Here is a 56164-nt window from a genome sequence, read left to right as displayed (position 1 = left end):
TTCCGGGGCGGATCTGGCCAATTTGATCAACGAAGCGGCGCTGGCTGCCACCCGTCGTAAGGCCGATGCGGTGGGCATGGCCGACTTGACGGCGGCGTTCGAGCGCATCGTCGCTGGACTGGAGCGGCGCAACCGCGTGCTCAACGAAACGGAGCGCCGCACCGTGGCGTACCACGAAATGGGGCACGCGCTGGTGGCCTTGGCGCTACCGGGGTCGGATCCGGTGCACAAGATTTCCATCGTGCCGCGCGGCGTGGGCGCGTTGGGCTACACCTTACAACGCCCCACCGAGGACCGCTTTTTGATGCGCCGCCGCGAGTTGGAGCACAAGATCGCGGTCCTGTTGGGTGGCCGCGCGGCCGAAAAGCTCGTCTTCGGTGAGCTCTCCACCGGCGCGGCGGACGACTTGGCGCGCGCCACCGACATCGCCCGCGACATGGTGACGCGCTACGGCATGGACGAGGACTTGGGCTATATTGCATTCGAGCCCCAGCGGCCGCGTTTTTTGGATGTACCGGAGCCGGTGGCCGGCGGCTGCCGAGTGGCCGAATCCACCCAGGCGCGCATCGACGCCGCCATCCGCGCCATCGTCATGGGAGCGTTCGAGCGCGCGCTGGGCATTTTGCAAGACAACCGCGATATCCTGGAGCGCAGCGCTCGGGCGTTGCTGGAGCGTGAGACACTGGAGGAGGCCGACATTCGTACCCTGACCCAAGGCTTGCGTGTGCCCGGCACCGCGTCCGCGGCGGCTTGATGCGATTCCCGAGCCAGAGCGAGAAAATTGAATATGCCGTCGTACCCGCCGTTGCAACCTGCCCCGCCGCACCCCGCGCCCGATCGATTTCTGCGCCGCTGGTTGACCATCGTCGCCTCGGTTTTGCTGTTGATGCTGGCGTGGCGTCTGACGCCGGTTCTGCAAGCTTGGTTGATGCCGGCAGCGCCACAGACGGTGCCGCGCACCGTCACGCCACGCGGCGATCTGGCCGCCGATGAGCGAGCCACCATCGAGCTGTTCGAGAAGGCGCGCGACTCGGTGGTCTACATCAGCACCGTGCAGCGGGTGCGCGACTTCTGGACGCGCAACGTGTTCGAAGTGCCGCGGGGCACCGGTTCCGGTTTCATCTGGGACGAGGCCGGCCACGTCGTCACCAACTACCACGTCGTGGAGGGCGCCTCCGGTGCCACGGTTCGTCTGGCCGACGGGCGCGACTACCAAGCCGCCTTGGTGGGCGCATCGCCCGCGCACGACATCGCGGTGTTGCGTATTGGCGTCGGCTTCAAGCGGCCGCCGCCCGTGCCCATCGGCACCAGCCATGACCTACGCGTCGGGCAAAAGGTCTTTGCCATCGGCAATCCATTCGGCCTGGACTGGACGCTGACCACCGGGATCGTTTCGGCGCTGGATCGCACCCTGCCCAATGAGCGCAGTGGGCCGCCCATCGAACACTTGATTCAGACCGACGCCGCCATCAATCCCGGCAACTCTGGCGGGCCGCTGCTCGATTCGGCGGGGCGGTTGATCGGTATCAACACCGCCATCTACAGTCCCTCCGGCGCCAGTGCAGGCATTGGGTTTGCCGTGCCGGTGGACACGGTGATGCGCGTGGTGCCGCAGATCATCCAGCATGGGCGCTACATTCGGCCGGCGCTGGGGATCGAAGCGGACGAAGGCTTGAATCAACGTCTGGCAGCGCTCACGGGGGTCGCGGGCGTCTATGTGCTGCGGGTGTCGCCCGGCTCGGCAGCCGAGAAGGCGGGTTTACAGGGCGTGCGTGTCGCGCCGGCGGGCATCGAGCCGGGCGATGTGATCACCGCCGTCAATGGACGCGCCGTCGAGGAAGTCGGGCAGCTGCTGGCCCGGCTGGACGAATACCGCGTCGGCGACACCGTGCGTCTGACCGTGCGGCGGGGCCAAGCACAGCGAGAGGTCACGGTGACGTTGCAGCCCGGTGTGTGACGGGGCGCACGTGCCGCGCTGCAGCGTGGTGCCGTGTGTCCCCGGGGCGGTCATGTTTGCGCACCCTGACCCGGTCGCGCCCGTGATGATCTCCGGCGGCAACGGCAAGCGCGCAACGGGCCACGGAACGACCCCGTCGCCGGGGTGTCACACGTGCGTCCCGAAGCGGGACTTTACAAACGACGGCTGCGGTCAGAGAATTTGGGCATCGTTTTATACTGATAGACAGGTATTGGCTCGGGCTTGAGGAGACACTGTCATGCACGACGACAGGATGGATCGGCGCCGGTGGTTGCGCTGGGGTGTGGGGGCGGGAGTTGCCGGCTTGGCCCTGGCCAGCGCCCCAGAGGTGCGATTGCTGGCCCAGCAGGTGCACGATTTCATCGAAGGACCACCGGTGCCTGATATCCGGCCCGAGCAGATCAGCCCGCACGTGTGGTTGATTTATGCCAAGGACGGCTTTCCCACGCCGGAAAACCGGGGCGTGATGGCCAACATCGTTTTCGTCGTCACCTCAGCGGGGGTGGTGATCCTGGATTCGGGTTGTTCGCTGCAGCATGGCGAGATGGCCATCCGCATGATTCGCACCGTCACCGACAAACCGGTGGTGGCGATCTTCAACAGTCACTACCATGGTGATCATTGGTTGGGCAACCACGCTTTCGTCAACGCGTACGGCGCGGCGCTGCCCATTTATGCGCTGCCGCATACCATCGAGCAGATCAAGGGGGCCGAGGGTAATTTGTGGCGCAGCCTGATGGAGCGCTGGACCAACCAGGCCACCATGGGTACCAAGGTGGTGCCACCTAACCGTCCGGTGCAGCACGGACAGAGTTTCACGTTTGGCGATGTCACCCTGCGCATGCACCACTACGGCAAGGCGCACACGCCGTCCGATCTGTGCGTGGAGGTGGTGCAGGATCGCTTCACCTATGTCGGCGACATTGCGATGGAAAACCGCATCGCCAACATCGACGATGGCTCCTACCCGGGGACGTTCAAGTACTACGAAGCGCTGCAACAGGCCGCCGGCGACCAAGTGTGGTGGCCGGGGCATGGGCGCGGCAGCAAGACGCTGCTGCGCGACTACGGCACTTTCCTCAAGGGCATTTGGGAGCCGTGCGTGCAGGCCGTCAAGGACGGCGTGCCGCTGGAAAAGGCCAAGGAACTCGTGCTCAAGGACCCCCGCGTGGCCGCACGGGCGCGGGGGATGGCGGGGTTCGACTCCAATATTGGCAAGTACACCAGTTTGGCGTACTTGGAAGCCGAGCGGGAGCTATTCTGACCCCACGGCCTTCCTGAGCCGGCGCTTTGGCGGCAGCCGCCACCACGGCAGCGTCGCGGTCAGAGAGAGCACGGCGCCGCAGTCCTGCGGCGCATAGCCTGGAATGCCGGCCAGTCGCGCCTGCCAGGCGGGCGTGGTCAACACGTCGCGCAGGGCGCGCAGCCCGGGTTGCTCCAGGGCAGTTTCGAGGCAGGCGAGGGCATAGCGTTCGCGCACCAAGGGGACGAAGCCCAGCCCCAGCCGCTGCGCGGCCGCCTGTGTACCCAAGCCCGCATCGGCGCTGCCGCTGGCCACCGTCTGCGCAACGGCGGCGTGCGAGGGCTCGCAGCGGTCGTAGCCCGGCAGCTCCTGCGGTTGCAGGCCCGCTTCGCGCAGCAGCTCATCCAACAGCAGCCGGGTCCCGGTGCCTTCGGGCCGATTGACGTAACGCAGCCGCCAGCGCACGACGTCCGCCAGACCGCGCAGCCGGCGGGGATTGCCTGGGGGGACGATCAGGCCCTGCCAGCGCTGCGCAAAGCCCAGCAGCTTGTGCCGCCCCGGGGCGAGCAGCGGCCGGTAGGCGCGCGCAGCGGGGCTGTCGATGCCTGGCTGCTCACGCGTGTGAAAGCCAGCGACCACGCAGCGCCCGTCGTCGAGTGCGCGCAGCGCTTCCACGCTGCCGCAAAAGCGGATGTCCAGGTGCAGGCGCGCGTGTTCGGCCGCGTGTGTCTGCAGCAGCGGCAGGGCGTCGTCGTGGCTGGCGTACAGCGGCAGCACATGGCTGTCCGGGTCGAAGGCCAGCGCGAAGGTGCGCTCCAACTCGGCCCGCAGGGCCTCGATCTGTGGCATCAGGCGGGCCTGCGCCAGCCGCTCGGTCCAGATGAGTTTTTCGGCAAACGGGGTGAGGGTGGCGGCCTGGCCCCGCTCCCAGTGCACGAGCGGTTGACCGAGCCGGTCTTCCCACGATTTGAGCTGTCCCCACGCATGTCGGTACGACCACCCCAGCGCACGCGCCGCCGCTGCGATCGAGCCGCCAGTGCGCACGGCGTACAGCAGATCCATCAAGGGGTTGCGCAGCGGGGCGGCATGGTCGCTGCCCGTGTCGTCCAGAAGGTAGTGAAGCCCAATCCTGCGCATGCCCACAGTGTGCCCGATGTGACGGGGGCACCGCCTGCGCTGCCGGTGTCCCCAGGCCTATGCACGCCGCTGCATACCGGGAAAGCCACGGGCGCTTGCCGTTTGCTCGGCCGCTACGATGCACGGTCATGGAGTCTTTTGCGCAGGGGTTGGCGGTTGCCTGGGGGTTGGTCCTGTCGGGGGACGCGACGTTGCGGCAGATCGTCGCGCGGTCGTTGGCGGTCAGTGCGACCGCTTGCGGGTTGGCGTGCGTGCTGGGGTTGTCGATTGGAACATGGCTGGCCGTGGCGCGTTTTCCGGGGCGCGCTGCCGTCGTGACGCTGGTCAATACGCTGCTGGCGGTTCCATCGGTGGTGGTCGGGCTGGTGGTGTACCTGCTGCTGTCCCGCTCGGGGCCGCTGGGCTTTCTGGGGTGGTTGTTTACGTTTCAGGCCATGGTGCTGGCGCAGACGGTGCTGGTGTTGCCGTTGGTCATCGGGCTCACGCGCCAGGTGGTGGAGGATGCGGAATCGCAGTACGGCGAGCAGTTGCGCGCGCTGGGCGCCGGGACGGTGTGGCGCGGCTGGCTGCTCGCTTGGGATGAGCGGTACGCGCTGCTGACGGTCGTGATCACGGCGTTTGCGCGCGCGGTCTCGGAGGTGGGGGCGGTGATGGTCGTGGGCGGCAATATCGATGGCTTTACCCGCGTCATGACGACGGCGATTGCGCTGGAGACCAGCAAGGGCGATCTGCCGCTGGCGCTGGGGCTGGGCATCGTCCTGCTGGGGGTGGTGCTGATCCTGAATGCCCTGGTGGCGCTGCTGCGACGCTGGCGCGAACGGGTGGATGGGCCTACACTGCTGGAGGTGCGCGCATGACGCCGCTATATGACTTTCGCGGGGTGCACGTCCGTCTGGGCCCTGCGGGGCAGGTACACGCCTTGCGCGGGATCGACCTGCGCGTGCAGCCTGGCGAGCGCGTGGCGCTGGTGGGCAGCAACGGCAGTGGCAAGAGTACGCTGTTGCGTACGCTCATGGGTCTGTTGCCGGTGGGGGGCGTATTGCACCGCGCCCCGGGGGTGCGTGCGGCCCTGGTGTTCCAGCGGCCGTACCTGATGCGCTCGAGCGCGTTGCACAACGTGGCGATTGCGCTGTGGTTGCAGGGGCAGCGCTGGGCACAGGCGCGGGTGCTGGCCCTGCAAGCGCTGGAGCGGGTGGGCCTGGCGGCCTACGCGGGGCGCAACGGGCGGACCTTGTCGGGGGGGCAGCAGCAGCGGTTGGCCCTGGCCCGGGCCTGGGCGCAGCACCCCAATGTCTGGCTGCTCGATGAGCCGACCGCCAGCCTCGATCCGCAGGCCCGGCTCGAGGTCGAGGCCTTGATCCGCACTTTCGCCGCTCCTGGCGCCTCACCAGCGCAGGAGGGGGGAGGGACTCTGATTTTCAGCAGTCACCAACTGGGGCAGGTGCGGCGCCTGGCCAGCCGCGTCGTCTATCTGGAAGCAGGGCGCATTCTGGCCGATCTTCCTGTGGATGATTTTTTCGACCCCGATGTCCTGGCGCGGCATTCGCCTCAGGCTCGTGCTTTTGTCCTTGGAGAAACCCCATGAAGTTGCTATCCTGGTTACTGACGGCTGTCGGCTGTCTCGTGGCGTGGACGGTTCACGCGCAGCCCCTCGTCGTGGCTTCCACCACCTCGACGGAGCAGTCGGGTCTTTTCGGCCGCCTATTGCCACGGTTTCGACAGGCGACAGGGATCGAGGTCAAGGTGGTGGCGCTGGGGACCGGGCAAGCGATCGACATGGCGCGCCGCGGCGATGCCGATGTGTTGTTCGTGCACGATCAGGCGGCCGAGGAGCGCTTCGTTGCGGAAGGCTGGGGGGTGCAGCGGCTGGAGGTCATGTACAACGATTTCATGCTGGTGGGGCCCAAGACGGATCCCGCCGGTGTTCGGGGGCGCGACATCGTGGAGGCGCTGCGTAAGGTGGCGGCAGCCGACGCGCCGTTCGTCTCACGCGGCGACAGGAGCGGAACCCACGCCGCCGAATTGCGGTTTTGGGCGCAGGCGGGGCGACCCGAGCCTGGATGGAGCGGCTATCGGCCATGCGGCTGCGGCATGGGGGCCGCGCTCAACATGGCCGCCGCCACCGCTGCCTATGTGTTGACGGATCGCGGCACTTGGCTGAACTTCAAAAACCGCGCCGATTTGGCCGTGCTGGTCGAGGGGGACCCGCGCCTGTTCAATCCCTACGGGGTGATTCGAGTGAACCCCGAACGACACCCACACGTCAAGACGGCAGCGGCACAAGCGTTTGTGGATTGGATCACCGGGCCTATGGGGCAAGCAGCGATTGCCAGTTATCGGATCGGGGGGGAGGCGGCCTTCTTCCCGAGCGCGCGGCGCTGATCGGCGCGGCAGGTGTTGCCGGTCTCAGCGCTGGGCCAGCTTGCGATAGACCGTGGCCCGGCTGATTCCGAGTTGCCGCGCCGCTTCGGCCACATTGCCGCCAGCTTGCGCCACGGCGTGGCGGATGAGGGCCGCCTCCCGGCTTTTGAGAGGTAAGCTGGGGCCGTGTTGGGTGTCGTCGCCCCCCGACTGCGCCAACACCAGCAGCCGCAGCCCCAGCCAACTGGGTACTTCGAGCGGCCCGCGCCCCCGTCGCGCGGCGCTGAACAGGTCGCCATACGGCACGGCAAACACCTCGTCGGCGTGGGGCCAGCCGCCCGCGCTCGCCCCGATGTTCGCCCGCAGGTCCAGCATCTCGGTGGCCGTGCGGTTGGCGCCCACGATGCGCCCGTCGGCGTCGAGGATCAGGAGGCCATCGTCGTCATCGCCCGGCAGCTGTCCGGGCCACCCCAGACGCAGCGTCAACGCGTGGGGCTGGCGCAGCACCAAAGCGGCTTCGATACGACGCACGGTGACGCTGACCAAATGTCGCAGCGCGCGCCGCTCCGGACTGAGCACGCCGGTGAGGTCCAGCATCCCCAGGCACTGCCCGTCGGGTCCGAATACCGGCGCGCCCGCGCAGCTGTACACCGCGGTGTCATCAAAGAAGTGCTCGCCCCGGTGTAGCCACACGGGTACCCTTTCGGCCAGAGCAGCGCCGATGGCGGTGGTGCCCACCGCGGTCTCCGATAAATCCACGCCCAAGCGGGCGATGGCGTGTGCGTGCCGGTTGGCGTGATCGACCGGGCCGTGCACATCGATGACGATGCCTTGTGCGTCGGTCAGCAGGGCGAAATAGCCGGTGTCGGCCATGGCGCGACCCAAGGTGCGGGCGATGACCGGGGCGGCGGCAGCGCGCAGGGTGTGATTGGCCTCCAGCGCCCGGCGCATGGCGGCGGCGCTGACGGTGTCGAACACCACCCGTTCATGCGGCTGGCGCCCGCGTGCCAGACAGCGTTGCCAGGAGGCCACGATCCAGGGCTCGATGGGCACGCAGGCGTGGCCGCAGGACGACGCATCGCCGAGCAGCCATTGCCGGCGGGCCGAGTCGATGGCCGTCAGGCGTTGGGCCACCGGTAGGGCCGGGGCAGCACCGGTGTCACCAGCGAAAGAGGGCGGCACGGGGTGGGTCTCCTGCAACGGTGGGTTGAGGTCGGCCGGTGACCGCGCAGGCGCGCCTTGCAGCGCGGCTGGCCTCGTGCTGGCAATCCTAGCGGGGGCGCGGCCGCTGCGCAATGGGGTGGGCCAGGGTAGCGGCTCGGGGGCTGGCGTCGGGCCGAGGCAGACGGCGTACCAGGGGCGCGGGTGTCTCAGCGGGTGTCTCAATTTGAGAATTTCGTGTGTGCCGGTCCGTGGTGTGCGGGTTATCCCTAGTGGCGGTGTGGGTGGGCTGCACAACAATGAAGTCGCATAGGCAGTGGCGCGTGCGGCATCGGCGCGGCGCTGCGCAGGGTGACCACCAGGAGACACAACGCATGCAAAAAGTGCTGCACATCGACCCGGCCAAGTGCACGGGCTGTCTGTCGTGCGAGATGGCGTGCTCGTACGAAAACTACGGTGTTTTTGCGACCGCCAAATCGCGCATCAAGGTGTTCGACTTTCACCACACCGGACGCAAGGTACCCTACACCTGCACCCAGTGTGACGAGGCGTGGTGCTTGCATGCCTGCCCGGTGGAGGCGATCACGGTGGACAAGACCACTGGGGCCAAGGTGGTCAATGAGACCACGTGCGTGGGCTGCAAGGTGTGCACCATCGCCTGCCCGTTTGGCACCATCAACTATGTGCAGGAAACCGGCAAGGTGCAGAAATGCGACCTGTGCGGCGGCGAGCCGGCCTGCGCCGAGGCGTGTCCCACCGGTGCCATCACCTTCATCGATGCCAACTGGACGGGTCTGTCCAGGATGCAGCAATGGGCCGACAAGCTGGGCAACCAGCCGGTGGCCGCCTGAACCGATACGGGGAGTACGACCATGGCTTGGGCTGGAAAACTGCTGCGTGTGAATCTGACGGCTGGCACCTGCACGGCCGAACCGTTGAACATGACCTGGGCGCGCCAGTACCTGGGCTCGCGCGGGCTGGGCAGCAAATATTTGGTGGAGGAGGTGGACCCGAAAGTCGACCCGCTGTCGCCGGACAACAAGATCATTTGGGCCACGGGGCCGCTGACCGGCACACTGGCCTCCACCGGCGGGCGCTACACTGTCATCACCAAGGGGCCGCTGACGGGTGCGATTGCCTGCTCCAATTCCGGTGGCTACTGGGGTGCCGAGCTCAAGGCCGCCGGCTGGGACATGATCATTTTCGAGGGGCGTGCGCCCTCGCCGGTGTATCTGTACATCAACGACGACGTGGCCGAGCTGCGCGATGCCTCGCACCTGTGGGGCAAGTCGGTGTGGCAGACCGAAGAAATCCTCAAAACCAGCCTGCAAGACCCGCTGCTGCGCATCTCCAGCATCGGGCGCGCCGGCGAAAACCAAGTGCTGTACGCGGCGGTGGTCAACGATTTGCACCGCGCCGCCGGCCGCTCCGGCGTCGGGGCGGTGGCCGGCAGCAAGCACCTGAAGGCGATTGCGGTGCGTGGCACCAAAGGGGTGGGCAATGTGCGCGACCCCAAAGCCTTCATGGCTGCCACCCGGGCCGCCAAAAAAGTGCTGGCCGACAACGCCGTCACTGGTCAGGGATTGCCCAAGTACGGCACCCAGGTGCTGATGAACGTCATCAACGAAATCGGCGCGTTGCCCACGCGCAACCACCGCGACGTGCAGTTCGAGGGGGCCAAAGACATTTCGGCCGAGGCGATGCTGACACCGCGCCCCACCGATGGCAAGACCCATCTGGTCACGAATCAAGCCTGCTTTGGCTGCACCATCGCGTGCGGGCGGATCAGCAGAATCGACGAGACGCACTTCAGCGTGCAGAACAAGCCCCAGTACTGGGGGGCCAGCGGCGGGCTGGAGTACGAGGCCGCGTGGGCGCTTGGGGCGGCCAATGGCGTCAACGACCTGGAGGCGCTGCAATACGCCAATCTGATCTGCAACGAGCACGGCATGGATCCGATCAGCTTCGGGGCCACCGTGGGCGCGGTGATGGAGCTCTACGAGCTGGGCGTCTTGAGCAAGGAGCAAATCGGCATCGAGGCGCCGTTTGGCTCGGCGCGCGCCCTGTGCGAGTTGGCCGAGATGACCGCCAACGGCGTGGGCTTCGGTAAAGAAATCGGGCTGGGCTCCAAGCGCCTGTGCGAGAATTACGGCCACCCCGAGCTGTCGATGAGCGTCAAAGGGCAGGAATTCCCGGCTTACGACAGCCGCGGCATCCAGGGCATGGGGCTGGCTTACGCCACCAGCAATCGCGGCGCCTGCCACCTGCGCGGCTACACCGTGGCCTCCGAAGTGTTGGGCATCCCGGTCAAGACCGATCCCCACGTCACCGAAGGCAAGCCCGAGCTGGTCAAGGCGTTTCAGGACGCCACCGCTGCGTTCGACTCTGCCGGCATCTGCATCTTCACCAGTTTTGCGTGGACGCTGGCCGACGTGGCACCGCAGGTCGCAGCCGCCTGTGGTGAGGAATTCACGGTCGAGGAGCTGCAAAAGATTGGCGAGCGCATCTGGAACATGGAGCGTGCGTTCAACAATGCGGCCGGCTTCACTGCCAAGGACGACACGCTGCCGCCACGCTTGCTGACCGAGCCCGCCAAGACCGGGCCGGCCAAGGGTCTGGTCAATAAGCTGCCCGAGATGTTGCCCAAGTACTATGAGGCGCGGGGCTGGGACAGCGAGGGCCGCCCAACGGCCGAGACGTTGGCCCGTCTGGGTTTGGGTTGAGCGCGCTGACCGAGTCGGCTGGCTGCCGGATCCGTCGGCGCGCTTCCAATCGCGCTGCCGCCGTGCCCATCGGCGTGGGCGGCAGCCCCGGCGGCGACCATTTTTCTGCGCATTTCCCTGTTCTTATACGCAAACCATGACCCATCACGTCATTCTGGGCGCGGGGCCCGCCGGTGTGATCGCTGCTGAGACGATCCGCAAGCACGCACCGCGTGACCACATCACCCTGGTGGGTGACGAGCCGCATCTACCGTACTCGCGCATGGCCATCCCATACCTGCTGATCGGCCAGATCGGCGAGCAGGGCACATATCTGCGCAAAGGGGCCGACCACTACGAGCGGCTGGGCATCGAGCGCGTCGCGGGGCGCGCGCGCGGCGTGGACACCGCAGCACGCACCGTTTTCCTGGATGACGGACGGGTGCTGCCGTTTGATCGATTGTTGATTGCTACCGGATCGCACCCGGTCAAGCCGCCGATTCCGGGCATCGATTTGCCGGGAGTCCACCACTGCTGGACTCTCGACGACGCGCGCGCCATCATGCAGCGCGCGCAGCCTGGAGCGCGCGTGCTGCAGCTGGGCGCGGGTTTTATCGGTTGCATCATCATGGAAGCGCTGCAATTGCGTGGGGTGCAGCTGACGGTGGTGGAAATGGGTGACCGCATGGTGCCGCGCATGATGGGGCCGGCCGCGGGCGGCATGATTCGCCGCTGGTGCGAGGCCAAGGGCGTGGCGGTGCACACCGGCACCCGGCTGGAGCGCATCGAGCCCGGTGCTGGTGGGGCCTTGGTGGTGCAGCTGTCGGGCGGCCAGCGCGTCGAAGCCGAGCTGGTCATCATCGCCGCAGGCGTCCGTCCGGCCATTGGCTTCCTGCAGGACAGCGGCATTCAGTGCCTGCTGGGCGTGCTGACTGACGAGCACATGCAAACCAACGTGCCGGGCATCTATGCCGCGGGCGACTGCGCCGAAGCGTTCGACAAGGTCAGTGGCACCACCATCGTCAGCGCCATCCAGCCCAACGCGGCCGAGCAGGCGCGCGTGGCCGCGCTCAATATGGTGGGCCAGCCGGCCGAGCTGCGCGGCGTCACACAGATCAACGTGCTCGACACCCTGGGGCTGATCTCGGCCAGCTTCGGCCAGTGGCAAGGGGTGCCGGGAGGGCAGCGCATCGAAACCATCGACGAAGCGCACCACCGCGTCATCAGTCTGGCCTTCGATGACGACGTGATGGTGGGCTGCAACAGCGTGGGCTGGACCCAGCACATCGGTGCGCTGCGCGGGCTGGTCGAAGGCCGGGTGCGTCTGGGGCCGTGGAAGCAGCGCCTGCTGCAAGACCCGACCCAGTTCATGGCAGCGTATCTGGATCGTGCCCAGGCGCAGTCGGGGTGGAGTGGTCCGGGCGACGTGCACCGTCGCTGAGTCGGCTGGCCACCTCGCATCCACGTCGATGCGTGGCCGCGCGATAGAGGTTGTGCCCATGCCCGTTACCCTGAAATTGTTTGCCACGCTCAGCGATCACTTGCCGCCGCAGGCCCGGCAGAATCAGGTGGAGTTGGATTGGGCCGTTGGACAGTCGGTGCAGGCCGTCATCGACCACCTTGGCCTGCCGCCGAAGCTGGTGCATTTGGTGCTGGTCGATGGGGTCTTCATCCCGCCGCCGCAGCGGGCAACGCGCCTGTTGAAGGACGGCGAAGCCTTGGCCATTTGGCCGCCGATTGCCGGGGGCTGACGGTGTGGGGGGGGCATGAGAGGAGCGCAGCGGCGTGCGCGGTGGCCTGGACACAGGAGGTGACGGCCACCGACGCCGAGTGGCGCGCCATGCTGCGCGCAGCGCTGCAACCCTATCCGTGTCGCTGGGGCGCGGCCCAGCATTGCGAGGTCGCGCTGGGCGACGGGACCGTCCATCTGGCGTGGAGCGCACTGCCGCAGCGTGTGATGGCCTCATTGCGCTTGCCACGGCTGCGGGTGACCGCATGTGCCAAGGGCGTGGCAGGTGCTGACTGGATCGACTTTCAGCGCCGCCTGGCCCTCTATACCCAGCGCGGCGGGGGCTGACAGCACGCACCCGCTGTGCCGGGTGACAGGTATTCTGCGCACCCGGCGCGGGCAGAGGCTGCTCCTTGCGGCTCAGTACCTCCCATCTGCGCGCCAAGCACTCCCTTGTCGCGGTGTGGTTGACGATGCCGGTCGGGGCTGCCCCCCGTGCGTTTCGCAAGCGGGTCAGCCATCCGCATGGGCGGAGTGGGGCGTGCCGCGCAGGCGGGCAGCCAGGAAACCCAGGGTCGTGTAGATGGTCACGGTCGATGCCACGAATCCGACGCCATAGACGATCAGAATCAGAAACCAGTCGGCGGGCCCTGCCGCATCGGTGAAGCCGGACGAGGACACCACCGCCATCAATACCAACGCCAAGGCGCCACCGATCAGCCCCAGCCCCTCGGCAAGCAGCAGCCGCCGCGACACGAGGCGCCCTTCACGGCGCAGCACCCAGACAAACCCCACGGTCACGGCCAGCGCCAACAGCGGCAGCAGCCACAGCAGCGGGCCCAGCATCTCGTGAAACACGGCCAGAAAAACCAGCGGATCGTATTCCTTCATGTCACGCTCCTGTGTTGGGTGCAGCTCAGGCGCGACCGCGCAACATGCTGATATAGGTAGGCTTGAGGGCCATGGTTTTCATCACCCAGCTCACCCACAGCTCCTCCAGAGGGGCGATGAAGCCTGGAAACGACTGGTACAGGTTGTCCTGATAGTCGAACTCGATGAGCATCGCGCGACCCAGTCGGGTGATCAGCGGACACGAGGTGTAGCCGTTGTAGCGCTCGCTGGAGGGTTTGCCCGTCAAGTCGGCCACCAGGTGATCCACTGCCACCGGCACCTGCCACTTGACGCTGGCGGCGGTCTTGCCCTTCGGGATGCCAGCGATGTCGCCGATTCCAAACACATTGGGGTAACGCTTGTGGCGCAGCGTCTCACGGTCGACCTCTAGCCACTGCTCGCGCGCAAAGGGGCCTTCCGCCCACGGCAATGGGCTGTTGCGCACGACGGCCGGGGCGCGCATCGGCGGCACGACGTGAATGAAGTCGTAACCCAGCTCGGTGGTGCCGCTGGGGGTACGGTAAGTGGCGATACGCCGCCCCAGGTCGATGGCCACCAACTGGTGCTCCATGTGCGTGCGAATGCCGCGTTCGTGAAAGAGCATGCGTACCTTTTCGGCGACGATCGGCACCGAAAACAGCGTTTTTTGCGGTGCGAGGTAATGCAACTCCGCTTTGCCGCGCTGGCCTGCCCGCCGCAGCCGGTCGTCGGTGATGAAGGTGTATTTCAAGGGAGCGCCGGCGCACTTCATATCCGTGTGCGGGCGTCCAAACAAACCCACGCCGCCCTTGGCTGCAAAGGCGGACATGGCCAGCCACGTGGCTGCTGCAGCCTGTGGTCCGTTGTACACGCTGCCGACGCCGTCTCGACCGATCCAGGCCGGCTCCATACCCTCGATCGCCTCGTAGTGCAGCTCCAAGCCGCAAGCGACGATCAGGTAGTCGTAAACGACCTTTTGGCCAGTGGCCGTGGTCACGACGCGTGCTTCGGGGTCGATTTCGGCGGCCGCTTGCTCGACCCACTCGACCCCAGCGGGTACGTATTCGCGCGTGCTGGAGATGACGTAACTGATGGGTTTGATGCCGGCGCCGACCAGCGTGAAACCGGGCTGGTAATAGTGTTCGCGGCGCGCGTCGATGAGCGTGATGGTGGCCTTGGGCAAGCGTCGGCGCAGGCGCGCGGCAGTGGCCAAGCCGGCAGCGCCGGCGCCAACGATTGCGATGCGGACCGGGGCGTCGGCAGTCGTCGGGGCGGCAGCGCGCGCCATGGTGGCGGCAGCAACGCCTGTCATGGCGCCCAGGGCAGCCAAGCGGGCCAGTATGGCGCGACGCTGGGGGTCGAAAGCGGTCATCGGGGTCTCCTCGTTATCGTGGGCGGGCAGGGAGAGGGTATTGGCGTGAGCATACCCTTGGGAGTTTGTATGATGGTGACTGCCGACGATCTTGATTTTGAGATTGATCAAGTTGGTTGCTGCATCTACCGAGGAGAAACCCGTATATGAGTGCTGAAGCCACCGTGACCCTGACCCGTCGTCAAGGCTACCAGTTCGAGATCGACTTCGGGCTGGACACGCCGCACCTGTTCAGTGACGAGCCACCGCCGCTGGGCGCGTCCCAAGGGCCGACCCCTAACCACCTGCTGCTGGCGGCAGTGGCCAACTGCCTCAGCGCCAGCCTGACGTTCGCTCTGAGCAAGTTCAAACAGGACCCGGGAACGCTGAAGGCGGTGGCCCGCGCCACCATTGGTCGCAACGAGGCCAACCGCCTGCGCATTCAGGGCATCAGCGTCGATATTCAGCTCGAGTCCCCCGGACAGACCTACGAGCATCTGGACCGCATCTTGGGACAATTCGAGCAGTTTTGCACCGTTTCGATGAGCGTGCAGCAGGGTATTCCGGTGGCGGTGCGCGTGACCGACGGGGCGGGGCAGACCCTCAAGGGCTAAACCGCGCGCCGCGTTGCCTGTGGTGGTGGGCGCTTCGGTGGTGTGCAGCGCCTTCGCATGGTCGCCGCGGCCGCGCCGCCCTAGGCGTGAATGAGGTCCGTGCTCAGGGTGGTGCGTTCACCGGTGGCAATCGCGGCGACGGCGCAGCTCAGAAGGTCCCAGGGGCCAGACCACCCAAGGCATTGATCAAATCGGTGATCAGGGTGGCGAGCTCACCGGTGGCGATGGCGGCGTCGGCATCAAAGCCACCGTCGTCGGATTGCCCCTGCGTGGCGAATACGCCGTCGTCGAAGATGATGCGACGCAGCTGCAGCGTGTCGGTGAGCACGAACTGCACGCGGCCCTCCCAATCCAGCGCCAGCCGGGCCGGGCGCTTGCCTTGGGCCAGGTGGCGCTGCATGTCTTCGCGCTCGAGCACATGGCGCGCAAAACGGACCACGGCGGGGCTGTCGCCGTCGCCCTTGAGTTCCACCTCACGCCCAGGGGCGAAATGCGGTGGCCAGTCGGCGGCTGCACCAGTGAGCCAGTTGCCCATCGCAGTGGCAGGCGCCAGCGTCGTTTGCAGCGGTGTCAACCGTAAGCCGGGCAGCGCTCGTGTCAGTGCGGTGGTCACGGCATCCAGCCGGGCGGCGGTGGTGGTGTCCAGCGCCACACGGCCCTGGGCCCGATCCAGCCATACCTGAACCGCGGCACGGCGTGGAAACGCCAGCGGCAGCAGCTCCAACTCGATGGCTTCTTTGAGTTCGCGCTGCTCACGCCGCCCGGGCTCGCGTCCTTCTTCCGCTTGAATGCGGGCGCAGCGCTCCTGCAGCGCTTGCCGAACCACGGCGGCGGGCACACGCTTGGTCTCGATGCAAAAGCGCATCAACCAATGCCCCGCCACCGATTCGATCAACGGTGCGTGCGGCTCACCGCGCGGGGCCACCCAGCCGACGCTGAGCGTTTGTGTCGGCGCACAAGGAGCAAACGGCTGTGCGGCCAAGGCGGCTTGTGCATGCTCCAACGTGGCGGTGAAGTCGGGCGCCAATTGATACAGGGTCAGTTGCTTGAACATGAAGCCCCACAAACGAAAAACCCGGCCAGCGCCGGGTCAAAGGATTCTGGAGCGGCTGATGGGAATCGAACCCACGTCTTGAGCTTGGGAAGCTCAGGTCCTACCATTGAACGACAGCCGCTTGTTTGTCAGACCATAGTTTAGCAGTTTTGGCTGCGGGTCCGGCCTCTCGGCGGATTCGTGGGGCGACCATCCGGGGGTCGCCGTCGCGCGACGATCGCGGCCGGGCAGTGGACGGTACCGCCTCGCTGACACTGGGGGGCCGGGAATGTGTGCCCCGCAGCGGAACGGGTGGGGCAGGGTGCGCATCGACGCGATACGCCTGCGTCATCGGCGCAGGCGCTCATGACTTGAGCACATCGCCGATGCAGACATATTTCAACTCGACGTACTCGTCGATGCCGTGGTGCGAGCCCTCGCGCCCCAAGCCCGACTGCTTGACACCGCCGAACGGCACGTGCTCGGTGGCCAGAATGCCGACGTTGACGCCGACCATGCCGTACTCCAGCGCCTCGGCCACGCGAAAAATGCGTCCGACGTCGCGGCTGTAGAAATAGCCAGCCAACCCGTATTCGGTTGCGTTGGCAGCGTCGATGACCTCTTGCTCGGTGCGGAACTTGAACACCGGGGCGAACGGGCCGAAGGTCTCTTCGCGCGCACACAGCATGTCGGCGGTGGCGTCGGCCACCACCGTGGGCTCGAAGAACAATCCCGCCAGGCGACGTCCCCCCGTCAGAATCCGCCCACCCTTGGCCACCGCATCCTCCACGTGGCGCAACACTTTCTGCACCGCCGCTTCTTCGATCAGCGGCCCTTGGTTGACCCCCTCCTCGAAGCCATTGCCCACTTTGGCCGTGGCTACCTTGGCGGCGAATTTCTGCACGAACGCCTCGTAGACGCCCTCCTGGACGTAAATCCGGTTCGAGCACACGCAGGTCTGCCCGGCATTGCGGTACTTGCTGGCAAACGCGCCTTCCACAGCGCTGTCGATGTCCGCGTCGTCGAAAACGATGAAGGGGGCGTTGCCACCCAGTTCCAGCGACAGCTTCTTGATGGTGGGGGCGCTTTGCGCCATCAGGATGCGGCCCACTTCGGTGGAGCCGGTGAAGCTCAGGTGCCGCACCACCGGGCTGTCACACAGCACTTTGCCGATGGCGACACTGCCCGGGCCATCGCTGGTCAGCACATTGAGCACGCCGGCTGGAATGCCGGCGCGAACGGCCAACTCGGCGGCAGCCAGCGCCGTCAGCGGCGTTTGCTCGGCTGGCTTGATGACCACCGGGCAACCGGCGGCCAACGCTGGCGCTACTTTGCGGGTGATCATGGCCAGCGGGAAGTTCCAGGGCGTGATGGCGGCGCACACGCCGATCGACTGCTTGAGCACCAGCAAGCGCCGGTTGTTGTCGAAGGTGGGCAGCGTTTCCCCATTGACGCGTTTGGCCTCCTCCGCAAACCACTCGACGAAACTGGCTCCGTAGGCGACTTCGCCCTTGGCTTCGGGCAGGGGTTTGCCTTGCTCGGCGGTCATCAAACGACCCAGATCGTCCTGATGGGCCATCAGCAGCTCGTACCACTTGCGCAGGAGGTTGGCGCGTTCCTTGGCGGTTTTGTTGCGCCAGGCGGGCCAGGCAGCGTCGGCGGCAGCAATCGCCGCCTCGGCGTCGGCGGGGCCCAGCTTGGCCACATCGGCCAACTTGCGCCCGGTGGCGGGGTCGATCACGTCAAACCGTTCGTTGCCTTCCACCCATTGGCCATTGATCAGGGCGTCGGTTTTGAGCAGCGTCGGGTCCTTGAGTAGGGCCAGCGGGGAAGTGGGGCTGTCCATGGGCGTGGTCTCTGTCAAAGGGTTGGGCAATGGTCAAGACTGTAGCGCTGCTGGGGCGGCCGCGCCTATACAGTGGGTGACACCCGAAGCGGTTCTGTGATGGGGATCAAACCTGCACAGTCGAGGGAGCCAGTTGTCATCACCGATAGCGCACGCCGGGCAGCACGCACAGCATTTCGTACAGCAGGTTGGCACCCAGCAGTGCCGTGTTACCGCTGGGGTCATAGGGCGGGGCAATTTCTACCAAGTCACAGCCCACCAGTTTCAGCCCGCGGCAGCCGCGCACGATTTCCAGGGCCTGTGGTACGGTCAGGCCTCCGATTTCTGGCGTGCCCGTGCCTCCTGCATAAGCCGGGTCGATGCCGTCGATGTCAAAACTCAGGTAAGTGGGGGTGTCGGGGCCAATGGCGGCGCGCACGCGCGCCATCAGAGGGGCGAGCGACTGCCCCCACACCTCGTGCGCGGGCACGATCGTGAACCTTTGGCGGCGCGGCCAGTCGAAGTCGTCGGCCGCATAGCCGGTGCCCCGCAGACCGATCTGCCACACCTTGTTGCCCTGCAGTAGGCCTTCTACCACCGCGCGCCGAAACGGCGTGCCATGCGCCAGCGGCTCGCCAAACATGTGCTCGTTGACGTCGGCGTGCGCGTCCACGTGGATGAGTGCCACCGGTCCATGCCTGGCCGCCACGGCCCGCAAAATGGGCAGCACGATGGTGTGGTCCCCGCCCAAGGTCAGGGGGACACAGCCACTGTCCACGATGGGCCGATAGTGGCGTTCGATAATCTCGACCGATTTGGGCAGGTGGTAGGTGTTGATGGGCACGTCGCCCAGATCGGCGACCTGCAGACTGTCGAATGGGGCGGCACCTGTGGCCATGTTGTACGGGCGCAGCAGGCAGGATTCGGCGCGAATCTGGCGCGGGCCGAAGCGCGCGCCCGGGCGGTGGCTGGTGCCGATGTCCAGCGGCACGCCGATGAATGCCGCGTCCAAACCATCCGGCGTGGTGGCGCTGGGCAGGCGCATCATCGTGGCGGGGCCACCGAAGCGCGGCATTTCGTTGCCGCCCAGGGGTTGGTTGAAGGTCGATCGAATGCTCATCTCAGCCAGGGTGGACAGAGGCCCAAGCGATGGGCGCAGCGCGGGTGCGCAGTGACGCCACCGCGCCCGGGACGGGGTTAACGCTGGCGGCCACGCAGCCACTCCAGCGTCAGCATCAGCGCGGTGGTGAACAGCGTCAGCAGCGTCGCGACGGCGGCGATGGTGGGCGAAATGTTTTCACGGATGCCGGTAAACATCTGCCGCGGCAGTGTCACCTGCTCGGGGCCGGCGAGGAACAGCGTGACCACCACTTCGTCGAACGAGACGGCGAACGCGAACAGCGCACCCGAAATGACGCCAGGTGCGATGACCGGCAGCGTGACCCGAAAGAAGGTCTGCAGCGGGCTGGCCCCCAGGCTCAGACTCGCGCGTACCAGGTTGGTGTTGAAGTTCTGCAGCGTGGCCAGCACAGTGGTGACGACGAACGGAGCGCCCAGTGCTGCGTGTACCAGGATCAAGCCCAGGTAGGTGTCGGTCAGCCCCAGCTTGGCAAACGATAGGTACGTCGCCACCGCCACCACGACGATTGGCACCACCATCGGTGTCATCACGAGGCTGGTGATGAGTTCCTTGCCGGGAAACGCCACGCGCGCCAGACCCATGGCCGCAAGTGTTCCCAGCACGGTAGCGATGAGGGTGGCTGCGGGCGCCACGATGAAGCTGTTGCGCGTGGCGCGAATCCACTCGGGGGCATGGACCATCTCGCGGTACCAGCGCAGCGACCAGTTCTCGATGGGGTAGGCAAGGAAGGTGCTGTCGCTAAACGACAAGGGCACGATGACCAGTACCGGCAACACCAGAAAGACTAGCACTGCTACGCCTGCCAAGCGCAGCGCCCACCAACCCAAACAATCGTACCAGCGGTAGTGGGACGGGAGATCGGGCAACCAGGAACGCATGGGCAGTCTCCGCTTCAGCCTAGGCTCAGACCACCACGTGCCACGCGGCGATACAGGGCAAACAGCACCATCGTGGCGCCCAGCAGGACGGCCCCCAACGCGCACGCCATGCCCCAGTTCACTTCGACATTGGTGTACTGGGCGATGTAGTAGCTCAGCATCTGGTCGTTGGCGCCACCCAGTAGGGCCGGTGTGACGTAGTAGCCGATCGATGTGATGAACACCAGCAGCGCGCCCGCGGCCACGCCCGGGTAGGTTTGCGGCAGGTACACCCGCACGAAGGCGGCCAGCGGATGGCTGCCCAGCGAGATTGCGGCCCGCACGTAATTGGGCGGAACCGTCTTCATCACGCTGTACAGCGGCAGGATCATGAAGGGCAGCAGAATGTGCACCATCGCGATGACGACCCCGGTGCGGTTGAACAGAAGCGCCAGCGGCTCATCGATCGCACCCAGCGCCAGCAGCAGGCGGTTGATCAGCCCATTGTTTTGCAACAGGACGATCCAGGCCGCGATACGCACCAGCACCGAGGTCCAGAATGGCAGCAGCACCAGAATCAGCAGCAGGTTGGCGCGTCGCTCCGGCAGGGTGCTCAGCCAGTAGGCCAGCGGGTAGCCCATGAGCAGCGCCAGCAACGTGACGACGGCGCTGATCTCGAAGGTGCGCCACAGGATCTGTCCGAATACCGCTTCGTCAGCCGGTATGCGTTCAAGACGTCCTTCGACACTGCGGCGCACATCGACTGCGGCCAGCAGGTAATCCGGCGTCCAGCGCTGGGTGTTCTTGGCAATGGCCTGCCAATAGGGCCATTCGACCCACCGTTCGTCCAGCGCCAGCAGCGCGGCGCGCGCGTCGTCGGGTAGCGCTTCCCAGTCCCGCGCGGCGCGGTAAGCCCCCATGATCAGCGAGCGTGCCCCCGGCACTTCGCTGTTGAGGCGGCGAGCCAGCGCCCCCGCCTGCGCGGTTTCGGGCAGGGCGCGCAAATCCTGCACCAGTGCCGCATACGCGGCCGCGGGCGGCGCACTGGCGCCATCCCAGTCCTCGAGTGCGCGCGCGGTGGCAGGCAGCGCATCCGCTACCTCGGGGTTCTCCACCGCGCGCACCAGCAGGCTGGCCAGCGGTACCAGAAAGAACACTAGCAGGAACAGCAACAGTGGCGCCGTCAGCGCGGCGGCCCGCCACTGGTGCCGGCGCTGGGTGCGGCGCAGTTGCCGCACCAGTTCGGCGTTCGTCGCGCCTGCCATCGCTGTCATTGTGCCGCCCAGGCCGCAAACCGCTTCTCGAGAGCCTCGCCCTGGTCGGCCCAGAAGCGAATGTCGAAGCGCAGGGCGTCACGGCTATTGGCCGCCGATGTCGGCAACTGATCCTGTACCTTGTTGTCCAGCAGCGCCAGCGCCTTGTTGTTCGTTGGGCCATAGCTGATCAGGCGTGCGTAGTTGGCCTGCGCCTCGGGTGAGCTGGCAATGGCGATGAGGCGGTGCGCCGCCTCGCGGTTGGGCGAACCCTTCGGAATCACCCAGTAGTCGAGGTCATAGATGCCGCCCGTCCAGGTGATCTTGAGGTTTTTGCCTTCGCGCTGGGCGGCGTCGATGCGCCCGTTGTACGCGGTGGTCATGACAACATCGCCGGCTACCAGGAACTGCGGTGGTTGGGCGCCCGCCTCCCACCACTGGATATGCGGCTTGAGCTCGGTGAGCTTGCGGAAGGCGCGGTCGGCGCCTTCCTTGGTGGCGAGCACTTTGTACACGTCCGCCGGCTTGACGCCGTCGGCCATCAGCGCGAACTCCAGGTTGTATCGGGCGCCCTTGCGCATGCCGCGCTTGCCTGGAAACTTCTGCACGTCCCAAAAGTCGGCCCACGAGGTGGGCGCGGTCTTGAGGCGGTCGCCGTTGTAGGCCAGAACGGTGGACCAGACGAAAGTGCCCACGCCGCACTCGTGCACGGCGGCCGGCAGAAAGTCGGCCTTGTTGCCGACTTTTGCCCAATCGATTTTCTCGAACAGGCCCTCGTCGCAGCCGCGGTTGACGTCGGGGCTTTCCACCTCGACCACATCCCACGTCACGCGCTTGGCTTCGACCATCGCCTTGATCCGCGCCTGCTCGCCGTTGTATTCGACGGCGGTGATCTTGCCGCCTGTGGCCTTTTCATACGCCTCGAAGTAGGCCCGCTTCTGGGCGGCCCCATTGGCGCCGCCAAAGTTGACGACAGTAATGTTCTGCGCCAGCGCCGGCACGGCAACGGCTGCGGCTACGGCCGCCAGGATGGGTTTCAATCGCATGGTGTCTTCTCCTCGGTCGAAGGGGTGGTGGTGAAGGGAAACTCGCTTGCTCAACGATAGACGCGCAGGTACTCGGGCGGGACGCGCAGCCGCAGCAGTTGTCCAAGGCACAGGCCGCCCTGCTCGCGCAGGGGCAGCTTGACACACAGCTCGGGTTGACCCGGCACGCGGCAGCGCAGGCGCAGGTGGTCGCCGAAGTAGATGATGTCCACGAGCTCGGCACGGATGATGTTGTCGGCGCAGGTGTCGTTGGGTGCGAGAACGTGCACACGCTCCGGGCGCACACTGCACTGCACCCGGGCGCCGGCTTCGGCACCGTTGATGTTGACCCCGCGCAGCGACTCGCCACTGTCCAGGCGCACCACGCACTGCTCGCCTTCGGCGCGTTCGACCGTGCCATCCAACGTGGTGTTGTCGCCGACGAAGCCGGCCACGAAGCGGTTGACGGGTGCTTCGTACAAACGATCGACGCGGTCGATTTGCTGGATCACGCCTCCGTTGAACACTGCGACCCGGTCGGACATGGTCAGCGCCTCCGACTGGTCGTGTGTGACGTAGACGAAGGTGATGCCCAGTTGCCGGTGCAACGCCTTCAGCTCGATCTGCATGTGCTCGCGCAACTGCTTGTCCAGCGCCCCCAGCGGCTCGTCCATCAGCACCAGTTGCGGGTCGAATACCAGCGCGCGCGCCAGTGCCACGCGCTGCTGCTGGCCGCCCGAGAGCTGCCCCGGGTAGCGATCCGCCATGCGGCCCATTTGCACCATGTCCAGCGCCCGTTGCACGCGCTCGGCCTGCTGCGCGGGGGGAAGGCGCCGCACCGTGAGCGGGTAGGCGATGTTTTGTGCCACCGTCATGTGCGGAAACAGTGCATAGTTCTGAAACACCATGCCGAAGTTGCGCTTGTGCGGTGGGGTGCGCGTGATGTCGGTCCCACCCAGCAGAATGCGGCCCGCCGTAGGTGTCTCGAAGCCGGCCAGCATCATCAGCGTCGTCGTCTTGCCCGAGCCCGACGGCCCCAGTAAAGACAAAAACTCGCCTTTCTCGATGGTGAGATTCAGGTCGCGCACCACCAGGCTGTGGCCATCATAGGTTTTCTGGACGCTGTCGAAAACGACGAGGGGGTGCGAACCGGACATGGACGACGGACGATGATTCGACATAAGGTTCCATTTACTGTACCTGTGTTGGGGCCATTGGGCCGGTACAGATGCGTCGGTCTGCAGGAGGGGGTGTGCTGGTGTTTCAACCTGTACATGAAAACCCCATGGTGCGCGTGCGGGTTCTCTGCTATCCGGGGTGGTGCGGGGCGCACCCGAATGGTGCCTGTGCGATGGGTGCGGACGCGTTGACGTCAGCATGGAGTCGCCGGAGCTGGCCAAAAGCCCTGTGTCCCGCGCTTGTTGGGCCAGCGGCCCCCGGTGGGAAGTGTCATGTGGGTGTGGGTTTCTCCCAGCGCGGCTCGTCGTGCCCCAGTGGTGGCGGGGGGGTGGGCGCCACCGGGCGCTGTCCGTCGAAGCACACGGGGTGCGCCACCATGGGCGGGCGCTCGGGGTCGCCGTCCAGCACCAGGCCGCGCGCCCGCACGTGGGGGTGTGCCATGACCTGCGCGATGTCCAGAATCGGCGCGCACGGCACCCCGACCGCGTCCAGCCGTTGTACCCAGTCGGCGGTGTCGCGCGTGCGGGTCCATTCGGCGATCTGCGGCACCAGGACGCTGCGGTGCTCCACCCGTGCCGGGTTGGTGGCAAAACGCACGTCGCGCGCCACTTCCGGGTGGCCCGCCACCTCGCAGAAGCGCTGGAACTGGCCGTCGTTGCCCACCGCCAGTACCAGGTGCCCATCGCGGGTGGGAAACGCCTGATAGGGCACGATGTTGGGGTGGGCGTTGCCCATGCGGCGCGGCGTGCGCTGGCCGATGAGTTGATTGCTGGCCTGGTTGGCCAGCATGGCCACCTGCACGTCGAACAGCGACGCATCCAGCACCCGGCCGCGGCCGGTGCGTTGGCGCTCGTGCAGGGCGGCCAGAATGGCGGTTGCCGCGTACACGCCGGTCATCAGGTCGGTCACCGCGACCCCCACCTTTTGCGGCTCCCCCTCCGGCTCGCCGGTGATGCTCATCAGCCCGCCCTCGGCCTGGATGGCGAAGTCGTAGCCCGCCTTGTGCGCCAGCGGGCCGCTTTGTCCGTAGCCCGTGATGGAGCAGTAGATCAGCCGCGGGTTGAGCGCCTGCAGGCTGGCGGCATCCAGCCCGTAGCGCGCCAGGTGGCCGACCTTGAAGTTTTCGATCAGCACGTCGGCTTCGCGCGCCAGCGCCCGCACGCACTCGACGTCCGCGGGCTGCGTGAAGTCGATGGCCACCGAGCGTTTGCCGCGGTTGGCGCAGATGAAGTAGGCCGACTGCCGTTCGCCGCCCTTGCCACGGGGTTCCCACCAGGGTGGCCCCCAGGCGCGGGTGTCGTCCCCGCCGCCCGGCCGCTCCACCTTGATGACCTCGGCCCCGTAGTCGGCCAGAATCTGGCTGGCCCAGGGGCCCGCCAGCACGCGCGACAGGTCCAGCACGCGCACCCCGGCCAGGGGGCGCGGGGCTTGCGGTTCGGTGCCCGCAACAGGGGTGTCGGGGCGGGGCGCCATGGCGCGTCAGGTGGCGAACGCCGCAATGCCGGTGATGGCGCGGCCCAGAATCAGCGCGTGAATGTCGTGCGTGCCTTCGTACGTGTTGACCACCTCCAGGTTCACCAGGTGGCGAGCTACGCCGTACTCGTCGCTGATGCCGTTGCCGCCCATCATGTCGCGCGCCATGCGGGCGATGTCCAGCGCCTTGCCACAGTTGTTGCGCTTGAGCACGCTGGTCAGCTCCACCGGTGCCTTGCCTTCGTCTTTCAGCCGGCCCAGCCGCAGCGCGCCCTGCAGCCCCAGACTGATTTCGGTCAGCATGTCGGCCAGCTTCTTCTGGATGAGCTGATTGGCCGCCAGCGGCCGACCGAACTGCTTGCGGTCCAACACGTACTGGCGGGCGCGGTGAAAGCAGTCTTCGGCCGCCCCCATCGCGCCCCAGGCGATGCCGTAGCGCGCGCTGTTGAGGCAGGTGAAGGGGCCTTTCAAGCCGCGCACTTCCGGGAAGGCGTTCTCCTCTGGGCAAAAAACCTCGTCCATCACGATCTCGCCGGTGATCGATGCCCGCAGGCCCACCTTGCCATGGATGGCCGGCGCGGACAAGCCGGGCCAGCCTTTTTCCAGAATGAAGCCGCGAATCTGCCCTTCGTCATCCTTGGCCCAGACGACGAAGACATCGGCAATCGGGCTGTTGGTGATCCACATTTTGGCCCCGCTGAGCCGGTAGCCGCCAGGCACTTTGCGTGCGCGAGTGATCATGCTCGCGGGGTCGGAGCCGTGGTTGGGTTCCGTCAGGCCAAAACACCCCACCCATTCGCCGCGGGCCAGCTTGGGCAGGTATTTTTGTTTCTGGGCCTCCGTGCCGAATTCGTTAATCGGCACCATCACCAGTGACGATTGCACGCTCATCATGCTGCGGTAGCCGCTGTCCACGCGCTCCACTTCACGCGCAATCAATCCGTAGCTGACGTAATTCATCCCCGCACCGCCGTAGGTCTCCGGGATGGTGGGGCCAAGCAGGCCAATAGCACCCATCTCGTTGAAGATGGCGCGGTCGGTCTGCTCGTGGCGAAACGCGAGCTGCACGCGCGGCAGCAGTCGCTCCTGGCAGTAGGTGCGCGCCGCGTCGCGCACGGCGCGCTCGTCGGCGCTCAGTTGGTCATCCAGAAAAAACGGGTCGGCCCAGTCGAAGGTGATGCGGGTTTGGCTCATGGTACGGTCTCGATTGATGGGACGGTCGTGGGTGATGGGACGGTCGTGGGTGATGGGACGGTCGTGGGTGATGGGACGGTCGTGGGTGATGGGACGGTCGTGGGTGATGGGACGGTCGTGGGTGATGGGACGGTCGCGGCGCGCGCGATGGAGATCGCCGCACTGCGTCATTTATGAGATGCGTTGAACATGGAAGTCATGCTACGCCGCTTTCGATTCCTGCAGCAAGCGATTTTTTTTACTCAAGATATGCGATGAACGCATAATAGGTGGCCCCCCTGGCTTTGGAAACCCCACGATGCGCCGTCGACTGCCCTCCGTTCAGGCCCTGCAGTGTTTTGAAGCCGCGGCTCGCCATCAGAGCTTTACCCGCGCCGCGCAGGAGCTGGCGCTGACCCAGAGTGCCGTCTCGCGCCAGGTGGCGGCGCTGGAAGACTTTTTGGGGGTGGCCCTGTTTCGACGCACCCAGCACGGCATGGCGCTGACCGCCGCCGGGGCGGACTACGCCCGGCAAGTGCGCCAGCGGCTGGATGCCCTGGAGCGCGATGCGGTGGCTCTGATGGGCCGCCGTGGACAGGGGGACAGCCTGACCCTGGCGGTGGTGCCGACGTTTGCCACGCGCTGGCTGATCCCGCGTCTGCCGCGGCTGGCTGCCCAGCAGCCGGACTTGCTGCTGCACTTCGAAACCTGCACGCGCCCGTTCCTGTTTACCGATACCGGGGTCGATGCCGCCATCTGGGCGGGCACGCCGGAGCAGGTGCGGCAATGGGCCGGCACCCAGGCGACGCCGCTGCTGCCCGAAGACGTATTGCCGGTGTGCAGTCCACGGTTGCTGGAGGCCCACACGGGCCGTCCGGGTCCGCTGGACCCCGCGGCGCTGGCCAGGTTGCCGTTGCTTCAGCAGGCCACCCGTCCTGACGCCTGGCGGCAATGGTTCGACGCGCAGGGGGTCGATGCCCCGCGCGCCATGGCGGGGCCGCGTTACGAACTGTTTTCGATGCAGGCGGCCGCCGCTATGGCCGGGCTGGGTGTGGCGTTGATGCCCACCTTGCTGGTGCAGGACGAACTGGCCAGCGGCGTGCTGGTGGTCGCATGCCCGCGGCCCCTGAAAGCACAACGGGCCTACTACTTGGTGCAACCGCAGGGTGACGAACGCCTCGCCTTGCGTCGCTTCAAGGCATGGCTGTTGGACGTGTGCCGGGAGGCGTCCACCGCTGTGGTCTTGGGCTGACGCGTCGTCCGATGCCTGCGCTGGCCCGCGGCGCGTTCGCGCTCTCCACGGTCTGCCCGGCGGCACGGTATGACCTGAGCGCGTTCGCATGGGCTTGCACGCACGTGCCCCCTCGTCTTTTTCCAGAGATAGGGACAGCCGGGACGACTGACGTGCAGGCCCCGTTTCGTCTTGCCGACAGCACGGTCGCCCGTCGGCTCAGCGCTTGGCTGCCTGCAGCGCCTCGCCAAGGATAGCCAGCCCCTCGTCGAGCAGGTCGTCGCTGGCCGTCAGCGGCACCAAGATACGGATGACGTTGGCGTACAGGCCGCACGACAGCAGCACCAGCCCGCGCTTGAGGGCTTCGGCGCACAGGCGCTTGGTGAGCTCTGCCGCAGGCTTGCTGAGGTCGCCGCCTTCGAACAGCTCGATGGCCACCATGGCACCCAGGCCGCGCACGTCGCGGATTTCCGGGTGCTGCGCCATCAGGGCGGTCAGGCCCGCTTTGAGGCGCTCGCCCACGGCGCGCGAGCGCTCCAGCAGCTGTTCTTCTTCAAACACGTCCAGCACCGCGAGGGCCGCGGCGCAGGCCAGCGGGTTGCCGGCATAGGTGCCGCCCAGGCCGCCTGGCAGGGGTTTGTCCATCAGGTCGGCGCGGCCGATGACGGCCGAAATCGGAAAGCCCCCCGCCATGCTCTTGGCCATGGTGATCATGTCAGGGGCCACGCCCCACTGTTCGCAGGCCAGCCAGGTGCCGGTGCGACCCGCGCCGGTCTGCACTTCGTCGGCAATGAAGACGATGCCGTGCTGGTCACACAGCGTGCGCAGCGCCTGGGCGAATTCGAACGGCGCCACGTAGAAGCCGCCTTCGCCCTGCACCGGCTCCAGAATGATGGCCGCCACGCGTGCCGGCTCGACGTCGTATTTGAAGATGTGCTCCAGCGAGCGCAGGGCATCGGCCACGCTGATGCCGTGCAGCGGGTTAGGGTATTCGGCGTGGTAGATCTCAGCCGGGAAGGGGCCGAAGCCCGCCTTGTACGGGGCCACCTTGCCGGTCAGCGCCATGCCCAGCAGCGTGCGTCCGTGAAAGCCGCCGCCAAAGGCGATGACGGCCTGCCGCCCGGTGGCGGCGCGGGCAATCTTGATGGCGTTTTCGACCGCCTCGGCCCCGGTGGACAGGAAGAAGGCTTTTTTCGGGAAGGCCCCCGGCGCTTTGGCGATCAGCCGCTCGGCCAGTTCCACGTAGGGTTCATACGCCAGCACCTGAAAGCAGGTGTGATGCACCTTGTCGAGCTGGGCCTTGACGGCCTGCACGATTTTTGGGTGGCGGTGGCCGGTGTTGAGCACAGCAATGCCGCCAGCGAAATCGATGTAACGCTTGCCTTCAACATCCCAGATCTCGGCGCCATCGGCCCGCTCGGCAAAGACCTCGTAGGCCTGGCCCAGCCCGGTCGGCAGTGCGGCGCGGCGGCGCGCCATGAGGGCGGCGTTCGTCTTGGCGGCGGATTGCAGTAGGGGATCGCTGTGCATGGTTTGCTCCTCGGGCCAAAACACCGAATCGTCCCACTGTAGCACCAGACCGAAGCGGGGGAGGTGCCATCCAACCGCGCCTCAGGGTGCCACTTGGGCGATCGCGCCACGGTGTCATATCCATTTCACATTGACTTTGAATACTTCGATCGTTTTCAACCCAATTGGAGTGCATGACATGGCGCGAAGTCTGATCGACGACGATGGTGTATCCAACCCATCCCGCAACCTGCACCTGCAACAGGTGGTGGAGCGTTCCCTGGCCATCAACCCCGCACGCCGGCGTCTGATGCTGGGTGGTCTGGGCGCTGCGGCGCTGCCGTTTCTGAGCATGCTGTCTGGCTGCCTTGGCAGCGGTGACGACTCCACAGCCGAATCGGCTGTGCCTGAACAGATGCTGGGCTTTACCGCCGTCGCTGCCTCCTCCGGCGACGCGGTGGTCGTGCCCGCGGGCTATGTGGCGACCGCCTTTTTGCCCTGGGGGGAACCGATCAACGCCCAGGCACCAGCGTGGAAGCCCGACGCGAGCAATACCGCGGCCGATCAGGAGCAGCAAGTCGGCGACAACCACGATGGCATTCACTACTTTGGCTTCAACGCCGCGGGCAACGGCCCGGGCGATCGCAGCGACGAGGGTCTGCTCGTGTTCAACCACGAGTACATCAACCCCGAGTATTTCTACGCCCCCGACACCGACGCGCAAGACTGGCGGTTGCCGTTTACGCTGGAGAAGGCCCGCAAAGGCCAAGCTGGCCACGGTGTGACGGTCGCGCACATCCGCCGCAAAGCTGACGGCTCGTGGGAGCACGTCAAAAACTCGCCCTACAACCGTCGCATTCACGGCAACACACCGATTGCGATCCAGGGGCCAGCGGCGGGCCACCCGCTGATGAAAACCGCGGCCGACCCGACCGGCACCGAGGTGCTGGGCACGCTCAACAACTGCGGAAATGGCTGGACTCCGTGGGGCACCTACCTGACTTGCGAGGAAAACTTCAACGGCTATTTCGGTTGGAACGGTGAGCACACACAGACCGTGCTGGAAAAACGCTACGGGATCACGCAAGACGGCTTTGGCTACCTCTGGCACACGGTCGATTCGCGCTTTGACGTCAACGCCAACCCCAATGAACCCCACCGCTTTGGCTGGATCGTCGAGATCGATCCGTTTAGCCCCACGTCCAAGCCGGTCAAGCGCACGGCACTCGGCCGCTTCAAGCATGAAAATGCCGCCCTTTCGATCGCACCCAACGGCAAAGTGGTCGTCTACATGGGCTGTGACGAGCGCAACGAATATATCTACAAATTTGTCTCCAGCGGCACCTTCGACGCTGCCAACCCATACAGCGCCGCCAATCGCCGCCTGCTCGAAGAAGGCACCCTTTATGTGGCCCGGTTCGACGCGGGGGCCACGCCCGCGGACAAGATGGGCACGGGGGTTTGGATTCCGCTGCTGCCGTCGACCGTCGGCGTCGATGGCAGGGCGCTGCGGAACAACCCCCACTTTGCTGCTTCCAGCGACGCCGAAGTGCGGGCCTTGATTCTGATCAAAGCGCGCCAGGCGGCCGATGCGGTCGGCGCGACGATGATGGATCGGCCCGAGTGGGTCGCCGTCAACCCGAAGAATCCGGGCAACGTCTATGTCACGCTGACCAACAACAGCCGCCGGGGTGGCACCACATCGAACAGCCCAGACGGCACGACCACCGCTGGATCCGCTCGACCGCCGGTGGATGAAGCCAACCCGCGCGCCAACAACGTCTGGGGACATATTATCCGTTGGACAGAGGCTGGCAACGACCCGACGGCGACCACGTTCAACTGGGATATCTTCGTGCTCGCCGGCCAGCCGTCGGTTGTGGGCGAGCGCGCCCCCAGCAGCAACATCAACGCCAACAACCTGTTCAATAGCCCCGACGGCTTGGCCTTTGACAGCTTTGGCCGCCTGTGGATTCAGACCGACGGCAGCTTCAGCAACTCGGGGGACTATGCCGGCATGGGCAACAACCAAATGCTGGCCGCCGATCCGACGACGAAGGAGATTCGCCGGTTCCTGGTCGGCCCCTCGGGTTGCGAGGTGACCGGTGTGACTTGGACGCCGGACCGCAAGACAATGTTCGTCAATATTCAGCACCCGGGTGAATTGGGAAGCCACCCCAATCGGCCCAAGAACCCCGACGGTTCGACGTTCAGCGACAATCAGATCGCCCGCAACCCGACAGCGTTTTCGCAATGGCCCAATGCTGGGCAGCGTCCGCGTTCGGCGACCGTCGTCGTGCGCCGGCTCGACGGCGGGGTGATCGGCGGCTGACGCTGCTGTACCCTAGCGCAGGGCTGCCCCTTTTTTCGGGGCAGCCCATCTTTTAGATCGCCCAGGTGGAGCCGTGCTCGGGCACCAGGGCGGGCAGGTGCAGCTCGCGTTCCACACGGCAGCGCAGGCCATCGGCGGCTTCGGGTTCCCCATGGGTGACGAAAATGCGCCGCGGCTGTCCCGGCACGGCGCGCAGCCAGTTCAGCAGGCCATCGCTGTCGGCGTGCGCGGAGGCGGTCGTCAGCTGCGCGATCTCGGCCGCCACCGCCCAGTCCTGACCGTGGATGCGCACCGTCTTGCTGCCGCGCAGCAGGGTGTCGCCGCGCGTGCCGGGCGCTTGATAGCCGGTCAGGATGACCATATGGCGGTGGTCGCCCAGATAGAGCTTGAGGTGGTGCAACACCCGACCGCCCGTGGCCATGCCGCTGCCGGCCAGAATCACCTTCGGTCCGCTGTGGCGCGCGATGGCCTTGGAGTCGTCGGGGCTGGGCGTGACATGCACACCCTGCGTCATGTGGCGCACCTGTTGCACGCTGAGGCGGTGTTCGCCCAAGTGCTGCATCAGCAGCTCCGTGGCGTGGGCCGCCATGGGGCTGTCCAAATAGACCGCCAGGGCGCGTGGCAGCCGTTGCTGGCGTTTGAGTTCATCGATGGCGTGCAGCAGGGCCTGCGCGCGACCAACGGCGAATACCGGGACGACGGCCGTGCCGCCGCGCGCGGCTACGCGCGCCAGCAGGGGCCCAAGCTCGTCGATCAGGTTGCCCGCGGGGTGGGTGCGATGACCGTAGGTGGACTCGACCACCACCACGTCGGCCGCAGGTGGCGGATCGGGCGGAAGCATCAGTATGTCGTCGGCGCGGCCCAGGTCACCCGAAAACAGCAGGCGGCGGCCACCCACTTCCACCAGCACCGAGGCTGCACCCAAAATGTGGCCAGCGCCGAAAAACTGCACACGCCAGCCGGTGATCGGCTCGAACGGCTGGTACAGCGGCTGCGGGCGCAGGTGGCGCAGGGCGGCCTGTGCGTCGTCTGCCGTGTACAGCGGCAGCGCTGGGCTGTGGCGCGAAAAGCCGTGGCGATTGGCAAACGCTGCGTCCTCTTCTTGCAAGTGGGCGGCGTCGGGCAGCAGGATTTCACACAAGTCGCGCGTGGCCGGTGTACACCATACGCGCCCGCGAAAGCCTTCGCGCACCAGCACGGGCAGGTAGCCGCTGTGGTCGATGTGGGCGTGCGTCAATACCACGGCCCGGATCTGGCCGGGCACGATGGGCAAGGGCGCACGGTTGCGCAGCCGCAGGTGTTTGTAACCTTGAAAGAGGCCGCAGTCGATGAGCAGGCGCTCGTTGCGATACTCGACCAGATATTTCGAGCCGGTGACCGTTCCGGCGCCGCCCAGGAACTGTATGCGCACATCCATGGCGGCATGGTAGCGTGTGGCCGCGCACCCGCGTCACCGGTTGCGCAGCCTCAGGAGAAAAAATCCTTGGCCCGTTCGAACCAGCTTTTCTCGTTGGGGCTGTGGCGCCCGCCCCCCTTGCGAAACGACTCGTCCAACTCGCGCAGCAGCCGCCGCTGGTGCTCGGTGAGCTTGACGGGCGTCTCCACCACGATGTGTGCGTAGAGGTCGCCGGGGAAGCTGGAGCGCACGCCTTTGATGCCGCGGCCGCGCAGGCGAAAGGTTTTGCCGGTCTGGGTGCCTTCGGGGATGTCGATGGTGGCTTTGCCATCGAGGGTGGGGATATCCACCTCGCCGCCCAGGGCCGCCGTCGTGATGCTGACGGGCACCTGCACGTGCAGATCGTCACCGTCGCGCTCGAACAAGTCGTGCTTGCGAATGCGAATTTCGATGTACAGGTCACCCGGCGGTCCACCGTTGCGCCCCGGCTCGCCATTGCCGCTGGAGCGGATGCGCATGCCGTCGTCGATGCCGGCCGGAATTTTGATCTCCAGCGTTTTGTGGCGTTTGACCTTGCCCTCGCCGTGGCAGCTCGGACAGGGTTCGGGAATGATTTTGCCGCTGCCGTGGCAGTGGGGGCAGGTCTGCTGGACGCTGAAGAACCCTTGGCGCAGTTGCACCACGCCATTGCCATGGCAGGTTGGGCAGGTCTTGGCACTGGTGCCCGGTTTGGCGCCGCTGCCGCGGCAGGTGTCGCAGTCCTCCCAGCTGGGGATGCGAATTTGGGTTTCCTTGCCACGTGCGGCTTCCTCCAGCGTGATCTCCATGGCGTAGGATAGGTCGGCGCCGCGATAGACCTGGCGCCCGCGCGCACCCCGCGGCGCGCCGAAGATATCGCCGAAGATGTCGCCAAAAGCCTCGGAAAAGCCAGAAAACCCGTCGGCCGCCCCGGCGCGCATGTTGGGATCGACGCCGGCATGTCCGTAGCGGTCGTAGGCGGCGCGCTTGTCCGGGTCGGACAGGATTTCATAGGCTTCCTTGACCTCTTTGAATTTTTCCTCGGCGGCCTTGGCGGCATCCCCTTGATTGCGGTCGGGGTGATATTTCATCGCCAGCTTGCGGTAGGCCTTTTTGATGTCGTCCTCGCTGGCGTTGCGGGTCACGCCCAGGATTTCGTAGTAGTCACGTTTGGCCATGTCGATCCACAGTTGTGCTTGGAGCGGAAAAGCCGCGCCGGGCTCGCATGCCCGGACGCGGCGTGTCGTGGTGCGCTGGGCGCGGCGCCGTCAGTCGCGTTTGACTTCCTTGACTTCGGCGTCCACGATGTCGTCGGCTCCCCCTTGGCTGGTGCCGCCGGTGCTGCCGCCACCGCTGGCGCCAGCCGCTGCTCCCGAGGCCGCAGCGCTGGCTTGGGCGTCGGCGTACATCTTCTCGCCCAGCTTCTGGCTGGCGGTCATCAGGGCCTCGGTCTTGGCCTCGATGGTGGCCTTGTCGTCGCCCTTGATGGCTTCTTCCAGCTCCTTGATGGCGGCTTCGATGCGGTCTTTATCCGCCGCGTCGAGCTTGTCGCCGTAGTCCTTCAGGCTCTTGCGCACCGACGCGATCAGGGCATCGCCCTGGTTGCGGGCCTGCACCAGTTCGACCTTGCGCTTGTCCTCGGCGGCGTTGAGTTCCGCGTCTTTGACCATGCGCTGGATCTCTTCTTCGGTCAACCCAGAGTTGGCCTTGATGGTGATCTTGTTTTCCTTGCCGGTGCCCTTGTCGCGCGCCGACACGTGCAAGATGCCATTGGCGTCGATGTCGAAGGTGACTTCGATTTGCGGCACGCCGCGCGGCGCCGGCGGAATACCCTCCAGGTTGAACTCGCCCAGGAGCTTGTTGCCAGCGGCCATCTCGCGCTCGCCCTGGTAGACCTTGATCGTGACCGCCGGCTGGTTGTCCTCGGCGGTGCTGAACACCTGCGAATATTTGGTCGGAATCGTGGTGTTCTTCTTGATCATCTTGGTCATGACGCCGCCCATCGTCTCGATGCCGAGCGACAGCGGGGTCACATCCAGCAGCAGCACGTCTTTGCGCTCGCCCGACAGCACCGCGCCCTGGATGGCCGCACCCACCGCCACCGCTTCGTCGGGGTTGACGTCCTTGCGCGGATCACGGCCGAAAAACTCCTTGACCTTCTCCTGCACCTTGGGCATGCGGGTCATGCCGCCCACCAGGATGACGTCATCGATGTCCGACACCTTGATGCCGGCGTCCTTGATGGCGATGCGGCACGGCTCGATGGTGCGCTCGATCAGGTCGTCCACCAGGCTCTCGAGCTTGGCGCGCGTGAGCTTGATGTTGAGGTGCTTCGGTCCACTGGCGTCGGCGGTGATGTAGGGCAGGTTGATTTCGGTCTGCTGGCTCGACGACAGCTCGATCTTGGCCTTTTCAGCGGCTTCTTTCAGGCGTTGCAGGGCCAGCACGTCTTTGGACAGATCGACGCCTTGCTCTTTCTTGAACTCGCCGATGATGTAGTCGATGATGCGCTGGTCGAAGTCTTCGCCACCGAGGAAGGTGTCGCCGTTGGTGGACAACACCTCGAACTGCTTTTCACCGTCGACGTCGGCGATCTCGATGATCGAGATGTCGAAGGTACCACCGCCCAGGTCATAGACGGCGATCTTGCGGTCGCCCTTGCCGCCCTTGTCCAAACCGAAAGCGAGCGCCGCCGCCGTGGGCTCGTTGATGATGCGCTTGACTTCCAGCCCCGCGATGCGGCCGGCGTCCTTGGTGGCTTGGCGCTGCGCGTCGTTGAAGTAGGCCGGCACGGTGATGACAGCCTCGGTGACCGGCTCGCCCAGGTAGTCCTCGGCGGTCTTCTTCATCTTGCGCAGCACTTCGGCGCTGACCTGCGGTGGCGCCAGTTTTTGACCGCGCACTTCCACCCAGGCGTCGCCGTTGTCGGCCTTGATGATCTTGTACGGCATCAGGCCGATGTCTTTCTGGACTTCTTTTTCCTCGAACTTGCGGCCGATGAGACGCTTGACCGCGAACAAGGTGTTCTTCGGGTTGGTGACGGCCTGCCGCTTGGCTGGTGCGCCAACCAGGATTTCGCCGTCTTCCATGTAGGCGACGATCGAAGGCGTGGTGCGCGCGCCTTCAGAGTTTTCGATCACCTTCGGCGTGCCGCCTTCCATGACGGCCACGCACGAGTTGGTGGTGCCCAGGTCGATGCCAATGATCTTGCCCATTTGGTGGATGCTCCTGTGTGAATTCGATGAAAGCCGCAGGGATCGCCTCGGACGGCGAACTCGCGTGTCAGCCCGGGCGGCGGGCGACAACCGAAACGGTCACTGCGGCACTGTGTGGCAACATGGGGGCGACGGCCGGCCGCTTCAAGACGGGGTGCCAGGCGCGGCGTCAGCTCCAGGGTTGCTCTTGGGCGCCGCCACCGTCACCAACGCGGGCCGCAGCACGCGCTCCGCCAGCCAGTAGCCCTTTTGCAGCGTGGCGACCACGGTATTGGCGGGCTGGTCGGCTTCGACCATGCTGATGGCCTGGTGCAAATGCGGATCGAAGCGCTCGCCTGGCGCCGGTGCAATCGCCGTGATTTTCTGGCGCGCCAGCGCCGCTTGCAACTGTTTCAGGGTGGCTTGGGCGCCCTCGCGGATTTGCTCGACGGTGGCGTCCTGCACCGCCAGTCCGGCCTCCAGACTGTCGAGCACCGGCAGCAGGCTCTCGGCGAAGCTTTCGATCGCGAACTTGCGAATCTTGGCGATTTCTTCCTCGGCCCGGCGGCGGGTGTTTTCGGCGTCGGCCAACGCGCGCAGCAGCTGGTCGTTGAGCTCGGCATTGCGCGCACGCAGGGTCTGCAGCTCGTCGCCGCTGTCGCTCGCGGCGGCTCCGGTGGCCGCGGTGGCTCCGGTGGCCGCGGTGGTTTCAGCCTCGGTTGGGGTGTTGGTGTGAGCAGTGGAGTCGGTGGATGGATTCATGCGGGACATCCGATGGGTTGAGGACGGCAAACCTACCGTAATATGGGGCTTGGCGGCGCCTTTTCAAGCGTGCCTGCCACGATTGGCGCCTGAACGCGGCAGCGGAGATACCCTATGAAATTGTTTCGTCATGGCCCCCCGGGTAACGAACGTCCAGGTATGCTGGACGCCCAAGGCGTGCGTCGCGATTTGGCGGCCGTGGTCGCCGATATCTCGCCGCACACGCTGGGGCCAGACGCATTGGCGCGCTTGGCGCGACTCGACCCGTCCCGGCTGCCCGAGGTAGACCCGGCGGCGCGCTTGGGACCCTGCGTCGGGCAGATCGGCAACGTCATCGCCATCGGGCTCAATTATGCCGATCATGCGGCCGAGGCCGGCCTGCCTATCCCCAAGCAACCGATCGTCTTTGGCAAGCACACGGCGGCCGTCAGTGGGCCGCATGACGATATTTGGCTGCCGCCGGGGGCACAGAAGCTGGACTGGGAAGTGGAGCTGGCGGTGGTGATCGGCCAACCCGCCTGGCACGTCGACCAAGGCGAGGCACTGCGCTGCGTGGCCGGCTACTGTCTGGCCAACGATGTCTCCGAGCGCGCGTACCAATTGGAGATGGAGGGGCAGTGGATCAAGGGCAAGAGCTACCCCACCCACTGTCCGCTGGGGCCGTGGCTGGTGACCGCCGACGAAATCCCCGACCCCCAAGCGGTCGAGCTCTGGCTCGATGTCAATGGCACGCCGCGCCAGCGTGGCAGCACGCGCGCGATGATCTTTGGCGTGGCGCAGATCGTGTCGTATCTGAGCCGCTTCATGCGCCTGTTGCCAGGTGACGTGATTTTGACCGGCACGCCGCCGGGTGTCGGGACGGGGCAACGCCCGCCGGTGTTTTTGCGCCCCGGTGACGTCATCACTTTGGGCAGTTCGCTGCTGGGCCAGCAGCGTCAGCGCGTGGTGGCGGCGCCGGTGACCGGCTGAGGCCGCCGCCAGCGCGGATGTCGCCGTGGGCAGCCGCGCACTCACGCGCGGTTGCCCAAATAGACCTTGCGCAGCAAGCGGATCAGCTGCGTCCGCTCGTCCTCGCTCAGATGGGTCACGTCGGGGTGTTCGGCGGCGCTGACCAGGGCCTGCGCTTGTGCCTGCACGGCCGCGCCAGCGGCGGTCACGTGCAGTGCCTGGGCGCGGCGGTCGGAGGGGTGGTCACGCCGCTCGATCCAGCCGCGCTGCTCCAGCGCGCGCACCACCCCGACCAGATTGGGCGGCAAGATATCCAGTGCCGCGCACAGCTGGCGCGATGTGATACCGGGGTTGTGCGCGATCAATGTCAGCACCGAAAAATCGACCACCCGCAGGCCCAAGGGCTCCAACCGCGGCAGCACGTGGCCGATCAGGGCCAGCGCCGCCCGTCGGGCGTTGTAGCCGATGAGCGACTCCAGAAAGCGTGTATCGGGCCCGTTGTCGGTGGCAACCGGGTTGGTGTTGTCCGCGGGGCAAGAAAGGCAGTCGGTATTCACACCCCGATGGTAGCGTGCGGCGCTGGGGGCGGCGGTGGTGCCCCCCGTTGGCCCACGCAGTGGCCCCGAACGCGGGCGCGCGCGCCTTTGCGGTCGGTAAGATGCGGCATCATGCCGTTCGATGCCGCTTGTCCCCCGCCGACGCTGCGCGCCGATGTGCTGGTGTTGCAGCACACGATCGAAGACCCCCCTGGCTATCTGGCCACTTGGCTGGACGCCGTCGGCGCCCGCTGGGAGGTGTTTTGCGCCGAAGCCGGGCAGCCTTACCCCGAATCGGTGGCGGGCTACCGCGCGCTGGCGGTGTTGGGCGGGGAGTGGAGCGCCAACGACGAGCGCGCCAGCCTGCGCCACGCCGAGGCGCTGATTCGCGAGGCGCACGCGCTTGGCATCCCCGTCCTCGGCCACTGCCTGGGGGGGCAGCTGATGGCGCGCGCGCTGGGCGGAGCGGTGCAACGTTTGCCGCAGCCCGAAATCGGTTGGTTGCCCATCACGCACGACGGCAGCGCCGCCGCACGCGAGTGGCTGGGGCAGGAGCGGCAGCCGGTGGTGTACCAATGGCATTATGACGGGGTGGTGGCGTTGCCATCTGGCGCGACGGTGCTGGCGACCTCGCCCGCCTGCGCGGTGCAGGCATTCGCGCTCGGGCCGCATCTGGGCATGCAGTTTCACATCGAAATCACACCGCTGAAGATCGAAAACTGGCTCGCCAATCCAGGTGATGTCTACCCTGGTGCCGTGCTCCAGCATCCCGCCAGCGTGCAAACGCCGGCGGCCATGCGCGCTGCCACCGCCGTGCGCCAGGCAGCCAGCTACCGAATGGCCGACCGCATCTACGGGGCTTGGCAGCGGCGCTGGCGCACGGCCTAGACGAGCGCGCGCTCGACCATCTCGCAGCGCCAGGCCTGCTCGGGCCAAACCCAGCGGTCGAAGGCCGCGCCAACCTCGCCGTCCCACGTCGCGTCGTGCCGGCCCAGCCGCGCGCGCGCCCAGCCCATCAGCGTCAGCGCCACCGCGCGCAGGAAGTCCCCCGCCACGGGGAACAGCGCCAGCCGCCGGGCCTCGTCGGCCGCCGCCAGCCGGGTGAGCAGCGCGTGCAACCGCTGCGCGCCGGCGTGCCACGCGGCGTCGGCCGGCGCGTCGGCCTGCAGCTCGCGCAGCAGCGCGGCCAGCGCCACGCCGCCATCCGGCAGCGTCTTGCGCAGCAGCAGGTCCTGCGCCTGGATCTCGTTGGTGCCCTCGTAGATCATCGTCACGCGCGCGTCGCGCACGATCTGCTCGATGCCCCACTCGCGCACATAGCCGTGGCCGCCGAACACCTGCAGGCAGTCGCTGGCGCCGTGGAAGGCCTGTTCGGTCCACGCGGCCTTCAGCACCGGGGTGATCAGAGCGCACCATCGCTGCGCGGCTTGGCGGTGCGCGCCGTCCGGGTGGTGGTGGGCGACGTCGAGTGCCAGCGCCGTGCGGTAGGCCAGCAGTTGGCCGGTGTCGATCCAGGCACGCTGCGTGTCCAGCAGCCGCCGCACCGCCGGGTGGTCGATGATCGGGTCGGCCGCCTGCGCCGGGTCGCGCCGCTGCGGCGCGCGCATCTGGCGCCGCTCGTGCGCGTAGGCGTGCGCCTTCTGCCACGCGGCGTCCAGCAGGCCGATGCCCTGCAGCGCCACGTGCAGCCGCGCCGCATTCATCATCACGAACATCGCCGCCAGCCCCTGGTGCGGCGCGCCGACCAGCCAGCCCTCGGCGCCGTCGAAGCGCAGCACGCAGGTGGGGCTGGCGTGCAGGCCCATCTTGGCCTCGATCCGTTCGCAGACGATGGCGTTGCGCCGGCCATCCGGCAGCCACTTCGGGGCGAGCAGCTGGCTCAGGCCCTTCGGGCCGGGCGGGGCGTCCGGCAGCCGCGCCAGCACCAGGTGCACGATGTTGTCGGTCAGGTCGTGCTCGCCGCCGGAGATGAAGATCTTCGTGCCCTCGATGCGGTAGCCGTCGTCGCCCGCCGGCGTGGCGCGCGTGCGCAACAGGCCCAGGTCGCTGCCGGCGTGCGCCTCGGTCAGTGCCATCGTGGCCAGCCACTCCCCGCTGACCAGCTTGGGCAGGTACTGCGCCTGCAGCGCGGGGCTGGCGTGGTGGCGCAGGCACTCCACCGCGCCGTGCAGCAGGCCGGGTGCCATGGTCCAGCCGTGGTTGGCGGCGCTCAGCCACTCGTACAGCACGAACTCCAGCGCCACCGGCAGGCCTTGGCCGCCCAGCGCCGGCGGGGCCGACAGCGCCGGCCAGCCGGCGCGCCAGAACGCCTGGTAGGCGTCGCGAAAGCCGGGCGGCATCGTCACCGCGCCGTCGTGCCAGCGCGCGCCGGTCTCGTCGCCGACGCGGTTCAGCGGCGCCACCACCTCGTGCACGAAGGTGGCGGCCTCCTCCAGCACCTGGCGGGTGAGGTCGGCGTCGGCGTGCTCGGCCAGCGCCGGCAGCTCGCGCCAAGTGGCCGGCGCATCCAGCACGTCCAGCAGCCAGCGCGCGGACAGCGCCGCGTCGGGGCGATAGGGCTGCGTCATTCCTTCAGCCTCCGCACAGGGCGCGGATGTCCGCGGGGATCGGGATCGCCTTGATGCGGTCCGGGTCGTCGGGGTGGCGGATGCAGAAGGCGCGCGTCTCGCGCCCCTCGCACAGCACGTCGTCGCCGCGGCGCACCACGTGGTGCTGGATGAAGACTTTTTCCCGCCATTCTTCCACCCGCGTATGCACCTGCAGGCGCTCGCCGTAGGTGGCGGGCTTGAGGAAGCGGGTGTGGATCTCCAGCAGCGGCGTGCCGATGATGCCGCGCGTCTTGACCAGCTCGCGCCAAGGCGGCACGCCGCACTGCACGAAGAAGTGCAGCGACGCCGCGTCCATCCACTTGCTGAAGTTGGGGAAGAAGACGATGCCGGCCGGGTCGCAGTCGCCGAACATCACCTCCACCTCGTAGACCGTGGTCTTGCTCATCCGCAGGGCCTCCGGCAAGGGTCAACGCGGGGCCAGGCGCAGCGCGCCGTCCAGCCGGATCACCTCGCCATTGAGGTGGCCGTTGGTGACGATGTGGCAGGCCAGATCGGCAAACTCCTGGGGGCGGCCCAGCCGCGACGGGAACGGGATGCTCGCCGCCAGCGACTGCTGCACGGCCTCGGGCAAGGTGCGCATCAGCGGCGTGTCGAACAGCCCGGGCGCGATGGTGCAGACCCGAATGCCATGCTGCGCCAGATCGCGCGCCATGGGCAGCGTCATGCCCACCACGCCGCCCTTGGACGCGCTGTAGGCCTGCTGGCCGACCTGGCCGTCGAAGGCCGCCACGGAGGCGGTGAATACCATCACGCCGCGCTCGCCATCCTCCAGCGGGGGCAGGGCGGCGCAGGCGGCGGCGAACAGGCGCGCGGCGTTGTAGGTGCCGATCAGGTTGACGCCCACGACGCGCTCGAAGTCCTCCAGCGGGGCGGGCTGTCCGTCTTTGCCGACGATGCGCCGCGCGGTGCCGATGCCGGCCACGTGCATCAGGATGCGCGCCGGGCCGAGCGCGGCGGCGGCCTGGGCAAAGGCGTCGCGCAGGCCGTCGGCGCTGGCGACATCGGCAGCCAGCGCCAGTGCCGTGCCGGCGCCGTGGGCGGCGTTCAAGTCGGCGGCGACGCGCGCGGCGGCTTCGCCCGACAGGTCGATGACGGCCACGCGTGCGCCACGGGCAGCCAGCTCGCGCGCCGTGGCCTCGCCAAGGCCGGAGCCGGCGCCGGTGACCAGGGCGGTTTGTCCATTCAGTTGCATCGGTGTCTCCTGGGGGCCGCGGGGAGGGCGGCCCAGCGTTGGGGGTGGGTGTTCGATCAGGCGGCGGTCGGGGCATCGGGGTTTTCCAGCAGCAGCGCGATGCCCTGGCCGCCGCCGATGCAGGCCGAGGCCACGCCCCAGCGCCCGCCGCAGGCGCGCAGCGCGCGCGCGCAGGTCAGCGTCAGCCGCACGCCGGTGGCCGCCAGCGGATGCCCCAGCGCGATGGCGCCGCCGTGCACGTTCAGGCGCGCCTCGTCCAGCCCCAGCTCGCGCGCCACGGCCAGCACCTGCGCGCCCTGCGCCTCGTTGATCTCGAAGCGGTCGATGGCGTCCAGCGTCAGCCCGGCGCGCTGCAGCAGCAGGCGGATCGCGGGTGCCGGGCCGATGCCCATGATCTCCGGCGGCACGCCGACCACCGCGGCGGCCGCCACGCGCGCCAGCGGCGCACGTCCGGTGCGCGTTTGCCAGTCGCGGGTGAACGCGCCACCCGCCACCACGGCGGCCGCCGCCGCATCCACCAGCGCCGAGCTGTTGCCGGCCGTCTGCACCCCGCCCGGGTGCACCGGGCGCAGGCGCGCCAGCGCCTCCAGCGGCGAGGGGCGCGGGTGGGTGTCGGTGTCCACGCGCTCCACTTTTCACTTCCAGGCCCGGGGTGGGGATGCCCAGGTCGCCCGCGCGCACATCCGGGCTGGTGACGAAGAGCGCAAACGGCCCCGTCTCCGTCATGCCCAGGCCGGAGGTCATGACGATGCGCTCGCCGGTCTCGCGCACCTCGCTCTCGTACAGGCTGTCCCAGATGGGTTGGGCCAGCGCCGCGCCGGCATAGAAGAACATGCGCACGCGCGACAGCAGGGTGCGGCGCAAGGCGTCGTCGGTCTTCATCGCGTGGGCGATCGCCTCGAACCCGGTCGGCACGTTGAAATACACGGTCGGTGCGATCTCGCGCAGGTTGCGCAGCGTCTCGCCGATCAGCGCCGGGGTGGGTTTGCCGTCGTCGATGTAGAGCGTGCCGCCGTGGTAGAGCACCATGCCGAAGTTGTGGTTGCCGCCAAACGTGTGGTTCCACGGCAGCCAGTCCACCAGCACCAGGTCGCCTTCGGCCAGTACCGGCATGGACTGCGTCATTTGCTGCTGGTTGGCGCACCACATGCGCTGGGTGTTGATGACGGCCTTGGGCGCTTTGGTCGAGCCGCTGGTGAACAAAAACTTGACGATGGTGTCCGGCCCCGTGGCGGCCATGGCGGCGTCCACGGCGTCGGTCGCAGGGGTGGACGCCAGCGCCGAGAACGACGTGGCGGGCCGATCGGGCAGCGCGCCTTCGGCCAGCACCGTCTCCACCTCGGTGGGCACCACGGCCTGGATGGCGCGGGCGTAGCGGGTATCTTGGGCGAACACCAGGCCCGGGGTGACCGTGCGCCAGACGTGGCGCAGCTTGTCGAAGTCGCTGCTGAGCAGCGCATAGGCCGGGGACGCCGGCACCCAGGGCACGCCCGCCACCAGACAGCCCAGCGCCAGCAGCGCGTGCTCCAGGCTGTTTTCGCTCAGAATCAGCACCGGCCGCTCGGCGGACAGTCCCCGCGACAGCAGGCCCTGGGCAATCGCGCGCGCGGTCTGCCAGGCCTCGGCAAACGTGACGTGCTGCCAGTCGCCCAGCCCCGTCGTGCCGTCGGCGCGCACCTCGCGCCGGCGGCGGGCGAACAGCGTGCGCTGCGGCCGGGTGTGCGCCCAGTGCCGCAGGCGATCCGTCAGACGGTCGGGGTAGGGTTGCAGCGCCTGCTCGGCACGCAGGTAATGGGTGCCGCGCTCGCCGTCGCGCACCTGCACGCGCGTCACGCCAAAGCGCAGCGGGCGAAACGGCGCCTGTGCGGCATCGGGCGGCCCCGGTGGAATGTCCATCGCGTTCATGTCTCCTCGTCCTCTCTGGTCGTGCGTGTCGTGGGCGGCCGGCTCAGGCGTCTTTGCGCACTTTGGCGGCCTTGCCTTCCAGGAAGGCGCGCAGCCGGGCCTTGGCCTCCGGTGCCGCCTGGGCAATGGCGGAGATCAGCGCCTCGGTGAACAGGCCGTGGTCGCTGGCCTGTTCGGCAATGCGGGGCAGGGCGTGCATCAGCGCAAAGTTGGTCAGCGGGGCGTTCTCGGCGATGCGGCGGGCCAGCTCCAGCGCCTTGGGCAGCGCCTGGCCGGCCGGCACGCGGTACTGCGCCAGCCCGATGCGCTCGCCGGCCTCGGCGTCGTAGACCCGGCCGGTCAGCATCATGTCCATCATGCGCGGCACGCCGATCAGCTTGGGGATGCGCACCGAACCGCTGCCGCCCACGAAGATGCCGCGAGAGCCTTCGGGCAGGGCAAAGTACGCGCTGTCGTCCGCCACGCGTACATGGCAGGCGCTGGCCAGCTCCAGCCCGCCCCCGACCACGGCGCCATGCAGGGCCGCCACCACGGGCACGCGGCCCTTCTCGATGGCTTCCAGCGCCGTGTGCCACAGGCGGGAGTGCATCACGCCTTCCCCAGCATCGCGCTCGCGCAGTTCCGACAGATCCAGCCCGGCGCAGAAGTGCTCGCCCTCGCCGCAGATGACCGCGGCGCGCGCGGCCTCCGGCAGGGTTTCGAAGGTTTGGCGCAGCGCCAGGATCAGCCCATCCGACAGGGCATTGCGCTTGGCCGGACGCCGCAACCGAACGATGGCGACGGCGCCGTCCAGGGTAACGTCGACGGCTTGGAGATCGGGGGTGGCATTCATGAATAAAGTTACAAAAAATAACGATATGGCGAATGTAGCGGTTTCACGCCCCGTTTCGGATCCGGGAAAACCCGCAGACGCCATCTCCCCGATCCCAGGGCCACCCGAAGAGCCCGAGCGGGAGCGGCATACTCCCGTGCCATGCACGACGACGCTTCCAGCCCCTTCTATGCGGTCCATGACGGTGTGGCCACGATCACCCTCAACCGTCCGCGCCACCGCAATCGCCTGCACGACGAAGACTTGCGCGCGCTGGTGCGCCATGTCGAGTCGGCCAACCGCGACGCCTCGGTGCGGGTGCTCGTGCTCGGCGCGCGTGTGCTGCCGGATGCGCCGGTGTTCAGTGCCGGTTTCCACCTGGGCGGATTCGGGGCGGATGCCGGGGCGGCCGTCGATGCCTTTGCCCATGCAGCCGACGCGCTGGCCCGGGCGCGCCCGGTCACGGTCGCGGCCTTGGCCGGCAGTGTCTATGGCGGGGCCACCGACCTGGCCTTGGCGTGCGACTTTCGCATCGGTGTCCAGGGGATGGAGCTGCGCATGCCCGCAGCCGCGCTGGGCCTGCACTACTACCCCAGCGGCATGCGCCGCTGCGTGGCCACGCTGGGGTTGTCGGCGGCGCGCCGGCTGTTCCTGTTCGCGGAACCGCTGGGCGCGGCCGAACTGCTGGCGCTGGGCTATCTGGATGAGTTGGTCGAGCCCGCCGACTTGGACGCCGCCGTGCGCCGCCGGTGCGCGCAGGTGCTGGCCCTGGCACCGCTGGCCGTCCAGGGCATGAAACAGACACTGCAAGACATCGCCCTGGGGGAGCGCCGACCGGACGATTGGCGCGCGCGCGAGGTGGCGACCCACGCCAGCCGCGACTTCGCCGAAGGGCGTGCTGCGTTGGCCGAGCGACGCGCGCCGCGCTTCGAAGGGCGGTGAAGCGCGGCTTCAGCAAGCCCTCAGGCGGCCGGGTGGGGCGTCTGGGCCGGCGCACCCAGGCGCTGTGACAGCCGCTGGGAGGCGGCGCGCAATGCCCGCGCCTGCGCACTGTCGGTGCTCAGGTCCAACAACGGTGAGGGGGCGATGGCGGCGATCGCCAGCACGACCTGACCCAGTCCGTCGAAGACCGGCACGGCCATCGCACTGATGCCAGGCAGCAGCTCGTCACGCACGCGGCTGAGGCCCTCGCGCCGAATGGACTGCAGCTCGGCAGCAAATACCGGGTCGGTGAGCGCTGCGGCCTCGCCCTCGCGCGCCAAAGCCTCGGCTACGGCGTCGGTGGGAGCAAAGGCGGCAAAGATTTTGCCCGTGCCCGTGTGGCGCAGCGACGCCGGAGTGCCGTGGCGCATGGCCACGTGCACAGCCGTGGGGCCGCGCTCCACATGCACGATGATGGGGCCCACCGGCCCCCACACCGCGGCCGACACCGTGCAACCCACCGCTTGCGCCAGCGCAGGCAGCTCGGCCACGGCCAGCCGCACCGGATCGACCTGTTGCAAACCGATGAGCCCCAGCTGCAACGCCAGCGGCCCTAAGCCATAACTGCCACTGACCGGATCTTGGGCGATGAGCCCGAGCTTGCCGAAGCTGACCAGGTAGGGATGGGCTTTGGCGGGCGTCATACCGGCCGCGCGCGCCAGCGCCCCCAGGGGCAGGGCGCGCCCGGCCCGCACCAGTGCCTTGAGCAACTGTCCGCCCACTTCCACGCTCTGAATGCCGCGCGGACTGCGAGGCTCGTTTCCGTCGTTGACGACGGGCTCATCATCCTCGCGGTCCAGAGTGCGGCGGTCAGGGGATGGGGCGGCCATCGTTCGATTGCGTTTTTCGGTTGGCACGGCACACCTAGGGTTTGTACTAAGTCAAATCCGTTTGACATGGTACAACGATTTTGGGTATTCTCGGCTTTGTTGTATGACAAACGCATTTGATATAAACAAAATCTGATTCACCACCGGAGTCCGATCGATGAGCACCAAAGCCTTCGCCAGCCAGGCCGACCTGCAGGACAAGCAGGTCAGCTTCACGCGGCTGTCGGAACACGCCTACGCCTACACGGCCGAGGGCGACCCCAACACCGGCGTCGTCATCGGCGACAACGCCGTCATGGTGATCGACACCCAGGCCACGCCGGTCATGGCCCAAGACGTGATCCGGCGCATTCGCGCGGTCACCGACAAACCGATCAAATACGTGGTGCTGTCGCATTACCACGCGGTGCGCGTGCTCGGCGCCAGTGCCTACCAGGCCGAACACATCATCGCCAGCCAGGACACCTACGACCTCATCGTCGAGCGCGGCGAAGCCGACAAGGCCAGCGAGATCGGTCGCTTTCCGCGCTTGTTCCGCGCCGTGGAAAGCATCCCGCCGGGGCTGACCTGGCCCACCATCACCTTCACCGGCAAGATGACGATCTGGCTGGGCAAGCTGGAGGTGCAGCTGCTGCAGCTCGGGCGCGGTCACACCAAGGGCGACACGGTGGCGTGGCTGCCGCAGGAAAAAATCCTGTTCTCCGGCGACCTGGTCGAGTTCGACGCCACCCCCTACGCGGGCGACGCCTACTTCAAGGACTGGCCCCAGACGCTGGACCGCATTGCCGCGCTGCAGCCGCAACAGTTGGTGCCGGGGCGTGGCCCGGCGCTGACCACGCCCGAGCAGGTGCAAGCCGCGCTGCGTGGCACGCGCGCCTTCATCGCTGACGTGTACGCCAGCGTGCAAGCGGGTGTGGCAGCGGGCAAGGACCTCAAGACCGTCTACCGCGAGACCTACGACAAGCTCAAGCCCAAATACGGGGAGTGGGTGATCTTCGATCACTGCATGCCCTTCGATGTGACACGTTGCTACGACGAGGTCACGCAGTACCCCGACCCGCGCGTCTGGACCGCCGAGCGCGATCGCCAGATGTGGGAAACCCTGGAGGGTTGAGGCGCAGCGCCCGCGCCCCGCGGGTCGGCGACGAGACCGCTGTGCCAGCCCTGGATCGTTGTCACCCACGGCTTGGCAGGCACCTGCCCCTTGCCTCGTCGCCGTCGCCCCGGTGCGGTCGCCATCTATCCCGAGCAGCCAACCGAGGAGCCAGCCATGCTGCAGATCCAACGCATCCACCATGTCGCCTATCGTTGCAAGGACGCCAAGGAGACGGTCGAGTGGTACGTCAAGCACTTGAACATGAAGTTCGTGCTGGCGATTGCCGAAGACCAGGTGCCCTCCACCAAAGCGCCCGACCCGTATATGCACGTCTTTCTGGATGCGGGCCAGGGCAACGTGCTGGCCTTCTTCGAGCTGCCCAACTCCCCGGCCATGGGGCGTGACCCCAACACCCCGGAGTGGGTGCAGCACATCGCCTTCAAGGTCGACAGCGTACAAACGCTGCAGGAGACCAAGGCGCGCTTGGAAGCGGCCGGCATTGAGGTGGTGGGTATCACCGATCACACCATTTTCAAGAGCATCTATTTCTTCGACCCGAACGGTCACCGCATCGAGCTTGCTGCCGACGTCGGCACGCCCGACATGTATGAAAAGCTCGACGCCGTGAAATGGGACATGCTCAACGAATGGGCGCAGACCAAACGCGCGCCCCGGCACGCGGCCTGGATGCACGAAAAGGAATTCCACGCGCTCGACTAAGACGCAAGACGCGCGCAGCGCCCCGATTCGCATCGCTTCTCGACATCTGTCGCCCGCGCCGCGGGTGACGGGGCGCACCGTACCCGCAGGAGCCCTGACCATGTTGCACACCTACACCTATCCGCGATATGCCTACCGGCAGAGTGACGAGCAACGCGAAGGCCGCCGGGTGCGCCATCCGGTGGTGATCATCGGTGCTGGCCCGGTGGGCATGACGCAGGCGCTGGACTGCGCCGCGCGCGGCATCCCGGCCGTCGTGCTCGATGACAACAACACCGTCAGCGTCGGCTCGCGCGCGGTGTGCTACGCCAAGCGCCCCCTGGAGATCTGGGATCGCCTGGGCATCGGTGAGGACCTGGTGGCGCAGGGCGTGCAATGGAAAGTGGGCAAGGTGTTCTTCCGCGACGAGCTGGTCTATCAGTTCGACTTGCTGCCCGAAGACCACCACAAGATGCCGGCGATGATCAACCTCCAGCAGTACTACCTGGAGGAGCGGCTGGTTCGCGCGTGCGACGACTCGCCACGGGTGGATCTGCGCTGGAAGCACAAGGTGCTGGCGGTGGAGCCGCAGACCGACCACGTGGTGCTGACGGTGGAAACCCCCGACGGCATCTTCAAAATGGAGGCCGAATGGCTCATTGCCTGTGACGGTGCACACAGCGACACCCGGCGCATGATCGGGGCGGAGTTTACGGGTCAGTTTTTCCAGGACCGCTTTCTCATCGCCGACGTGGTGATGAAGGCCGACTTCCCGACCGAGCGCTGGTTCTGGTTCGACCCCCCATTCCACCGCAACCAAAGCGTGCTGCTGCACAAGCAGTGCGACAACGTCTGGCGCATCGACTTCCAGCTCGGCTGGGATGCCGACCCCAACGAGGAAAAAAAGCCCGAGCGCGTCATCCCGCGTATCCAGGCCATGCTGGGGCCGGACGTGCCGTTCGAGCTGGAGTGGGTGTCGGTGTACCAGTTCGCGTGCCGGCGCATCGACCGCTTCCGCCACGGGCGGGTGATCTTCGCCGGTGACGCGGCGCACCAAGTGTCGCCGTTTGGCGCGCGCGGCGCCAACAGCGGTGTGCAGGACTGCGACAACCTGAGCTGGAAGCTCAAAGCGGTGCTCGACGGCGACGCCCCCGAGGCGCTGCTCGACACCTACCACGACGAGCGCGCCTTGGCCGCCGACGACAACCTGCTCAACTCCACGCGCTCCACGGACTTCATCACGCCCAAGAGCCGCACCTCGCTGCGCCTGCGCAATGCGGTGCTGGAGCTGGCGCGCACCGAGCCCTTTGCGCGGCCGCTGGTCAACAGCGGCCGCCTGTCGACGCCAACTCCCTACGTCGACTCGCCACTGAATACCCCCGATACCGAGGCATTCGCCGGTCGGATGGCGCCAGGCACCAACTGCGCCGACGCGCCGATCGAGCGCGACGGGCGCGCGACGTGGCTGCTCAATCAGCTGGGCGAAGGCTTTGTGCTGCTGAGCTTTGGCCCGGCCGAGCCGGTACGCGTCGGCGGCGTCGAGGCCCGGGTGCTGCAGGTCGGGCGCGACCTCATCGACCGCGCGGGCGTGCTGACCCAGCGCTACGACGGCCAGCCGGGTACGGTGTATTTGATTCGGCCCGACCAGTATGTGGCCGCCCGCTGGCGCCGCTTTGACCGCGCCGCCGTCGAGGCGGCCTTGGCGCGCGCCCTCGGTCATCGAGTGGCGCCAGCCGCGTCTTAACCGTGTTTGCCGGAGGTCCTCCATGCCGCTGAACCGTCAGCCCCACATCCTCGATCCGGACGCGTTTTATGAAGAACTGATCAACGCCCAGCGCGATCTCAGCGACGAGCAGGCCGACATGTTTCTGGCCAAGCTGGTGCTGATCCTGGCCAATCACGTGGGGGATCGCACGGTGTTGTCCGAGGCCATCGCCTTGGCGCGCGCCAACACGCTGGCCACCGCTGCGGCAGGCTGACGCCCGCGTTCCGCCGCAGGCAGGCGAGCCCGGCGACCATAGACCGGTGGGTGCTGCACCTGACGGACGCTGCCTCGTGCCGCGCACCGGCAAGGCGCGGCAGCGCCCCCCCACGTCGAAGAGACCTCATTTATGTCGATGCTCAACGAAACCCATGATCCCGCCCTGCGCAGCTGGGTGGACAGCGCCCAACGCGAGGGCACCGATTTTCCGATTCAGAACCTGCCCTTTGCCAGTTTTCGGCGGCGCGGCCGCGGCGAGGGCTGGCGGGGCGGGGTGGCCATTGGGGACGCCATCGTCGATTTGGCCGCCTTGCACCGCGTCCACCCCTTCGAGGGGCAGGCGGCCGAAGCCTTGGCCGTGGCCGCCGAACCGCAGCTCAATGCGCTGATGGCACTGGGCCCGGCCCACTGGAGCGCGCTGCGCCTGGCCTTGTCGCGTGCGCTGCGCACAGGCAGCCCGCTGCGTGCGCTCGTCGAGCCGTGCTTGCTGCCACAGAGCGAGGCCGAATACGGCCTGCCCGCGCGCATTGGCGACTACACCGACTTCTACACGTCGATCCATCACGCCACCAACATCGGCCGGCTGTTCCGACCCGACCAGCCGCTGCTGCCCAATTACAAATGGGTGCCCATCGGCTACCACGGGCGCAGCTCCAGTGTCGGCGTGTCGCCGCAGCGCTTTCACCGCCCGTGCGGGCAAATCAAGACGCCCGACGCCGCCGCGCCGGTGCTGGCGCCCAGCCGGCGTCTGGACATCGAGCTGGAGCTGGGCGTCTTCATCGGGCCCGGTAACGCACTGGGCGAGCCGATTCCGGTGGCCGAGGCGGAGTCCCATGTCTTCGGGCTCGTGCTGCTCAACGACTGGTCGGCGCGCGACATTCAGGCCTGGGAGTATCAGCCGCTGGGCCCGTTTCTGGCCAAAAATTTCGCCACCACGGTCTCGCCATGGGTGGTGACGCTGGAGGCCCTGGCGCCGTATCGGGTCCCCTTCGAGCGGCCAGCGGACGACCCGCCGCCGCTGCCGTATCTGGATGATGCCGCCCGCCGAGACCGTGCGGCGTTCGATATTCAACTGACGATTGGCTGGCAGACGGCGCAGATGCACGCGCACGGACAGCCGGAACACGTGGTGGCACAGACCAATTATCGCTACGCCTACTGGGCAGTGGCGCAGATGGTGGCGCACCACACCGTCAACGGCTGCAATCTGCAACCCGGCGATTTGTTGGGCACCGGCACGCTCTCGGGGCCCGAGCCGCACCAGGCGGCGGCGTTCATCGAACTCACCGCCGGCGGCAAGCAGCCGCTGACCTTGCCCTCAGGCGAGCAGCGCACGTTTTTGGAAGACGGCGACACCGTGGTGCTGCGCGGCTGGTGCCAGGCGCCGGGGTGGGCGCGCATCGGGTTTGGCGAATGCCGCGGGACGGTACTGCCGGCGCGGGCGCCAGCGGTGTGAGTGCAACGCAGAGGGGCAAGCAAATGGGTGAGCCCGCAGCCCATGCCAAAACGTGATAACAGCTTGTCGATGATGGGGGATCACCGTTTCACGGCCGGCGCTTCAGTGCACCGTGGCAGTCGTCGCTCGTTGCCATGTCCGACCGGACGTTCTGAAGGAGACAACGCATGAAACTGACCGTCAACCGTCGCACCGCCATCGTAGCCGTGAGCGGGGTTTTGCTGGGCAGCGCCGCCTGGGCGCAGCAGCTGACGCTGCGCGTGCATCACTTTTTGCCAGCGCAGGCTTCCATTCCGCGTTTGGTCATCGAGCCCTGGGCCAAGAAAATCGAGGCGGATTCGGGCGGACGCATCCGCGTGCAGGTCTTTCCGGCCATGCAGCTCGGTGGCACGCCACCGCAGCTGTATGACCAGGTCAAGGATGGCGTGGTCGATGTCGTGTGGACGGTGCTGGGCCACACGCCCGGGCGTTTTCCCAAGATGGAGGTGTTCGAGCTGCCGTTCATCGCGCCATCTCACGAGCGCACGGCCGAGGTGACTTCCAAAGCCGCGTGGGATTACGCGTAAAAGTTCGCCGCCGACGAGTTTCGTGACGTCAAACTGCTGGCCATCCACACGCATGGCCCCGGACTGATCCACACCAAGCAGCCCGTCACTGGCCTGGAAAGCCTGCGTGGCATGAAAATCCGCGGCGGCACCCGTATCGTCAACAATATGTTGGTCAAGCTGGGCGCCACGCCGGTGGGCATGCCCGTGCCGCAGGTCACCGAGGCCCTGTCCAAAGGTGTCATCGACGGCACCACCATCCCGTGGGAGGTGGGGCCGTCGCTGCGGGTGCACGAAATCGTCAAGCATCACACCACGTTTGCCATCGACCGTGCGCTCTACACCATGGCGCTTGCCTTCGCCATGAACAAGGCGCGCTACGAGGCGCTGCCGGCGGAGCTGAAAAAGGTGATCGACGACAACAGCGGCCCGACGCTCTCGGCCGCTTTCGGCAAGGCGATGGACGACGCCGACAAGACCGGGCGCGAGATCGCCCTGAAGGCGGGCAACCGCATAACGCAGCTGGAGCCGGCCGAAGCCCAGCGCTGGCTGCGCACGGCGTCGGTGGTGGAGGACGATTGGATCAAGGAGATGCGGGGCAAAGGCATCGATGCCAACGCTTTGGTGCGCGAGGCGCGCGCCCTCATTGCCCAGCACAACGGCAAGTAAACTGTAGCTGGTCAGACCGCGCATGGCGGCAGTCCCCATGCGCGTTTTTTTTGGTGGTCGTGGCGGGCCCAGCCCGTCACATCGGTGACGACAGAGTAAGCGGATGACGGTTTGGATCTTTCGATTGGCGCGCTGGTCGGCGCTGTTGGGTGGGTTGGTGCTGGTGGGCATCACGCTGATGAGCGTGGCCAGTATTTCGGGGCGGGCATTGATTGCGTTCGGGCTGGGGCCGGTGCCGGGTGACTTCGAGCTGGTGGAGGCGGGCACGGCGGTGGCGGTTTTTCTGTTTCTGCCGTGGACCTACCTGCGCGCGGGGCATGCGACGGTCGATCTGCTCTACACGCACTTGCCAGCCGCCTTGCAGCGTGGGATTGCGGTGGCGTGTGACTTGGCCATGCTGGCCCTGTGGAGTGTGCTGACCTGGCGGCTGTGGGAAGGTATGGAGGAGAAGCGCCAGTATCTGGAGACCACCTTCATCCTGCAGATGCCGGTGTGGTGGGCCTATGCGGTCTGCCTAGCGGGGGCGCTGATCGGCTGTCTGGCCTATCTGACACAGTCCCTCATTCGACTCGGGTTGGCCCGTTATCCGCAGGGCTGGCCGCTGGCGACGGCAGGGGGGGCACTGAGATGACCACGATCGAACTCGCTGCGTGGTCGTTTCCGCTCCTGCTGGCGCTGATCTTCATTCGTGTGCCCATCGGGCTGGCGATGGCGCTGTGCGGCTTGGGCGGCGCCTACCTGATCTACGGTCAGCCCGCGCCGCTGCTCAACCAGCTCAAGCACGTCACCTACAGCACGTTTTCCAACTACAGCCTGTCGGTGGTGCCGCTGTTTTTGCTGATGGGGCAGTTCGCCGCGCTCGGCGGGCTGTCGCGAGCGCTGTTCAAGGCAGCCGAGGCGTGGATTGGTCATTGGCGGGGCGGGGTGGCGATGTCGGCGGTCGGGGCGTGCGCCGGCTTCGGCGCCATTTGCGGCTCCTCGCTGGCCACGGCCGCCACCATGGGGCAAGTGGCCCTGCCGGAGTTGCGCCGCGCCGGCTACGCCGGGGGATTGTCCACCGCCTGCCTGGCCGCCGGCGGCACGCTGGGCATTCTCATTCCGCCCTCGGTGGTGTTGGTCATCTACGCCATCCTCACCGAACAAAATATCGCCAAGCTGTTCCTGGCCGCGTTTATACCCGGGATCCTGGCGGCGATCGGCTATCTTATCGTCATCTCCATTTACGTGCGCGTCAAGCCCGACAGCGCGGGGCGCATGGCGCCCGCACCGATGAGTGAGCGCTGGAAGGCGCTGGTGCAGACCTGGCCCGTGGTGGTCATTTTCTTGGCCGTCGTCGGCGGCATCTACATCGGGATCTTCACCCCCACCGAAGGCGCGGCCGTGGGCGCCTTTGGCACCGGGGTGGCGGCATGGCTGACGGGCGGACTCACCGCCAAAACGCTGCGCGAAGCCATTTATGGAACCGCCATCGCCACCGGCATGATCTTCATGATCGTATTGGGGGCGGCGCTGTACAACACCTTTTTGGCCTTGTCGCAACTGCCACAGGAGCTGGCCCAGTGGGTCATCGGCCTGGGGCTGAGCCCGTGGTTGGTGCTGGCCGTGATTTTGGTGGCCTATCTGTTGCTGGGCTGCGTGATGGACTCGCTGTCGATGATTTTGCTGACCATCCCGATCTTCTTTCCGATGATCATGGGGTTGGACTTCGGGCTGACGCCCGAGGAGACGGCGATTTGGTTCGGGATCCTGGTGCTGATCGTGGTCGAAGTCGGCTTGATCACCCCGCCGGTGGGCATGAACCTGTTCATCATCAACAACCTGGCGCGCGACGTGCCGATCACCGCCACCTACCGTGCCGTCGCCCCGTTCGTACTCAGCGATCTGGTGCGCACCGCCATTCTGGCCGCCTTTCCCGGTATCACCTTGGTGGCGTTGCGCCTGTTGTCGTGAGGGTGGCCAGCGCAGCGACGCCGGGTCGGCACGCCGGAGGGCACTCGAGACGATGATGCGGTCTTGCGCGTTGAACGCCACCCGGGCCGCGACACAGCCCCCGGTCCGCCGCGCCATTTCGAGGCCGCAGGCCGGGTCGCACCGGCGCCGCTCGACAGACGAGGAGTTCAGCCATGTCCATTCAGCACGGAGTGCCCCCCGCGGGCTCTGCAGCGAGTCCATTCAGCCCGCCGCCGGGCGCCGCGTCCGCCGCCGCGCCCCTCACCCGGGTCGGCGTCATCGGCTTGGGGGAAGTGGGCGCCATTTTCGGTGCGGCCTTGCGCGAGCAGGGGCTGCCCTGGGTGGGCGCTTGGGACGTGCTGGCGCTGAATGAGGCCGAGCGCGTCGTCCTGCAGCAGCGTGCCGCCGCGGCCGGGGTCACGTTGTGTCCGGACTTGGCTGCGTTGTGCGCACAGGCGGAGTTGCTCATCAGTGCCGTCACGGCGGGCAACACCTTGGCGGCGGCGCAAGCCGCTGCCACCGAATTGCGCCCCGGCACCTGGTATCTGGACCTCAACTCGGCCTCGCCAGCGACCAAGCAGGCAGCCGCCGCAGCCATCGAAGCCGCCGGCGGCCGCTACGTCGAGGCGGGTGTGATGACCTCGGTGCCGCCCTATGGTATTCGCGTGCCCATGCTCATCGGGGGACCGCACGCGGCGGCCCTGCAGCCGGTGCTGCAACGCTGGGGCATGCAGGTGCAGGTGGCCTCCGAGCACCTGGGCGTCGCATCGGCCACCAAAATGTGCCGCAGCGTCATGATCAAGGGGCTGGAGGCCCTGGTCATCGAAAGCTTCACGGCGGCGCGCCATTACGGTGTAGAGGAGGCCATGATCGCCACCCTGCAGGAGACCTTTCCCGGTATCGACTGGCCGGCCCAGGCCGCCTACTTTTATCGCCGCGTCGCCCAGCACGGGCGGCGTCGCGCCGAGGAAATGCGCGAAGTCGCGCGTACCGTAGCCGAAGCGGGTTTCGAGCCGCAGATGGCGAGCGCCACCGCCGACAAAGACGACTGGATGGCTGCCCTGGCGCGTGCAGGCGCCTTTGGCCATATCACCGATTCACAGGGGTGGCAGCACTGGGCCGATGCGCTGTTGGCCAGCCGTCTAGCTGTGAGCCGTCAAGAGGTTGTTCCGAAGAACTAGAAGCCGTGACATAGGCGCGACGCGGCCTATGCCGTGGTGCGGGCGATGCCAGTTGTAGTGGTGCTGCCAGCTGTGAAGCGCTTGGCGCCGCTGCTCGGAGTTTTGGTAGGTCCAGCCGTAGGCCCACTCACGCAGCGCCGACTGGATGAACCGCTCGGCCTTGCCGTTGGTTTGTGGCCGATACGCGCGGGTGAACTTGTGCGCGATGCCCAGTTGCTGGCAAGCCTG

51 protein-coding genes, 1 tRNA gene and 3 pseudogenes (1 of these 55 cut by a window edge) are annotated in these 56164 nt (G+C 67.0%); 27 read left to right on the top strand and 28 right to left on the bottom strand.

What is annotated here, in order from left to right:
• The 3 genes from ftsH to Tchar_RS05355 form a co-directional block, all read left to right on the top strand.
• On the top strand, positions 1–754 hold the end of the coding sequence (ftsH, locus tag Tchar_RS05365; RefSeq protein WP_144328044.1) for an ATP-dependent zinc metalloprotease FtsH. The gene continues 1085 nt to the left of window position 1, outside the view; the window shows 754 of its 1839 coding nt (coding positions 1086–1839); its start codon lies off the left edge, out of view; it ends in the stop codon at positions 752–754.
• 33 nt (positions 755–787) lie between these two features.
• Positions 788–1957: a S1C family serine protease gene (locus Tchar_RS05360; RefSeq protein ID WP_144328043.1), complete on the top strand. Its 1170-nt coding sequence runs from the start codon at positions 788–790 to the stop codon at positions 1955–1957.
• Positions 1958–2216: 259 nt separating this feature from the next.
• Positions 2217–3242, top strand: coding sequence for an MBL fold metallo-hydrolase (locus Tchar_RS05355; RefSeq protein ID WP_144328042.1), 1026 nt, complete (start codon positions 2217–2219; stop codon positions 3240–3242).
• Here the strand turns inward: Tchar_RS05355 and Tchar_RS05350 are convergent.
• Complete coding sequence (locus Tchar_RS05350; protein WP_144328041.1) at positions 3234–4358, bottom strand: substrate-binding domain-containing protein; 1125 nt, start codon at positions 4356–4358, stop codon at positions 3234–3236. The two genes, Tchar_RS05355 and Tchar_RS05350, sit on opposite strands and share 9 nt — an antisense overlap.
• 128 nt (positions 4359–4486) lie before the next feature.
• Between Tchar_RS05350 and Tchar_RS05345 the strand changes: the two genes are divergently transcribed.
• Genes Tchar_RS05345 through Tchar_RS05335 form a run of 3 tightly spaced genes read left to right on the top strand, consistent with a single transcriptional unit; the run spans position 4487 to position 6740 of the window.
• The gene (locus tag Tchar_RS05345; protein WP_144328040.1) at positions 4487–5215 is read left to right on the top strand and encodes an ABC transporter permease; all 729 of its coding nucleotides are present in this window, start codon (positions 4487–4489) and stop codon (positions 5213–5215) included.
• A complete protein-coding gene (locus tag Tchar_RS05340) occupies positions 5212–5943 on the top strand; it encodes an ATP-binding cassette domain-containing protein (RefSeq protein ID WP_143969083.1) in 732 nt (243 codons plus the stop codon). Before Tchar_RS05345 ends, Tchar_RS05340 begins: the two co-directional genes overlap by 4 nt.
• The gene (locus Tchar_RS05335) at positions 5940–6740 is read left to right on the top strand and encodes a substrate-binding domain-containing protein (protein WP_144328039.1); all 801 of its coding nucleotides are present in this window, start codon (positions 5940–5942) and stop codon (positions 6738–6740) included. Before Tchar_RS05340 ends, Tchar_RS05335 begins: the two co-directional genes overlap by 4 nt.
• A 24-nt stretch (positions 6741–6764) precedes the next feature.
• Here Tchar_RS05335 and Tchar_RS05330 read toward each other — a convergent pair whose 3' ends face one another.
• Positions 6765–7901 carry a helix-turn-helix domain-containing protein gene (locus Tchar_RS05330; RefSeq protein ID WP_201739307.1) on the bottom strand — a complete coding sequence of 379 codons (1137 nt, stop codon included), beginning with the start codon at positions 7899–7901 and terminating at the stop codon, positions 6765–6767.
• Between the two features lie 353 nt (positions 7902–8254).
• Here Tchar_RS05330 and Tchar_RS05325 point away from each other — a divergent pair, with 353 nt between their 5' ends.
• From Tchar_RS05325 to Tchar_RS05305, 5 genes are all read left to right on the top strand, one after another.
• Positions 8255–8731, top strand: coding sequence for a 4Fe-4S dicluster domain-containing protein (locus Tchar_RS05325; protein ID WP_144328038.1), 477 nt, complete (start codon positions 8255–8257; stop codon positions 8729–8731).
• A gap of 21 nt (positions 8732–8752) precedes the next feature.
• Complete coding sequence (locus tag Tchar_RS05320) at positions 8753–10603, top strand: aldehyde ferredoxin oxidoreductase family protein (protein ID WP_144328037.1); 1851 nt, start codon at positions 8753–8755, stop codon at positions 10601–10603.
• Positions 10604–10739: 136 nt separating this feature from the next.
• Positions 10740–12023: an NAD(P)/FAD-dependent oxidoreductase gene (locus Tchar_RS05315; protein WP_144328036.1), complete on the top strand. Its 1284-nt coding sequence runs from the start codon at positions 10740–10742 to the stop codon at positions 12021–12023.
• A 58-nt stretch (positions 12024–12081) separates the two neighbouring features.
• Positions 12082–12333, top strand: coding sequence for a sulfur carrier protein ThiS (thiS, locus tag Tchar_RS05310; RefSeq protein WP_144328035.1), 252 nt, complete (start codon positions 12082–12084; stop codon positions 12331–12333).
• A gap of 41 nt (positions 12334–12374) precedes the next feature.
• A complete protein-coding gene (locus Tchar_RS05305; protein WP_144328034.1) occupies positions 12375–12659 on the top strand; it encodes a hypothetical protein in 285 nt (94 codons plus the stop codon).
• Positions 12660–12824: 165 nt separating this feature from the next.
• On the opposite strand, the gene Tchar_RS05300 is transcribed toward Tchar_RS05305, so the two are convergent.
• Positions 12825–13202: a DUF5368 domain-containing protein gene (locus Tchar_RS05300; protein WP_144328033.1), complete on the bottom strand. Its 378-nt coding sequence runs from the start codon at positions 13200–13202 to the stop codon at positions 12825–12827.
• 25 nt (positions 13203–13227) lie between these two features.
• A complete protein-coding gene (locus Tchar_RS05295) occupies positions 13228–14553 on the bottom strand; it encodes an NAD(P)/FAD-dependent oxidoreductase (protein ID WP_144328032.1) in 1326 nt (441 codons plus the stop codon).
• Between the two features lie 146 nt (positions 14554–14699).
• On the opposite strand from Tchar_RS05295, the gene Tchar_RS05290 reads away from it, so the two are divergent.
• Complete coding sequence (locus Tchar_RS05290; protein WP_144328031.1) at positions 14700–15146, top strand: OsmC family protein; 447 nt, start codon at positions 14700–14702, stop codon at positions 15144–15146.
• Positions 15147–15294: 148 nt separating this feature from the next.
• Here Tchar_RS05290 and Tchar_RS05285 read toward each other — a convergent pair whose 3' ends face one another.
• From Tchar_RS05285 to Tchar_RS05240, 10 genes are all read right to left on the bottom strand, one after another.
• Positions 15295–16200: a recombination-associated protein RdgC gene (locus Tchar_RS05285; RefSeq protein ID WP_144328030.1), complete on the bottom strand. Its 906-nt coding sequence runs from the start codon at positions 16198–16200 to the stop codon at positions 15295–15297.
• A 47-nt stretch (positions 16201–16247) separates the two neighbouring features.
• Positions 16248–16321, bottom strand: a tRNA-Gly gene (locus tag Tchar_RS05280).
• 222 nt (positions 16322–16543) lie between these two features.
• The gene (locus tag Tchar_RS05275) at positions 16544–18025 is read right to left on the bottom strand and encodes an NAD-dependent succinate-semialdehyde dehydrogenase (protein ID WP_144328029.1); all 1482 of its coding nucleotides are present in this window, start codon (positions 18023–18025) and stop codon (positions 16544–16546) included.
• A gap of 139 nt (positions 18026–18164) precedes the next feature.
• Positions 18165–19124: an agmatinase gene (gene speB / locus Tchar_RS05270; protein ID WP_144328028.1), complete on the bottom strand. Its 960-nt coding sequence runs from the start codon at positions 19122–19124 to the stop codon at positions 18165–18167.
• A gap of 77 nt (positions 19125–19201) precedes the next feature.
• Entirely contained in the window at positions 19202–20023 is an 822-nt protein-coding gene (locus tag Tchar_RS05265) for an ABC transporter permease (RefSeq protein ID WP_144328027.1), read from the bottom strand.
• A gap of 14 nt (positions 20024–20037) precedes the next feature.
• The gene (locus Tchar_RS05260) at positions 20038–21276 is read right to left on the bottom strand and encodes an ABC transporter permease (protein ID WP_144328026.1); all 1239 of its coding nucleotides are present in this window, start codon (positions 21274–21276) and stop codon (positions 20038–20040) included.
• Positions 21273–22301 carry an ABC transporter substrate-binding protein gene (locus Tchar_RS05255; protein ID WP_144328025.1) on the bottom strand — a complete coding sequence of 343 codons (1029 nt, stop codon included), beginning with the start codon at positions 22299–22301 and terminating at the stop codon, positions 21273–21275. The genes Tchar_RS05260 and Tchar_RS05255 overlap by 4 nt, the downstream gene beginning before the upstream one ends.
• A gap of 50 nt (positions 22302–22351) precedes the next feature.
• The gene (locus Tchar_RS05250) at positions 22352–23437 is read right to left on the bottom strand and encodes an ABC transporter ATP-binding protein (protein WP_144328024.1); all 1086 of its coding nucleotides are present in this window, start codon (positions 23435–23437) and stop codon (positions 22352–22354) included.
• A 292-nt stretch (positions 23438–23729) separates the two neighbouring features.
• The gene (locus Tchar_RS05245) at positions 23730–24932 is read right to left on the bottom strand and encodes a CaiB/BaiF CoA transferase family protein (protein WP_144328023.1); all 1203 of its coding nucleotides are present in this window, start codon (positions 24930–24932) and stop codon (positions 23730–23732) included.
• Between the two features lie 6 nt (positions 24933–24938).
• On the bottom strand, positions 24939–26126 hold the full coding sequence (locus tag Tchar_RS05240; protein ID WP_144328022.1) for an acyl-CoA dehydrogenase: 1188 nt from the start codon (positions 26124–26126) through the stop codon (positions 24939–24941).
• 27 nt (positions 26127–26153) lie between these two features.
• On the opposite strand from Tchar_RS05240, the gene Tchar_RS14310 reads away from it, so the two are divergent.
• On the top strand, positions 26154–26303 hold the full coding sequence (locus Tchar_RS14310) for a hypothetical protein (protein ID WP_408033539.1): 150 nt from the start codon (positions 26154–26156) through the stop codon (positions 26301–26303).
• A gap of 121 nt (positions 26304–26424) precedes the next feature.
• Positions 26425–27357, top strand: a complete 933-nt coding sequence (locus tag Tchar_RS05230) for a LysR substrate-binding domain-containing protein (protein ID WP_144328021.1) — start codon at positions 26425–26427, stop codon at positions 27355–27357.
• A 198-nt stretch (positions 27358–27555) separates the two neighbouring features.
• On the opposite strand, the gene gabT is transcribed toward Tchar_RS05230, so the two are convergent.
• Positions 27556–28866, bottom strand: coding sequence for a 4-aminobutyrate--2-oxoglutarate transaminase (gene gabT / locus Tchar_RS05225; protein ID WP_144328020.1), 1311 nt, complete (start codon positions 28864–28866; stop codon positions 27556–27558).
• Here gabT and Tchar_RS05220 point away from each other — a divergent pair.
• Entirely contained in the window at positions 28814–31177 is a 2364-nt protein-coding gene (locus Tchar_RS05220) for a PhoX family protein (protein WP_236640247.1), read from the top strand. The two genes, gabT and Tchar_RS05220, sit on opposite strands and share 53 nt — an antisense overlap.
• A gap of 52 nt (positions 31178–31229) precedes the next feature.
• Here the strand turns inward: Tchar_RS05220 and Tchar_RS05215 are convergent, their stop codons facing one another.
• The 4 genes from Tchar_RS05215 to grpE form a co-directional block, all read right to left on the bottom strand.
• Positions 31230–32594 (bottom strand): MBL fold metallo-hydrolase, encoded by a 1365-nt coding sequence (locus tag Tchar_RS05215; RefSeq protein WP_144328019.1) that lies wholly within the window; start codon positions 32592–32594, stop codon positions 31230–31232.
• A 50-nt stretch (positions 32595–32644) separates the two neighbouring features.
• Complete coding sequence (dnaJ, locus tag Tchar_RS05210; protein WP_144328018.1) at positions 32645–33769, bottom strand: molecular chaperone DnaJ; 1125 nt, start codon at positions 33767–33769, stop codon at positions 32645–32647.
• A gap of 90 nt (positions 33770–33859) precedes the next feature.
• Positions 33860–35815 carry a molecular chaperone DnaK gene (gene dnaK / locus Tchar_RS05205; protein ID WP_268969076.1) on the bottom strand — a complete coding sequence of 652 codons (1956 nt, stop codon included), beginning with the start codon at positions 35813–35815 and terminating at the stop codon, positions 33860–33862.
• Positions 35816–35950: 135 nt separating this feature from the next.
• The gene (gene grpE / locus Tchar_RS05200) at positions 35951–36547 is read right to left on the bottom strand and encodes a nucleotide exchange factor GrpE (RefSeq protein WP_144328016.1); all 597 of its coding nucleotides are present in this window, start codon (positions 36545–36547) and stop codon (positions 35951–35953) included.
• Positions 36548–36661: 114 nt separating this feature from the next.
• On the opposite strand from grpE, the gene Tchar_RS05195 reads away from it, so the two are divergent.
• Complete coding sequence (locus Tchar_RS05195; RefSeq protein WP_144328015.1) at positions 36662–37516, top strand: fumarylacetoacetate hydrolase family protein; 855 nt, start codon at positions 36662–36664, stop codon at positions 37514–37516.
• Positions 37517–37557: 41 nt separating this feature from the next.
• Here Tchar_RS05195 and Tchar_RS05190 read toward each other — a convergent pair whose 3' ends face one another.
• Positions 37558–38052: a MarR family winged helix-turn-helix transcriptional regulator gene (locus Tchar_RS05190; protein ID WP_144328014.1), complete on the bottom strand. Its 495-nt coding sequence runs from the start codon at positions 38050–38052 to the stop codon at positions 37558–37560.
• Between the two features lie 111 nt (positions 38053–38163).
• Between Tchar_RS05190 and Tchar_RS05185 the strand changes: the two genes are divergently transcribed.
• Positions 38164–38919 (top strand): type 1 glutamine amidotransferase, encoded by a 756-nt coding sequence (locus Tchar_RS05185; RefSeq protein ID WP_144328013.1) that lies wholly within the window; start codon positions 38164–38166, stop codon positions 38917–38919.
• Here Tchar_RS05185 and Tchar_RS05180 read toward each other — a convergent pair.
• From Tchar_RS05180 to Tchar_RS05155, 6 genes and pseudogenes are all read right to left on the bottom strand, one after another.
• The gene (locus Tchar_RS05180; RefSeq protein WP_144328012.1) at positions 38916–40598 is read right to left on the bottom strand and encodes an acyl-CoA dehydrogenase family protein; all 1683 of its coding nucleotides are present in this window, start codon (positions 40596–40598) and stop codon (positions 38916–38918) included. The two genes, Tchar_RS05185 and Tchar_RS05180, sit on opposite strands and share 4 nt — an antisense overlap.
• 4 nt (positions 40599–40602) lie before the next feature.
• Positions 40603–41025, bottom strand: a complete 423-nt coding sequence (locus Tchar_RS05175; protein ID WP_143890252.1) for an acyl-CoA thioesterase — start codon at positions 41023–41025, stop codon at positions 40603–40605.
• A 21-nt stretch (positions 41026–41046) separates the two neighbouring features.
• On the bottom strand, positions 41047–41832 hold the full coding sequence (locus Tchar_RS05170) for an SDR family NAD(P)-dependent oxidoreductase (RefSeq protein ID WP_144328049.1): 786 nt from the start codon (positions 41830–41832) through the stop codon (positions 41047–41049).
• 56 nt (positions 41833–41888) lie between these two features.
• Positions 41889–42467: pseudogene (locus tag Tchar_RS14200) on the bottom strand (acetyl-CoA C-acyltransferase); the annotation flags it as partial.
• Positions 42466–43728, bottom strand: a pseudogene (locus Tchar_RS05160) (AMP-binding protein); the annotation flags it as partial. The pseudogenes Tchar_RS14200 and Tchar_RS05160, both read right to left, overlap by 2 nt.
• 52 nt (positions 43729–43780) lie before the next feature.
• A complete protein-coding gene (locus Tchar_RS05155) occupies positions 43781–44569 on the bottom strand; it encodes a crotonase/enoyl-CoA hydratase family protein (RefSeq protein WP_068607534.1) in 789 nt (262 codons plus the stop codon).
• Between the two features lie 141 nt (positions 44570–44710).
• Between Tchar_RS05155 and Tchar_RS05150 the strand changes: the two genes are divergently transcribed.
• A complete protein-coding gene (locus tag Tchar_RS05150) occupies positions 44711–45490 on the top strand; it encodes an enoyl-CoA hydratase/isomerase family protein (protein ID WP_144328011.1) in 780 nt (259 codons plus the stop codon).
• A gap of 20 nt (positions 45491–45510) precedes the next feature.
• On the opposite strand, the gene Tchar_RS05145 is transcribed toward Tchar_RS05150, so the two are convergent.
• On the bottom strand, positions 45511–46359 hold the full coding sequence (locus Tchar_RS05145; protein ID WP_144328010.1) for an IclR family transcriptional regulator: 849 nt from the start codon (positions 46357–46359) through the stop codon (positions 45511–45513).
• Between the two features lie 157 nt (positions 46360–46516).
• Here Tchar_RS05145 and Tchar_RS05140 point away from each other — a divergent pair, with 157 nt between their 5' ends.
• The 9 genes and pseudogenes from Tchar_RS05140 to Tchar_RS05100 all read left to right on the top strand — a co-directional run bounded on the left by Tchar_RS05140 (position 46517) and on the right by Tchar_RS05100 (position 55936).
• The gene (locus Tchar_RS05140) at positions 46517–47473 is read left to right on the top strand and encodes an MBL fold metallo-hydrolase (protein ID WP_144328009.1); all 957 of its coding nucleotides are present in this window, start codon (positions 46517–46519) and stop codon (positions 47471–47473) included.
• 159 nt (positions 47474–47632) lie between these two features.
• The gene (locus Tchar_RS05135; RefSeq protein ID WP_144328047.1) at positions 47633–48175 is read left to right on the top strand and encodes a VOC family protein; all 543 of its coding nucleotides are present in this window, start codon (positions 47633–47635) and stop codon (positions 48173–48175) included.
• A gap of 100 nt (positions 48176–48275) precedes the next feature.
• A complete protein-coding gene (locus Tchar_RS05130) occupies positions 48276–49898 on the top strand; it encodes an FAD-dependent oxidoreductase (RefSeq protein WP_144328008.1) in 1623 nt (540 codons plus the stop codon).
• A 22-nt stretch (positions 49899–49920) separates the two neighbouring features.
• Positions 49921–50133 carry a DUF2783 domain-containing protein gene (locus Tchar_RS05125; protein ID WP_144328007.1) on the top strand — a complete coding sequence of 71 codons (213 nt, stop codon included), beginning with the start codon at positions 49921–49923 and terminating at the stop codon, positions 50131–50133.
• Positions 50134–50265: 132 nt separating this feature from the next.
• Positions 50266–51591, top strand: coding sequence for a fumarylacetoacetase (gene fahA / locus Tchar_RS05120; protein WP_144328006.1), 1326 nt, complete (start codon positions 50266–50268; stop codon positions 51589–51591).
• Positions 51592–51758: 167 nt separating this feature from the next.
• Positions 51759–52805 (top strand): annotated as a pseudogene (locus tag Tchar_RS05115) (TRAP transporter substrate-binding protein).
• 103 nt (positions 52806–52908) lie between these two features.
• Positions 52909–53436, top strand: coding sequence for a TRAP transporter small permease (locus Tchar_RS05110; protein ID WP_144328005.1), 528 nt, complete (start codon positions 52909–52911; stop codon positions 53434–53436).
• Positions 53433–54755, top strand: a complete 1323-nt coding sequence (locus Tchar_RS05105; RefSeq protein ID WP_144328004.1) for a TRAP transporter large permease — start codon at positions 53433–53435, stop codon at positions 54753–54755. The genes Tchar_RS05110 and Tchar_RS05105 overlap by 4 nt, the downstream gene beginning before the upstream one ends.
• A gap of 173 nt (positions 54756–54928) precedes the next feature.
• On the top strand, positions 54929–55936 hold the full coding sequence (locus Tchar_RS05100) for an NAD(P)-dependent oxidoreductase (RefSeq protein WP_144328003.1): 1008 nt from the start codon (positions 54929–54931) through the stop codon (positions 55934–55936).
• Here the strand turns inward: Tchar_RS05100 and Tchar_RS05095 are convergent.
• Positions 55898–56164: integrase core domain-containing protein (locus Tchar_RS05095; RefSeq protein ID WP_144328002.1), on the bottom strand; the 267-nt coding region annotated here is incomplete at its 5' end. The genes Tchar_RS05100 and Tchar_RS05095 overlap by 39 nt on opposite strands.

This window comes from Tepidimonas charontis (assembly GCF_007556685.1).
GTDB lineage: Bacteria > Pseudomonadota > Gammaproteobacteria > Burkholderiales > Burkholderiaceae_C > Tepidimonas > Tepidimonas charontis.
The sequence above is the reverse complement of the archived record's forward strand: the minus strand, read 5'-3'. Positions and strand labels throughout refer to the sequence as shown.

Bases quoted from the DNA above. Each gene is read 5' to 3' on its own strand.
- Tchar_RS05360 (WP_144328043.1), top strand. From the start codon at position 788: ATGCCGTCGTACCCGCCGTTGCAACCTGCCCCGCCGCACCCCGCGCCC.
- Tchar_RS05355 (WP_144328042.1), top strand. From the start codon at position 2,217: ATGCACGACGACAGGATGGATCGGCGCCGGTGGTTGCGCTGGGGTGTG.
- Tchar_RS05350 (WP_144328041.1), bottom strand. From the start codon at position 4,358: ATGCGCAGGATTGGGCTTCACTACCTTCTGGACGACACGGGCAGCGAC.
- Tchar_RS05345 (WP_144328040.1), top strand. From the start codon at position 4,487: ATGGAGTCTTTTGCGCAGGGGTTGGCGGTTGCCTGGGGGTTGGTCCTG.
- Tchar_RS05340 (WP_143969083.1), top strand. From the start codon at position 5,212: ATGACGCCGCTATATGACTTTCGCGGGGTGCACGTCCGTCTGGGCCCT.
- Tchar_RS05335 (WP_144328039.1), top strand. From the start codon at position 5,940: ATGAAGTTGCTATCCTGGTTACTGACGGCTGTCGGCTGTCTCGTGGCG.
- Tchar_RS05325 (WP_144328038.1), top strand. From the start codon at position 8,255: ATGCAAAAAGTGCTGCACATCGACCCGGCCAAGTGCACGGGCTGTCTG.
- Tchar_RS05320 (WP_144328037.1), top strand. From the start codon at position 8,753: ATGGCTTGGGCTGGAAAACTGCTGCGTGTGAATCTGACGGCTGGCACC.
- Tchar_RS05315 (WP_144328036.1), top strand. From the start codon at position 10,740: ATGACCCATCACGTCATTCTGGGCGCGGGGCCCGCCGGTGTGATCGCT.
- thiS (WP_144328035.1), top strand. From the start codon at position 12,082: ATGCCCGTTACCCTGAAATTGTTTGCCACGCTCAGCGATCACTTGCCG.
- Tchar_RS05300 (WP_144328033.1), bottom strand. From the start codon at position 13,202: ATGAAGGAATACGATCCGCTGGTTTTTCTGGCCGTGTTTCACGAGATG.
- Tchar_RS05295 (WP_144328032.1), bottom strand. From the start codon at position 14,553: ATGACCGCTTTCGACCCCCAGCGTCGCGCCATACTGGCCCGCTTGGCT.
- Tchar_RS05290 (WP_144328031.1), top strand. From the start codon at position 14,700: ATGAGTGCTGAAGCCACCGTGACCCTGACCCGTCGTCAAGGCTACCAG.
- Tchar_RS05285 (WP_144328030.1), bottom strand. From the start codon at position 16,200: ATGTTCAAGCAACTGACCCTGTATCAATTGGCGCCCGACTTCACCGCC.
- Tchar_RS05275 (WP_144328029.1), bottom strand. From the start codon at position 18,025: ATGGACAGCCCCACTTCCCCGCTGGCCCTACTCAAGGACCCGACGCTG.
- speB (WP_144328028.1), bottom strand. From the start codon at position 19,124: ATGAGCATTCGATCGACCTTCAACCAACCCCTGGGCGGCAACGAAATG.
- Tchar_RS05265 (WP_144328027.1), bottom strand. From the start codon at position 20,023: ATGCGTTCCTGGTTGCCCGATCTCCCGTCCCACTACCGCTGGTACGAT.
- Tchar_RS05260 (WP_144328026.1), bottom strand. From the start codon at position 21,276: ATGACAGCGATGGCAGGCGCGACGAACGCCGAACTGGTGCGGCAACTG.
- Tchar_RS05255 (WP_144328025.1), bottom strand. From the start codon at position 22,301: ATGCGATTGAAACCCATCCTGGCGGCCGTAGCCGCAGCCGTTGCCGTG.
- Tchar_RS05250 (WP_144328024.1), bottom strand. From the start codon at position 23,437: ATGTCCGGTTCGCACCCCCTCGTCGTTTTCGACAGCGTCCAGAAAACC.
- Tchar_RS05245 (WP_144328023.1), bottom strand. From the start codon at position 24,932: ATGGCGCCCCGCCCCGACACCCCTGTTGCGGGCACCGAACCGCAAGCC.
- Tchar_RS05240 (WP_144328022.1), bottom strand. From the start codon at position 26,126: ATGAGCCAAACCCGCATCACCTTCGACTGGGCCGACCCGTTTTTTCTG.
- Tchar_RS05230 (WP_144328021.1), top strand. From the start codon at position 26,425: ATGCGCCGTCGACTGCCCTCCGTTCAGGCCCTGCAGTGTTTTGAAGCC.
- Tchar_RS05220 (WP_236640247.1), top strand. From the start codon at position 28,814: ATGAGGGCGGCGTTCGTCTTGGCGGCGGATTGCAGTAGGGGATCGCTG.
- gabT (WP_144328020.1), bottom strand. From the start codon at position 28,866: ATGCACAGCGATCCCCTACTGCAATCCGCCGCCAAGACGAACGCCGCC.
- Tchar_RS05215 (WP_144328019.1), bottom strand. From the start codon at position 32,594: ATGGATGTGCGCATACAGTTCCTGGGCGGCGCCGGAACGGTCACCGGC.
- dnaJ (WP_144328018.1), bottom strand. From the start codon at position 33,769: ATGGCCAAACGTGACTACTACGAAATCCTGGGCGTGACCCGCAACGCC.
- grpE (WP_144328016.1), bottom strand. From the start codon at position 36,547: ATGAATCCATCCACCGACTCCACTGCTCACACCAACACCCCAACCGAG.
- Tchar_RS05195 (WP_144328015.1), top strand. From the start codon at position 36,662: ATGAAATTGTTTCGTCATGGCCCCCCGGGTAACGAACGTCCAGGTATG.
- Tchar_RS05185 (WP_144328013.1), top strand. From the start codon at position 38,164: ATGCCGTTCGATGCCGCTTGTCCCCCGCCGACGCTGCGCGCCGATGTG.
- Tchar_RS05180 (WP_144328012.1), bottom strand. From the start codon at position 40,598: ATGACGCAGCCCTATCGCCCCGACGCGGCGCTGTCCGCGCGCTGGCTG.
- Tchar_RS05175 (WP_143890252.1), bottom strand. From the start codon at position 41,025: ATGAGCAAGACCACGGTCTACGAGGTGGAGGTGATGTTCGGCGACTGC.
- Tchar_RS05170 (WP_144328049.1), bottom strand. From the start codon at position 41,832: ATGCAACTGAATGGACAAACCGCCCTGGTCACCGGCGCCGGCTCCGGC.
- Tchar_RS05155 (WP_068607534.1), bottom strand. From the start codon at position 44,569: ATGAATGCCACCCCCGATCTCCAAGCCGTCGACGTTACCCTGGACGGC.
- Tchar_RS05150 (WP_144328011.1), top strand. From the start codon at position 44,711: ATGCACGACGACGCTTCCAGCCCCTTCTATGCGGTCCATGACGGTGTG.
- Tchar_RS05145 (WP_144328010.1), bottom strand. From the start codon at position 46,359: ATGGCCGCCCCATCCCCTGACCGCCGCACTCTGGACCGCGAGGATGAT.
- Tchar_RS05140 (WP_144328009.1), top strand. From the start codon at position 46,517: ATGAGCACCAAAGCCTTCGCCAGCCAGGCCGACCTGCAGGACAAGCAG.
- Tchar_RS05130 (WP_144328008.1), top strand. From the start codon at position 48,276: ATGTTGCACACCTACACCTATCCGCGATATGCCTACCGGCAGAGTGAC.
- Tchar_RS05125 (WP_144328007.1), top strand. From the start codon at position 49,921: ATGCCGCTGAACCGTCAGCCCCACATCCTCGATCCGGACGCGTTTTAT.
- fahA (WP_144328006.1), top strand. From the start codon at position 50,266: ATGTCGATGCTCAACGAAACCCATGATCCCGCCCTGCGCAGCTGGGTG.
- Tchar_RS05110 (WP_144328005.1), top strand. From the start codon at position 52,909: ATGACGGTTTGGATCTTTCGATTGGCGCGCTGGTCGGCGCTGTTGGGT.
- Tchar_RS05105 (WP_144328004.1), top strand. From the start codon at position 53,433: ATGACCACGATCGAACTCGCTGCGTGGTCGTTTCCGCTCCTGCTGGCG.
- Tchar_RS05100 (WP_144328003.1), top strand. From the start codon at position 54,929: ATGTCCATTCAGCACGGAGTGCCCCCCGCGGGCTCTGCAGCGAGTCCA.